Below are 57,671 nucleotides of genomic sequence, written 5' to 3' on the forward strand. Positions count from 1 at the left end.
CTTGGCTGCGGGAGTACGTCGAACTGCCCGCCGGTGAGACCGGCCGCGACGTCCAGGCCAAGCTCATTTCCGCCGGTCTCGAAGTCGAGACCGTCGAACAGCTCGGCGCCGGGCTCAAGGGCCCGCTGGTCGTCGGCAAGGTGCTGACCATCGAGGAGCTGGAGGGCTTCAAGAAGCCGATCCGCTTCTGCACGGTCGACGTCGGCGACGCCAACGGAACCGGCGAGCCGCAGGAGATCGTCTGCGGCGCCCGCAACTTCGCGGTCGGCGACAAGGTCGTCGTGGTGCTGCCAGGCGCCGTGCTGCCCGGCGACTTCGCGATCGCCGCGCGCAAGACGTACGGCCATGTCTCGCACGGCATGATCTGCTCCGCGCAGGAGCTGGGCATGGGCGACGACCACGAGGGCATCATCGTGCTGCCGCCCGAGCACGAGGTGGGCACCGATGCCGTCGAGCTGCTCGAACTGGTCGACGAGGTCCTGGACATCGCCGTCACGCCGGACCGCGGCTACGCGCTGTCGATGCGCGGCGTCGCCCGCGAGGCGGCCATCGCGTACGGCGTCTCGCTGCGCGACCCGGCGCTGATCGACGTGCCCGCGCCCAACGCGTTCGGCTACCCGGTCAAGGTCGCCGACCCGGTCGGCTGCGACCGCTTCACCGCCCGTACGGTCACCGGTCTCGACCCCGAGGCGCGGTCGCCGATCTGGCTCCAGCGCAGGCTCCAGAAGGTCGGCATGCGGCCGATCTCGCTGGCCGTGGACATCACCAACTACGTGATGTTCGAGCTGGGCCAGCCGCTGCACGCCTACGACCGCTCGCGGATCGAAGGGCCGATCGGAGTGCGCCGCGCGCTGCCCGGCGAGAAGCTGACGACGCTGGACGGCGTCGAGCGCACGCTGGACCCCGAGGACCTGGTCATCACGGACGACTCCGGGGCGATCGGCCTCGCGGGCGTGATGGGCGGCGCGAACACCGAGATCGCCGCGCCCGCCACCGACCCGGAGACCGGCGTCGTCACCGGCACCACCGAGATCGTCATCGAGGCCGCGCACTTCGCGCCGGTCACCATCGCCCGCACCGCGCGCCGCCACAAGCTCGGCTCCGAGGCGTCCAAGCGGTTCGAACGCGGCAGCGACCCGCAGGCCACCTCGGCCGCGGCCCAGCGCGCGGTCGACCTGCTGACGGGCCTGGCGGGCGGCACCGCGGACCCCGGCGTCACCGAGGTCGTCTCACCGTCGGCCCCGCGCACCGTCGCGATGGCCGCCGACCACCCGGACCGCGTCGCGGGCACCGAGTACGGCCGTGAGACCGTCGTCCGCCGCCTCCAGGAGATCGGCTGCGACGTCTACGGCAGCGACGAGCTGATCGTCACCGTGCCGAGCTGGCGCCCCGACCTGGCCTTCCCCAACGACCTCGCCGAAGAGGTCATCCGGCTCGAAGGCTACGAGAATCTGCCGTCGACGCTGCCCAAGCCGCCCGCCGGACGCGGGCTGACCGAGTCGCAGCTCCTGCGCCGCCGGGTCGGCCGGGCCCTGGCCGGCGCCGGATACGTGGAGGCGCCGAGCTACCCCTTCGTCAGCGCCGAGGTCTTCGACCAGCTCGGGCTGGACGCGGACGACCCGCGCCGCCGCACGGTGACCGTCGCCAACCCGCTCTCGGACACCGAGCCCGGTCTGCGCACGACGCTGCTGCCCGGCCTGCTGGCCACGCTGCGCCGCAATCTGGGCCGCGGCACGCACGACCTGGCGCTCTTCGAGGCCGGTCTGGTCTTCCTGCCGACCGGCGCGGAGAAGACGCCGCCGCGTCTCGCGGTCGACCGCCGTCCGACGGACGCGGAGATCGCGCGGCTCCAGGAGGCGCTGCCGGACCAGCCCCGCCGGGTCGCCGTCGTGCTCTGCGGCGCCCGCGACCGTAGCGGCTGGTGGGGCGCCGGACACCCGGCGACCTGGGCCGACGCGGTCGAGGCGGCCCGTACCGTGGCCCGCGAGGCCGGGGTCGAGCTGAGCGTCCGCCAGGACCAGCACGCCCCCTACCACCCGGGCCGTTGCGCCGCGCTGTACGCGGTGGTCGACGGTCAGGAGACGCTGGTGGGCAACGCGGGGGAGCTGCACCCGCGGGTCACCAAGGCGCTCGGCCTGCCCGAGCGGACCTGCGCGATGGAACTGGACATGGACCAGGTCGAGCGCGCGGGCGGCGACCGGCCCACCGGGCCGCGGGTGTCCACCTTCCCGGTGGCGACCCAGGACGTGGCGCTCGTCGTCGACTCCTCGGTCCCGGCCGCCGACGTCGAGCGCGCGCTGCGCGACGGCGCCGGTGAACTCCTCGAATCGCTCCGGCTGTTCGACATCTTCACCGGCGAGCAGATCGGTGAGGGCCGCAAGTCCCTCGCCTACGCGCTGCGCTTCCGGGCCCCCGACCGCACGCTGACGGCCGAGGAGACCACGGCGGCGCGTGACGCGGCGGTCGCCAGCGCCCACGCCCTCACCGGGGCGGTGCTGCGCGGCGCCTGACGGCGCGCAGGACCCGAGAGAGGGGCCGTCCCGGACGCACCGGGGCGGCCCCCCTTCGTCTTTCGGGGAGCGCTCAAGGGTTTCGTCGCTCATTCGAGTGATTACCCCGTTCGGCGGGCCACTTGTGCGCGGGGAATGGCCAGAATCGGTCGGGATGCGGGAGCCGGGCATGCGGGCCGCGGCTCCGACGCTGCCGCGACCGCGGCTTCTGGGGGGAGCCGGGCGGATGATCCGAAACCGGGCAGTCCGTGCGCTGCGAAGGGTGCCGTGGGCGCTGGTACCCGCCGTGTGGGTGGCGGTGATGGGCGTGCTCACCTGGCAGTTGTCCGAAGGCGCGGACGTGCTGCCCGCCCTCGCCGTGACTCCCGCGGTGGCCTGCGCGGCGGGTGCCCGGCGGCTCTGGGTGTTCGGCAGCGGGCTGCTGGCGCTCGGCGTGCTGGGCGCGGAACTGGCCGACGACTCCTTCGACGGCTCCGGCCCGGTGCTCGGCGCCGCGGCCACCGCGGTCGCGGTGATAGCCGCGGCGATGTGGACCGCCCGCCGCCGGTCGCTGCTCTGCGACGAGCTGGACCGTACGCGGGAGATCGCCGTCGCCGCCCAGCAGGTGCTGCTGCGGCCGCTGCCGCGCAGAGCGGGCGGCTGGACGGTGGCGGGGGAGTACGTGTCGGCCAGCCGGGGCGCTCACGTCGGCGGCGACTTCTACGAGGTGCTGGCCACGCCGTTCGGGGTGCGGGCGCTCATCGGGGACGCGCGCGGCCACGGCCTGCCCGCGATCGGCATGGTCGCCGCGCTGCTCGGCAGCTTCCGCGAGGCGGCCCATCAGGAACCCGAACTGGCGGGCGTGCTGCGGCGGTTGGACGGGGCCCTGCGACGCCATCTGCGGGAGCGGACCCGCGGTGAGCACCCGGCGGCGGCCGGTGTCCCGCCACAGGATCCGGTCGCCGAGGAATTCGCCACCCTCCAACTCGTCGAGCTCGCCGACGACGGCGCCTACCGGATCGTCAACTGCGGCCACCCGCAGCCGTATCTGCTCGACGCCGCGCCCGGTCCGCTGCCGATCGGCGAACCCCTGCCGCCGCTGGGCCTGTTCGACCCGGCGCGGACGGCCGCACCGGCCGCCACCGGCCATGTGCCGCCCGGCGACGGGCTGTTGCTCTGCACCGACGGCATGCAGGACGCGCGGGACGCCGAAGGCGTCTTCTTCCCGCTGGCCGACGCCCTGGCCGACGCGGCCGACGTACGCCCCGGCACCCCGCTGTCCGGCCGCGCCGTCGCCGCGGACCTGCGCGCCGCCGTCCTGCGGCACGCGGCCGACCGTCCCGCCGACGACGTGGCCCTGCTGGTGCTCGTCCGGGACGGCGTACGGCCGGCGGCCCGGCCGCGTACGGCGGCGCTCTCCGGAGTGCCGCGCCGCTGAACGCCCCCTTCCTTGGTAGATATGGGCGGATTGCTCGCCTCTACGAAGGAAGGGGACGGCGTGGTGACAGTGACCGGGCACAGCGCCCCCGCACACGGCGTCGCGCCCGCCGCCGTATCTGCCTCGGAACTCCTGGCCGTCATCGGCCCCGCGGGTCCCGAACGCACCGCGATGCTGGTCGCGCTCGGGCGCGGGCTGCGGCCCGGCGGGCGCAGGACCGGCGTGGCGCGGGTGTACGGCCCCGGGGCCCCCGACCCGTACGACCGCGTCGGTGAACTCCTCGACCTGGCGGCCGTCCACGCGGGCCTGCGTGTCGGTGCCCGCCGCATCCACGAAGCCCTGGCCGCCGCCGGGCTCACCCTGGCCGACCACCCGGACTCGGAGCGGCCCGGCGTCATCCCCCGCCGCGCCCGCTTCGAACACCTGGGGGTCTGCGACCAGCTTCTCCTGGCCGTCGCCCTGGCTCTCATCCCGGCCCCGGACGTCCTCCTGGTCGACCCCGCCGACCTCGCCGTTCCGGCCGAGGGCCGGATCTGGGCCCGCCTCCGCGGGGTCGCCGCCGCGGGCATCCTCGTGATCGCCGCCGCCCCCACGGCGGACGTGGCGGGCGACCACGCCCACCGCACCGTGGTGCTCCCGCACGGGGACGCCGTTTGACCTGCCGGTCACCACCGGCACGTGGACGGCCTTCGACCTGCCGGTCACTACCGGCCCCGGTGGGGTGCTTGCCGCATCCCCCCGACCACCCGCCGGTGATGGCTTCCCCGCGCAGTTCCCCGCGCCCCTTCGGCCACGCGCCGTAGCCCGGCCGGGTGTTCGCCGACTTCCGGTGCGTTGTGGTTGCTCGCGCAGTTCCCCGCGCCCCTTCGGGCGCGCGCCGTAGCCCGGCCGGGTGTTCGCCGGGTGCCGGTGCGTCGTGGTTGCTCGCGCAGTTCCCCGCGGCCCTTCGGGGGCGAGGGTGCTCGGCTGGGTGCGGCGGGTTTTTAGGGGCGCGGGGAACTGCGCGGCCGGCCGCGGCGGTGGTGCGCTGTGCGGACCGGCCCCAGCGGGGCAGATCCTGTGGGGTCCGGGCCGGAGGCCCGGTGGTTACGCGGGAGCCGGGAGCGCGGCGGCGGGGTGGGGGCGGACGTACGGGCTACGTGGAAGCCTGGAGCGCAGCGACGACGGCTGAGGTGAGGGCGTCGAGCTGCGCTCGGGAGTAGGCGGCGCGCATGACGGCCAGACGCCAATAGAGCGGGCCCGCGATGAGGTCGAGGGCGAGCTCGGGATCGGCGCTGGGGGACAGCTCGCCGCGCGCGGCGGCCTGGCGTATGACGGCGACGGTGATCCCACCCTGGGCCTCACGCAGCGCGGTGCGCAGCGTGTCGGCCAGCTCGGGACTGCGAGCGGCCTCGGCCAGCAGATCGGGGATGATCTGCGCCGCGACCGGATGCCGCAGGGCCCGCGCGCTGACGTCGAGCAGGGCGCGGACGTCCCCGTACAGCGTGCCGGTGTCGGGCACGGGAAGGCCCTGCGCGGCGAAGTCGGACACCATGTCGAGGACCAGCGGCAGCTTCGAGCGCCACCGGCGGTACACGGCGGCCTTGCCGACCCCCGCGCGCCGGGCGATGCCCTCCATCGACATGCGCCCGTAGCCGACGGCGGCCAGTTCGGCGAAGACGGCCGCCCGGATCGCCTCGGTGACGTCCTCGCGCAGCACGGCGGCGCCCGCCGGGGCGCGGCGCGGACCGCCGGTCGTCGTGGACGGAGAAGCGGCCTCGGCGGAGTCGGTCATGCGAGCGATCCTAACCCGACGTGACGACGGAACGGTTGCGTTCCATCCCACGACTGCTCTACCGTCGACCGTGACGACGATACGGGCCCGTTCCGTCGTTGCGCAGGTGTCTCCCCATGCCCGTCACCCGAAGGCAGCCGCCCATGCCCGTCGCCTCTCCCGCCGTGATCACCGCCCCGCGCGCACCCGCTCGGCCGGGCCCCGCGGACCTCGCTCCCGCCGCGCTCGCCGCCGCCCACGGCCTGACCGTCAGCGGCGCCCGCCCCGGAATCGTGGAGTACACCCGGCGGCTCTGGGCCCGCCGCCACTTCGTCACCGCCTTCGCCGGTGCCCGGCAGGCCGCCCTCTACAGCGACGCGCGCCTCGGCCAGCTCTGGCAGGTGCTCACCCCGCTGCTCAACGCGGCCGTCTACTTCCTGATCTTCGGACTGCTGCTCGGCGCGGGCCGCGGCGTCACGGACTACATCCCGTTCCTGTGCACCGGGGTCTTCGTGTTCACCTTCACCCAGTCGGCCGTCCTCGGCGGCGCCCGCTCGCTGACCGACAACATCGGACTCGTCCGCGCCCTGCACTTCCCGCGCGCCTGCCTGCCGATCGCCGCCACCCTGCTCCAGCTCCGGCAGCTCCTGCTCTCCCTCGGCGTGCTCTCGGTCATCGTGGTCGCCGAGGGCATCCCGGTCACCACCCGCTGGCTGCTCGCCGTCCCCGCGCTGGCCCTCCAGTCGCTCTTCAACGCGGGGCTGGCCCTGGGCCTGGCCCGCGTCGGCGCCAGGACCACCGACTTCGCCCAGGTGCTGCCCTTCGTGCTGCGGACCTGGATGTACGTCTCCGGGGTCTTCTACGACCTCTCCCGGTTCACCGTCGGCGCGCCGCACGCCGTCGCGGTGATGCTCAACGTCAACCCCGCCCTGGTATATGTCGGTCTGATGCGTTTCGCGCTGATCGACAGCGTCACCCGCGAACAGCTCCCGCCGCACATCTGGCCGCTCGCGGTCGGCTGGGCGGCCGTGGCCGCCTGCGCCGGGTACGCGTTCTTCTGGTCGTCGGAGGAGGAGTACGGCCGTGGCTGAACCAACGGACGAGGCAACGCAGGAGACCGCGCTGAACGCCGTCCCGAACAGCGCCAGGGGCCTGGCCCCCGAGCTGGCCGCCGCCCTGGACCCGAAGATCGCCCCGGAGGTCGCCCCGCGCCTGGTCCGGCCCCTGGTGCCCACCGTCATCGTCGACGGACTGCACGTCGTCTACCGGATCTACGGCGCGGGCACCGGCCGGGGCAACGCGACCTCCGCGCTGCACCGGCTGGTCTCCCGCAGGGCCTCGCCGAACGTCCACACCGTGCACGCGGTCAGGGGCGTCACCTTCACGGCCTACCGCGGTGAGGCGATCGGCATCATCGGCTCCAACGGCTCGGGCAAGTCCACCCTGCTCAAGGCCATCGCGGGCCTGCTCCCCGCCGACCGCGGCCGGGTCTACACCGACGGCCAGCCGTCCCTGCTCGGCGTCAACGCCGCCCTGCTCAACGACCTGACCGGCGAGCGCAACGTCATCCTCGGCGGCCTGGCCATGGGCATGTCCCAGGAGGAGGTGCGCGAGCGGTACGACGGCATCGTCGAGTTCTCCGGGATCAACGAGAAGGACGACTTCATCTCGCTGCCGATGCGGACGTACTCCTCCGGCATGGCCGCCCGGCTGCGGTTCTCGATCGCGGCGGCCAAGAACCACGACGTGCTGATGATCGACGAGGCGCTGGCCACCGGTGACCGCGCCTTCCAGAAGCGCTCGGAGGACCGGATCAGGGAGCTGCGCAAGGAGGCGGGCACCGTCTTCCTCGTCAGTCACAACAACAGCTCCATCCGCGACACCTGCGACCGCGTGATCTGGCTGGAGAAGGGCGAGCTGTTGATGGACGGCCCGACCGAAGAGGTCGTCGCCGCCTACGAGGAGCACAGCGGCGGCGGCTGAACCGCTGGTCGCGGCACATGTCGATGCCGTCGGGGCTTGAAGTGCGGAGCCCGCTCCTGCATCGTCTCCAGGGAGATCACCGCGCCGGGGCGGCTTTCGAGCGGCCCGTACCCGGCGCGGGTGCGGGGACACCGGTACCCGGACGGCTCGCGGTCACGAGCCGATGTGGTGCCGGCCACTGTGTTCACAGCACAGTGCGCCACGATTCTCTGCGTCGTCGGCACATTGTCGGGTGTATCCGGGCTTTCTAGCCTCGGACCCAGGGCCTCGGAGTACCCGGGGCCGCCCGGCCCCATCGACCAGGCTCCCGTCCCGCACCGCGTCGAACCAAAGGACGACAGCAATGACCAGGAAGCACCTCAAGCCGTCCGTCGCGGTCGCGGCATGTGCGGTCGCGGCCGTAACGCTCGCCGCCTGCGGTTCCGGCTCAGGCTCCGGCGCCAAGGCGAGCGCAGGCCCGACCTCGTACGTCTCCGGCGGCACGTTCAACGTCGGGCTCAACGACGACCCGGGCAGCCTCTCGCCGCTCACCGGGGTCTCGCTCGTGCAGCGCCAGCTCGTGCCGTACGCCTACGAATCGCTCGTCTACACCTCGGGGGACGGCCAGTCCCTGCCGTGGCTCGCGCAGAGCTGGACGCAGACCCCCACCTCCGTGACGTACACCCTCAAGGACGGCGTCACCTGTTCCGACGGCAGCACGTTCACGGCCGCGACGGCCGCGAACAACATCACCTACCAGGCGGACGCCAAGCACGGCACCTTCTGGCACGGCTCCGACGTCACCGCCGACATGAAGGCCACGGCCGAGGGCAACAAGCTCACGATCACCTCGAAGACCAGCAACCCGTTCCTGCTCAGCATGACGGGCGAGGTCGAGATGGTCTGCCAGGGCGGCCTCGACAAGCCCGACTCGCTGAAGAACGCGACCAACGGCACGGCGCTGTTCCACCTGACCACCGCCAAGGCGGGCAACGAGTACGTCTACACCAAGCGCACCGACTACACCTGGGGACCCCAGGGCGTCACCAGCAGCACCAAGGGGCTGCCCGACAAGGTCGTCGGGAAGGTCGTGACCGACGAGTCCACGGCGGCGAACCTGCTGCTGTCCGGCGGACTCAACGCGGCAGGCGTGGCGGGCACCGACCGCGACCGCCTCCAGGCCGCCAAGCTGGCGTCCAAGGGCGTGCCGAACCCGATCGGCGAGATGCTCTTCAACGAGCGCTCCAGCCGGCCGACCTCCGACGAGCGCGTGCGCAAGGCGCTCACACTCGCCCTCGACCGCTCCTCGGTCGGCGACCTCGTCACCAACGGCCACTCCGAGGAGATGAAGTCGCTGGTCGTCCAGGCGCCGTTCCTGTGCGTCAAGGGCGGCCCGAAGTGGACGCTGCCCGCCACCGACAAGGCGAAGGCCGGCGCGCTGCTGGACGAGGCCGGGTACCCGGCAGGCTCCGGCGGCAAGCGCTCCAAGGACGGCAAGCCGCTGACCATCCGCTTCCTGTACGACGCGGGCACGCCCAGCCACTCCGCCGCCGCCGAGGAGATCCAGGCCGAGTGGAAGGAGATCGGCGTCGACACCAAGCTCGTCGCCGAGGACCCGACCGGCTGGTCCACCGACCTCTACCAGTCCTACGACTGGGACACCGGCTTCATCCAGCTCGCCCCCAACAAGCCCTCCACGCTCAGCCTGTTCTTCCTCGGCGCCACCAGCGAGAAGGGCGGCTACAACTTCATGGACGTGCGCAACCCCGCGTACGACGACCTGGCCAAGCAGGCGATGACCGCCAAGGACACCACGGCGGCGTGCGACCTGTGGCAGAGCGCGGAGAAGGAACTGATCGACCGGGCCGACGCCTACCCCCTCGCGCAGACCGCGGCGCCGACCTTCTTCAACAAGGCCACCGCCGACGTGCCCTGGGGCATCGCGCCGACGACCATCCGCATGCTGGGCTGACGGCATGACGATCCCTTCGAACGCGGTCACCACCGCCGCGCCCCCCGAGCAGGCCGAACCGGCCGCCGCTCGGGCCGGGCGCCCCCGGCTCCTGGCCGGATCGCCGAGGCTCGAATTCGTCCTGCAACGACTGCGTCGCGCGGCGATCTCGTTCGCCGTCGTGCTGGTGGCGTCGTTCTTCATGGTCCAGCTCGTGCCGGGCGACCCGGTACGAGCGGCCCTGGGGCCCACCGCCCCGCTGTCGACGGTGAACGCGCTGCGCCAGCAGCTCGGCCTCGACCAGTCGCTGTGGGCCCAGTTCACCCACTACGTCACCGCGCTGCTGCACGGCGACCTCGGTACGTCGATCACCTCGCAGCGACCAGTCTCCCAGATCCTCGGCGAGCGGCTGCCCACCACGCTGCTGCTGGCCGTGATCTCCTTCCTCGTCGCCGTCGTCGGCGCGTTCCCGATCGGCGTCGCCACGGCGGTCTCGGCCCGGAGCGGTCGCCGCCGCTTCCTCGACCTCGGGGTGTCGGGACTGCTCGGCATCCTCATCGCGATCCCGAACTTCCTGCTCGCGGTGCTGCTCATCGCGACCCTCGGCGTCGGCCTGCCGCTCTTCCCGCCCGCGGGATGGGGCACGCCCGGCCAGGCGGTGCTGCCCGTGCTCGCGCTGGCCATCGGGCCGCTGGCCTACCTGGCCCGGATCGTGCACATCGAGATGCTGCGCGTGCTGGACGCCCCGTACCTGACCACCGCGCGCAGCAAGCGGCTGCCCGGCCGGCTGCTGTACCTGCGGCACGCGCTGCCCAACATCGTCACCGCCACCCTCACCGCGGGCGGCGTGGTGCTGGTCGGACTCGTCGCGGGCACCGTGCTCGTGGAGACGGTGTTCACCGTGCCCGGCATCGGGTCCACGATCGTCTCCTCGATCACGGCCAAGGACTACCCGCTGATCCAGGGGATCGTGCTCGTGTACGCGCTGCTCGTCCTCGGGGCGAACCTCGTCGTGGACCTCGCCATCGCGATCCTGGACCCGCGCTCGACGATCGCGGAGGCATGACCATGCTGCGCCGTACCCTCCTCACCCCGCAGGGCATCGCCGTACTCGCCGGTCTCACGCTCGTCGTGCTCGCCGCGGTCGTCGGCCCCTTCGTGTTCGACCACGCGGCCACCACCCGGAACATCGCGGGCCGCCAGGCACCGGTCAGCCTCTCCCACCCCTTCGGCACCGACGAACTCGGCCGCGACCTGTTCGCCCGCACCGTCGTCGCCACCCGCCTGTCGGTGCTGCTGACCCTGGGCGCCGCGGGCATCTCCGTCGCGGGCGGCGTCGTGCTCGGCATCGTCGCCGCGGTGCTGCCGCGCGCGCCGCGCCGCCTGGTCACCGCCTTCATCGACATCCTGCTGTCGTTCCCGTGGCTGCTGCTCGCGCTGTTCTTCTCCGTCATCTGGGGCGCGACGGCGCGCGGCGCGATGTTCGCGATCGGCTTCGCGGGCGTCCCGGTCTTCGCGCGCCTGGTCTCCACCCTCGCCTCGTCGGTCGCCAACACCGACTACGTGCACGCCGCGCGGCTGGTCGGCAGCCCGCCGCTGCGCACCGCGCGGCGGCACGTCCTGCCGAACATCCTGCCGCCGCTGGTCGTCAACATCGCCGCGCACGCGTCGGCCACGCTGCTCTCCTTCGCCGCGCTGTCCTTCCTCGGCCTGGGCGTGCAACCCACGCAGTACGACTGGGGACGGCTGCTCAACGAGGGCTCCAAGCGCATCTACTCGGCGCCCATGGCGGCGATCGGGCCGGGCATCGCGATCGTGCTCACCGGTGTGCTGTTCTCGCTGCTGGGCGAGGTGCTCAGCCAGTCCCGCGCCCGGACCGTGCACGCCGTACGCCCCCGGTCGGACGGCGCGGGCGTCACCCCGGCCGAGGGCGACGCCGTCGCCGAGGTGAAGAACCTGCGGGTCTCCTTCCGCGCCGACGACGGCTCCCTGGTCCAGCGGGTGCACGGCGTGGACCTGACGATCGGACCGGGGGAGGTCGTCGGCATCGTCGGCGAGTCGGGCTCCGGCAAGTCGGTCACCGCCATGGCCCTGGCCGGACTGCTCGGCCCCGAGGCGCTGGTGGAGAGCGAACGCCTGGTCTTCCGCGGCATCGACATGGAACGGCGGCCCAGGGCCGCCGAGCGCCGCAGGCTCGGCCTGGAACAGGCGATGATCTTCCAGGACCCGCTGTCCTCGCTCAACCCGGCCCTCACCGTCGGCCGGCAGCTCACCGAGGCCAGCGAGATCCACGCGGGTGTGGCGCGCGGCGCCGCGACGAAGCGGGCCCTGGACGCCCTCGCCCTGGTGCGCATCCCCGACCCGGAACGGCGGATCCGGCAGCTGCCCCACGAGTTCTCCGGCGGCATGCGGCAACGCGCCATGATCGCGATGGGCCTGATGGGGACGCCCCGGCTGATCATCGCCGACGAGCCCACGACCGCCCTGGACGTGACGGTGCAGCGGCAGGTGATGCGCGCGCTGCGCGACGCCCGCGAGCGGACCGGCGCCGCGATCCTGCTGATCTCCCACGACATCGCCCTGGTGAGCGGCTTCTGCGACCGCATCGCCGTCATGCGGGACGGCGGGGTGGTCGAATGGCTGGACGCGCGACGGCTGGACGAGGCGCGGCACCCGTACACGCGCGGTCTGATCGCCTGCGTGCCCGACATGACGACCGACAGGACCCGCGCGCTGCCGGTGGTCGGCGTCGCCACACAGGAGGAGGCGACCGCGTGAGCACGCTCGAATTCGACCACGTCACGGTGCGCTTCGGCCACGGCCGGGCCGCCCAGACCGCCGTCGACGACGCCTCGCTCGTCGTCCGCTCCGGCCGGACGCTCGGGCTCGTCGGCGAGTCGGGGTCGGGCAAGTCGACCATGGCACGGGTCGCCGTGGGACTGGCGCGCGCCGACGCGGGCACCGTACGCCTCGACGGTGTCGACCTCACCGCCCGCTCGCGCGAGGCCAGACTGGCCCGCCGCCGGGTGCAGATGGTCTTCCAGGACCCGCTCGCGGCGCTCGACCCGCGAATGCCCGTGGGCGTCTCCGTCGCGGAGGGCCTGCTCGCCACCGGGCGGCGGCTCAACCGGACCGACCGGGAGACACGGGTCCGCGAACTGCTCGACCTCGTCCACATCGACCCGTCCCGGGCGGGCGACCGACCGGCCCGCTTCTCCGGCGGCCAGCGGCAACGGATTACCATCGCGCGGGCGCTGGCGGCCGAACCCGCCGTACTCGTCGCCGACGAGATCACCTCGGCGCTCGACGTCAGCGTCCAGGGCGTGGTCCTCAATCTGCTGCGCGAGCTCCAGAGCGAACTCCACCTGACCATGCTGTTCATCTCGCACAACCTCGCCGTGGTGCGCTACGTGAGCGACGAGGTCACCGTCATGCGGGCCGGCCGCGTCGTCGAGCACGGGCCCACCGACGCCGTGCTCGCCGACCCCGCCGATCCCTACACCCGTGAACTGCTGCGGTCGATCCCCGTGATGGGAAGGCCGCTCGACCTCGACGACCTCGACGACGCTTCCCTCGACGACACCGCCGACCTCGACGACGCTGCCGACCTCGACGCTGCTCCCGACCTCGACACCAGCCTCGACCTCGACGGCACCCCTCGACCCTGAAGACCCCTGAGATCCGGAGGAACACCTGAGATGCGGTCGCCCATGAGCCCCGTGCCCGACCTCGTCCTGCGCCGTGCGCGCATCCCGCGCACCCCGGGGCAGTGGGACCTCGTGCTGCGCGACGGCCTGATCGAGAGCGTCGCGCCGACCGGCGGCGACCTCCCGTCGGCGGCGGCCCTCGACCTCGACGGGCGCTTCGTGCGCCCCGGCCTGTGGGACGCCCACACCCACTTCGACCAGTGGGTCATCCGCAGCCGCCGGGTCGACCTCGCCCCCGCCACGTCCGCCGCGCACGCGGCCACGATCATGCGCGACGCGCTGGCCGCCACCGCGTCCGACCTCCTGGTCGGCTACGGCTTCCGGGACGCGCTGTGGCCCGACGCCCCGAGCCTGGCCGCCCTCGACGCTATATCGGCCGACCGCGGCCTGGTGCTCGTCTCCGGCGACCTGCACTGCGGCTGGCTCAACTCCGCCGCCGCGCGCCGCCTCGGCGTGCGCCCGCCCGAGGACGGCGTGCTGCGCGAGACCGAGTGGATCGGAACGCTCGACGTCCTCGACCGCGACCACCGGCCCGAGGCCGCCGACCACCGGGCCGCGGCCCAGGCCGCCGCGGCCAGGGGCGTCGTGGGGATCGTGGACTTCGAGAACGCCGACATCACCCGCTTCTGGCCCGAGCGGGTCGCCGCCGGAGTGACCGCGCTGCGCGTGGAGGCGTCGGTGTGGCCCGCCCGGCTCGACGACGCGATCGGCCGCGGCCTGCGGACCGGTGACCTCCTCGAACCGAGCGGGCTCATCACCATGGGGCGGCTCAAGATCGTGGTCGACGGCTCCCTCAACACCCGTACGGCGCTGTGCTGGGACCCCTATCCGGGGCTGCCCGCCGACCACCCGCACCCGTGCGGAGTGCAGTCCGTCGCACCCGAGCGGGTCGGGGAACTGCTCGCCCGCGCGGACGCGGCGGGCATCGCGGCGGCCGTCCACGCCATCGGCGACCGCGCCAACACCCAGGTGATCGACGCCTTCGAGCGCCTGGGCATACCGGGCACCGTCGAGCACGCCCAGCTCGTGTCCGCCGCCGACTTCGCCCGCTTCGGCCGGCTCGGCCTGGTCGCGAGCGTGCAGCCCGAGCACGCCATGGACGACCGCGACGTCGCCGACACGCACTGGGCGGGCCGCAGCGACCGGGCGTTCGCGTTCCGCTCGCTGCTGGACGCGGGGGCGACCCTCGCGCTCGGCTCCGACGCGCCCGTCTCGCCGCTCGACCCGTGGGTGGCGATCAGCGCCGCCGTCTCGCGCAGCCGCGACGGCCGCGAGCCCTGGCACCCGGACGAGCGGATCACCCGCGAGGCGGCCCTGTCCGCGAGCGCCCGCGGCCGGATGGACGTGACGGCCGGTGACCCGGCCGACCTCGTCGTCCTCGACGAGGACCCGCTGGAGCTGGACGCCGAAGCGCTGCGCACCCTGCCGGTCGCCGCCACCGTGCTGGGCGGCCGGCCCACCTGGACGAACCTGTAGGAGATCCGATGCCCACCCTCATCACACCCGCCGGCATCGAGGTCCATTACGAGACCGACGGCGACCCGGCCGGGCGTCCGCTGGTGCTCGTGCACGGCGGCGGCGCCCAACTCATCGGCTGGCACGACGCGTTCGTGGCGATGTTGGCCGGCGCGGGCTTCTACGTCGTACGCCCGGACAACCGGGACGTCGGGCTCTCCCAGCAGACCGGCGGACCCGACGAGTTCGCCGCCACGTACGACCTCTCCGACATGGCCGACGACGTCGTCGCGCTCCTTGACCACCTCGGCATCGGCCGGGCTCACCTGGCCGGTATGTCGATGGGCGGCTACATCGCGCAGTTGGTCGCGATCGAGCACCCCGGACGGGTCGCGAGCCTGGGCCTGATGTCGACCTCGCCGTCGAGCGAGCCGGAGTTCCTGGTCGGGACGCACGGGGACGGTCGGCCGGTGTCGCGGGCGCCCGAACGGCTGGACCGCGCGGCCTACATCGAGATGTTCGTCGGCGGCCAGCGGAACTACCAGTCGCCGGGCTTCCCCTTCGACGCCGAGGAGTCGGCCGCCCTCGGCGCCCGCTACTACGACCGGGTCTACCGGCCCGACGGCCTGGTGCGGCAGTGGAACGCCATGCTGCGCGGCCCGTTGGAGCGCCGCGACGACCTGCGCGAGGTCACGGTGCCGACGCTGGTCATCCACGGGCGCGGCGACCAGTCACTGCACTGGCGGGCCGCGCTGGCCTTCGCGGAGATCATGCCGCGGGCCGAGGTGCACCTCTACGAGGAGATGGGCCACGACATCCCGCGCGAGCTGTGGCCCGACTTCGTCCGCGCGTTCGCGCGCACGGCGGCGCGAGCGGAGCGGAGCGACCATGCGTGAGACCCCCGAGTACACCGGCGGCGGCCTCGCCTGGGCCGCGGACCTGCTGCGCGGACACCCCTGGGCGACCATGGTGTCCAACGGCGCCGACGGCGCGGGGCCCGTCGTCTCGCACTACCCGTTCCTGATCGAGGAGCCCGAGGAGTCCGGGGCCCCAGAAGACTCCACGGCCCCCGGCGAACTGGTGCTGGTCAGCCATGTCGGCCGCCCCGACGAGGCGCTGCACCGGCTCGGCACCCAGGAGCTGTGCGTGGTCGTCTACGGCCCCAGCGGCTACATCTCGCCGAGCTGGTACGACCTGCCCACCGCCGTACCCACCTGGAACTTCGCCACCGCGCACCTGTACGGCGTGCCCGACATCCTCTCCGACGAGGAGAATCTGGCCGTCCTCGACCGGCTCGTGGCCCACTTCGAGGCGCCGGTGCCCAACCCGTTCCTGATGCGCGGCACGGCGGAGAACGCCGCCTACGCGCAGCGCATCGTGCACGGCACGGTCGGCTTCCGCATGCGGGTCACCCGCGCGGTCACCAAGGAGAAGATGAGCCAGGACAAGCCAGAACCGGTTGTCGCGCGCATCCTCGCGGCGCTCGACGGGGACGGCCCGTACGCGAACCCCGGCCTTGCCGCGCGGATGCGCGCCGTGCGCGACTGACCGCGCCGTGCCCGGCGCCGTCGCTCAGCGGCGGCTGGCGCCGAGCAGCCGCACCCGGCAGGCGAGTTCGACCGCGAAGCGCGTGTCCGGGTCGTCGAGGTCGAGCTGGAGCGTGTCGCGGACCCGCTTGAGCCGGTAGCCGACGGCGTTGGGGTGCAGATTCAGCTCGCGGCCCGCGTGGGCCAGGGAGTTGCGGTGCGACAGGTAGGCGAGCAGCGTCTGCACCGAGATGTGCGCCCGCTCGGGTCCGAGCGCGTCCAGCGGCAGCAGGATGTCCGCCAGCAGGCTGCGGCTGGTCGGGGAGGCGTACACGTCGAGCAGCACCCGGCGCAGGCCCGTCACGTCCGTCAGTTCGACGCTGCCGAGGCGCCCGGCCGCGATCGCGGAACCGGCGGCGATCCGCGCCTCCGCGGCGGACGAACGCAGCCCCGCCGCGCCCGTCTGCGGGGTGCCGAGGCCGAGCGTGTACTCCCACCCGTGCCCGGTCAGGCCGCGCGCGTACTCCTGGAGCCGGACGGCCACCTCCCGCAGCCGCCGCTGGTGGTCGCCCGCGCCGTGCTCCTCGGTGCTGACCAGGAGCAGGTCGTCCTGGACGAACGCGACGTGCCACATCTCGTCCCGGCCGTCGACCAGTTGGAGCGCGAACAGCTCAAGCGCGGGCTGCACGCTGCGCGGAGCCCGCGCCTCGGGGTTGTCGAGGCCGGTCGGGATCAGCCAGGCCGCGACGTGCGAGAGCTGGAGGGGGAGCCCGAGCATCGCGGCCTGGCCGACGAAGCCCTCGACCCGGTGGGACTCGGCGAGCACCAGCTCGACGATGAGGTCCGAACGCGACTGGGTGGGCGCGAAACGGTCGCTGATCTGGCGCTGTGCGGCCCGCGACAGCAGCGAGGCGACGACGGGCAGGGCGATGGGCATCGCCGGGTCCGACCGGTTCCCGACGAGCCGCCCGATCGGCACCTCGCCGACGCAGACCGCGTCGGCCGCCGACCAGGTCACGGTGGCGTCCTCCACCACGGCGAGCTCCGAGCCGAGCATGCGGTTGGCCTCGGCGAGGATGTGCTCGGGCGTCCCGTCCGGTCCCGCCGCGGCCTCGGTGGCCTTCTCGATGGCGTGCGTCGCCCGCATGATCGCCTCGGACGCGCCGCCCGACAGCAGCCGGTCGACCACGAGGGCCAGATCGGCCGACCGCGCGCCGGGAGCGGCGAAGACCGGCACACCGCCGCGGTCGGCGAGCACCCTTGCGGTGTCGGGCAGGGTCAGCTCGGTCGTGAACACGAGCCCCGCGACCTCGCGCGCGCTCGCCTGACGCAGCGCCACGTCCAGCCGGTACGGCGGCGGGTGCTCGGTGCCGGGAACGATGACGAGGGTTCCGGCGGGCACGGTGCCCAGCAGGTCGAGCGGCGAGACGTCCACCCGTACGACGGCGCGCCCGTCCGCGGGCCCGGCGCGGTGCCGGATGCCGAGGCGGTCGCCCTGGGCGGCGAGGTCGGAGACGGTCAGTTGTGCCATCAGCACAGTATGACGCGATTCTCTGGACTCTCGGGCCATAGGTGCGGTCAGGGCGCCGCCATATCGTGAGGCCCATGGTTCACACACCCCTCGACGCGCCCGCCCCTCACAGGGCCTCCGCCGTCGCGGCCTCAGACGTCGCGGCGCTGGCCGCGGGCACAGCGATCTTCGGCACCGGGGGCGGCGGGGCGGTCTACACCTCGCAGATCGTCGCCGAGGAAGCGCTCCGCGCGAACGGCCCGGTGCCCCTGGTCACCGTCGACGATCTCGGCCCCGACGACCTGGTGATCCTCATGTCGGGCATCGGTGCCCCCACCGTGGGCATCGAGATGCTCTCCTCCAACCGCCAGGTCGACCTCCTCGTCCGCGAGGCAGAGGCCGTCGCCGGCCGCCCCATCACCGCCCTCATGGCCGCGGAGATCGGCGGCAGCAACGGCGTCGGGCCGGTGGGCTGGGCCTCCCGCCTCGGGCTGAAGCTGCTCGACGCCGACGGCATGGGCCGGGCCTTCCCCGACGCGGCGATGGTCGCCATGAACGTCGCCGGAGTCCCGTGCGACTTCTCCGTCCTGAGCGACGTGGTCGGCAACGTCTCGGTGCTCAAGACCGTCGACCTGCACTGGCTGGAGCGGCACGCGCGCGCCCTCACCGTCGCCAGCGGCTCCATCTGCCTCGGCGTGCACTACCCCCTCACGGCCGAGACGGCCAAGGGCGCCGTCGTCGAGGGCACGGTCAGCGCCGCCATCCGCGTCGGCCACGCCCTGCTCTCCTCACCCGAGCCGGTCGCCGCCGTGGCCGCGGAGCTCGGCGGCTCGATCCTGCTCACCGGCAAGATCACCGACCTCGACCGCCGCACCGTCGGCGGTTTCTCCCGCGGCTCCGTGACGATCGCCGGTACGGGCACCGACCGCGGCAGGCTCCAGCGCCTGGAGATCCAGAACGAGAACCTGGTCGTCCTGGAGGACGGCGAAGTGCTCGTGAGCGTCCCCGACAACGTCACCATCATCGACGCCGAGACCGGCCACGCGATCACCACCGAGATGCTGCGGTACGGCCAGCGCGTCTCCGTACTCGCCTGGGCCTGCGACCCGATCTGGCGGACCCCGCGCGGCCTGGAACTGGCCGGACCGCGGGCGTTCGGATACGAGCTGACCTACACCCCCTTCGAAGGAAGCACCCGATGACGGCCACGCGCGATCTCTCCATCGGCGTCGACGTCGGCGGCACCAACACCGACGCCGTCGCCATCGACAGCACCGGCACCGTGCTCGCCCACACCAAGCAGGCGACGACCGACGACGTCACCGGCGGCATCAGGGCCGGAATCGCCCATGTGCTCACAGCGCTCGGCGAGGACCGGTCACGGGTCTCACGGGTCATGCTCGGCACCACGCACGCCACCAACGCGATCGTCGCCCGGCGGCAGCTCGACCGGGTGGCGACCATCCGGCTCGGCGCCCCGGCGGCGACCGAGTACCCGCCGCTGCTCGGCTGGCCGGGCGATCTCGCCGGGCTCATCCTGGCCGGGTCCGCGATGGTCGGCGGCGGCCACATGGTCGACGGCACGCCGATCGCGCCGCTGGACCGGGACGCCATCCTGCGCTTCCTCGACGGCCTCGACCACTTCGACGCCGTCGCCGTGACCGGCATCTTCAGCCCCTCGATGCCGGACCAGGAACTCGAGGTCGCCGAACTGCTCCGCGCCCACCTCGGCCCCGACGCGCGCGTCTTCCTCAGCCACGACATCGGTCCCACCGGTCTGCTGGAGCGGGAGAACGCCACCGTCCTCAACGCGGCGCTGCACAGCGTGGCCCGCTCGGTCACCGAGGCCCTGGTGACGGTCGTCGACGAGGAAGGGCTCGACGCCGTCACCTTCTTCGCGCAGAACGACGGCACGCTGATGTCGCTGGACTACGCGGCCCAGTACCCGGTGCTCACCATCGGCTCCGGCCCCGCGAACTCCATCCGCGGCGCGGCCTACCTCTCCGGCGCCACCAACGCGATCGTCATCGACGTCGGCGGCACCACCTCGGACCTGGGCGTCGTGGTGAACGGATTCCCCCGCGAGTCCACGCTGCCCCGCGAGATCGGCGGCGTACGGACCAACTTCCGGATGCCCGACATCCTCAGCCTCGGCGTGGGCGGCGGTACGACCATCGACCCGGTGACCGGCGCCGTCGGACCGGGCTCGGTGGGCTACCGGATCGCGACGGAGGGCCTGCTCTTCGGCGGCCGGACGCCGACCCTGACCGACGCGGCGGCCCTCGCGGGCGCCTCGATCGCCGGACGGACCCTCCCCGCCCAGACGGCCGCCAACGAGCAGGCGCTGCGCGCCGCCCTGGAGCGCGCGCACGTGCTGATCGAGGAAGCCGTGGAACGGCTCTCCCTCGGCCGCGCCGACCTGCCGCTCGTGGTGGTCGGCGGCGGCGGCTTCCTCGTACCCGACGACCTGCCGGGCGCCGGTCCCATCGTGCGGCCCGACCACGGCGACGTGGCGAACGCGGTGGGCGCCGCGATCTCGCTCGCCGGAGGCCGCGCCGACCAGATCAGCCCGCTGGAGGACCGGGAGGCGGCCATCGCCCAGGCGTCGGAGGCGGCGATCGCCAAGGCGATCCAGGCGGGCGCCGACCCGCTGGAAGTGGCCGTCGTCGACGTGCTGGAGACCCCCGTTCCCTACAGCGACCGGCCGACCGTGGAAGTGTCGGTCAAGGCCGCGGGACCGCTGGCGCGGCTCGGCGAACGGGCCGCGGCGCGGTGACGGGGTTCACCACGGGTGACGCGGCGCTCGCCGACCTTGTGGCGCTGCGCCGCGCACTGCACGCCCACCCCGAGGTCGGCCTCGACCTGCCCCGGACGCAGGCGGCGGTCCTCACCGCGCTGGACGGCCTCGGCCTGGAGATCACCACCGGGGACGGTCTGACGTCGGTGACGGCCGTGCTGCGCGGCGGCCGGCCGGGCCCCGTCGTCCTGCTGCGCTCCGACATGGACGCCCTGCCGGTCCTGGAGGCCACCGGCCTGCCGTTCGCGGCGGCCAACGGCGCCATGCACGCCTGCGGCCACGACCTGCACATGGCGGGCCTGGTCGGCGCCGCCCGGCTCCTCGCGGCCCGCCGCGCGCAGCTGCCCGGCACCGTCGTGTTCATGTTCCAGCCCGGCGAGGAGGGATACGCGGGCGGTCGGCTGATGATCGAGGAAGGCGTCCTGGACGCGGCGGGCGAGCGCCCGGTCGCCGCGTACGCCGTCCATGTCGACTGCGTGACGCCGAAGGGCCGGGCGGTCACCCGGCCGGGTCCGATGATGTCGAGCGTCAGCGCGCTGCACATCCGGGTGACCGGGACCGGGGGCCACGCCGCCTACCCCCACCACGGGTTCGACCCGGTCCCGGTGGCGGCCGAGATCATCCTCGCGACGCAGTCCTTCGTGGCGCGCCGGATACCGGTCGCCGACCCGGCCGTGGTCTCGGTGACCCGTGTCTCCTCCGACTCCGCCGCGGGCAACGTCCTCGCCGCCTCCGTCAGCCTGGAGGCGAACATCCGCGCCCTGTCACCCGCGACGCTCGCGCTGGTGCGTGACGAACTCCCGGCGCTGGCCGTCGCGCTCGGCGAGGCGCACGGCTGCGCGGTCGACACCGAGTACGTCGAGTCGTACCCGGTGACGGTCAACGACCCGGCAGAGACCGAGCGGGTGCTCGCGGTGCTCGACGAGCGCTACGGCGACCGGGTGGTGCGCCTGCCGTTCCCCGGCATGGCCTCGGAGGACTTCGCATACGTCCTTGAAAAGGTGCCCGGCACGCTGGTCTTCCTCGGCGTACGGCCCGAGGACGGTACGAGCGGTCCGATGCACTCCGATCGGGCGGTCTTCGACGACTCCCGCCTCGACGAACACGCGGCGCTCCTGGCGGAACTGGCATGGCGCCGCCTCGCGGGCCGAGGGGCGCCGCGCCCGCGGTGACCGCTCAGCCGAGCGCGCGCTCGAACAGGCGCGAGAGGACGATCGCGCTCCGGGTCCGGTAGAGCCGGTCGGTGCGGCGGATCTGCTCGATGGTGTCCTCCGACTCCGCGATGGAGCCCGCCAGGACACGGACCAGGGCGTCCGCGTCCCCCGACACGTTCCACACCCCGACACGTTCGAAACAAACGTTCAAGGAGGACAATGTGCACGCAGAAACCACCGTTCCGCGCCGTCGGGTGAGCCGTCTCGCCAACAACTACGCGCCCCTTCCGGTGCGGGCCGAGTCCGCACGGGGCGTCTGGGTCACGGACGCCTCGGGCAGCCGCTTCCTCGACATGCTCAGCGCCTACTCCGCGATGAACTTCGGCCACGGCAACCCCACCCTGCTCGCGGCGGCCCACGACCAGCTCGCGGCCATGACCCTGATCAGCCGCGCCTACGACCACACCGAGATGGAGCGGTACGCCGCGGCCCTCTGCGACCTGGCCGGCAAGGACATGATGGTGCCGATGAACACCGGCGGGGAGGCCGTCGAGACCGCCATCAAGGTCGCCAGGAAGTGGGCCTACGAGGTCAAGGGCGTCCGCGAGAACCGGGCCGAGATCATCGTGGCCTCCGGCAACTTCCACGGCCGGACGACCACCGTGGTCGGCTTCTCCGACGACCCCGACGCCAGGAACGGATTCGGACCGTTCACCCCGGGCTTCGTGACGGTGCCCTACAACGACGCCGCGGCCCTGGAGGCGGCGATCACCCCCGACACCGCCGCCGTGCTGCTGGAGCCGGTGCAGGGCGAGGCCGGTGTGATCATCCCCGACGCGGGCTATCTGCCCGCGGTGCGCCGGATCTGTGACGAGCGGGGCGTCCTGTTCCTCGCCGACGAGATCCAGTCGGGCCTGGGGCGCACGGGGGAGACCTTCGCCTGCGACCACGTCGGAGTGACGCCCGACGTCTACATCCTGGGCAAGGCGCTCGGCGGCGGCATCGTCCCCGCGTCCGCGGTGGTCGCCGACAGCGGCATCCTCGGTGTCCTGCGCCCGGGGCAGCACGGCTCGACCTTCGGCGGCAACCCGCTGGCCTGCCGGATCGGGACCGCCGTCGTCGGCCTGCTGAGGACCGGGGAGTACCAGGAGCGCGCCCGGACCCTGGGGGCGCGACTGCGCGACGAGCTGACGCCGTTGGTCGGCCAGGGGCTGGTCTCGGTCCGGACCATCGGGCTGTGGGCGGGGATCGACGTCGACCCCGCGCTCGCCACCGGCCGTACCGTCTGCGAGGAACTGGCCCGGCGCGGTGTGCTCGCGAAGGACACCCACGGCTCCACCGTGCGGCTCTCGCCTCCCCTGGTGATCGAGCCGAGCGAGCTGTCCTGGGGCGTCGCCCAGCTCGCCGACGTCCTGCGGGCGCTGGCGTAAGCGGGTTCCGCCGTCCACGGGACGGCAGTGACGAGGGCCCAGGATCCGGCGGTGGTGATGGACGGTGGGCCCATCGCCGCCGGTCGGCGCCACGGCTATCGTGCGGCGCAGAGGCGGAAACAGACATACGGCACGCGGGCCGTGTCCACGCGGCGGAGCCGACGAGAACGAAGAGGCAGGGGTGCGCTATGCACAGGGACCAGCCGGAGACCGGCGCCGACGGCAGGGCCGCACTGACCGGAGTGGTCGTCGTCGACCTGTCCCACGTCCTGGCGGGACCGTACGCCGCGCAGACGCTGGCCGACCTCGGCGCGACCGTCATCAAGGTCGAGAACCCCGCGAATCCCGATGTCTCGCGCGGCTTCCCGCCGTACCTGCGCTCGGGCGACGAGGAGTTCAGCGGGTACTACGGCCAGTACAACCGCGGCAAGCTCGGTGTCTGCCTCGACCTGGCCCGTGACGAAGGCAAGCAGGCCCTCAAGGACCTGGTCGCCCACGCCGACGTCCTCGTCGAGAACTTCCGGCCCGGCACCATGGACAAGCTCGGCCTGGGCTACGAGGTGCTGGCCGGGATCAACCCCCGCCTGGTGTACACGGCCATCTCCGGCTACGGCCAGACGGGCAGCCGTCGCCGCCGTCCGGCCTTCGACAGCACCGCGCAGGCCGCGGGCGGCCTGTGGTCGATGAACGGCTACCCCGACACCCCGCCGGTGCGGGTGGGCGTCACCATCGGGGACCTGTCGGCCACGATGTTCGCCGTCATCGGCACCCTGGCCGCCCTGCGGCACGCCGAGAGCACCGGCGTCGGCCAACTGGTCGACGTCGCCCAGGTCGACAGCGTCGTCGCCATGACCGAGACGGCCGTCGTCGACTACACCGTCGACCGGAAGGTCGCGGCACCGGCCGGGAACGAGCACGCCTGGGTCAGGCCGTACGAGCTGTTCCCGTGCGCCGACGGGCAGGTGTTCTTCGGCGGCTACACGGACAGGCTCTGGGCGGCCAGTTGCGCGCTGTTCGGCACACCGGAGGCGGCCACGGACCCCGAGATCGACACGATGCGCAAACGGTTCGACAAGGAGACGTACGACCGCCGGGTGAAGCCGCTGGTCACCGGCTGGTTCGCCGGGCGGACCCGGCAGGAACTCGAAGACCTCGCGGGCGATGTCATCCCGCTGACGGCCGTCCGCGACATCGGGGAGGTCGTCGAGGACCCGGGCACCGCCGAGCGGGACATGATCGTCGAGGCCGACTACGGCCCGCTGGGCGCGCTGCGGATGTTCGGCTCGCCCATCAAGCTCAGCGCCACCCCCGCCGTGCCGGGGCGACCGGCCAACAAGGTGGGGGAGCACACCGATGAGGTGCTGCGCCGCTTCGCGGGCTACGACCGGGCGCGGATCGAAGAGCTGCGCGCGGCGAAGGTGATCTGACGATGGGTCAGGAGACCGTCCGCCGCGAGCCGTTGCTGACCGGGCCCGCCGCCGCGTATCGCTCCACCTTCGCGCCCTGCGCCCCTGAGCCGGTCCCCGGCGAGCCGCTGCCCCCGGGCTGGGAGGGGATCTACTTCCCCTTCGACGCGGCCTTCGCCGACCTGCGCCCCGACGGCTCGCCCGGCGGCGACGGCACGGTGCCCGACCCCGGCCTGCCCCGGCGCATGTACGCCGGTGAGGACACCCGCTTCCTGCGGCCCCTGCGCTACGGCGACACGGTCGAGCAGCGCACCGCGCTCGGCGCCGTGACCCGCAAGCGCGGCCGGGCGGGGGAGCTGGTCTTCGCCGACATCGAGCGGAGCTACCTGGTGGACGGCGCCGTCGCGGTCACGAGCACCTGGCACGACGTGTTCCTGCCCGCGAGCGACCCCGCCGCCTCGCCCGCCGACGTACCCGCGGGCGAGGCCGAGCAGTGGGACTGGTCGCGGCGGGCGACCCTGGACAGCCGGCAGCTCTTCCGGTACTCGGCGCTGACCTTCAACACCCACCGGGTGCACTACGACCGGGCCTGGGCGCAGGACGTCGAGGGCCTGCCCGACCTGCTGGTGCACGGCCCCCTGATGCGCATGCTCCTGCTCGACTTCGCGACGCGCTCACTGCCCGGCCGCACGGTCCGCGAGTTCTCGATGCGCTCGGTCTCGCCCGCGTTCGTCGACCGGCCGGTGACCCTGGTCGGCCGCGAGGACGCCGACGGCGTACTGGTTCGCGCCCTGGACGCCGACCATCGCGTACTCGCCCGGGGCCGGGTGCGTACGGACACGCTCTAGGGGCGGCGCAGCCGCTCGGCGATCTCGTCGAGCCGGACGGCGAGCGACAGTCGGAAGAACAGCTCGTCGTCGCGCCAGCCCTCGCCCAGGAGCCGGGTCAGCCGTTCGAGCCGCTGGAGGATCGTGTTGGTGTGGAAGCCCAGCTCCCGGCCGGTCCTGGTCGGGCTCGACTGATTGCGCACGAAGGCGCGCAGGGTGGCGAGCAGATCCGTACCGTGCTCGGCGTCGTAGCGCCGTACCGGCCCCACCATCGTGTCGAGATACGCGGTCAGGGCGGCGGGGTCGGGCTCGAAGACGGCCGCGTAGGGGTGGTAGTCCTCGGCCCGCGCCGCGAGGTCGCCCGCCCCCAGCGCCTGGAGCAGCCGGACGGTGCGCTGCGCTGTCACCACCGCCGCGGGCAGGTCGCCGGACGCGGCGGCGCTCACCGACAGGACCGGCACCGACAGCGCCGCGCTCAGCTGGTCGTGGAGCCGCTGGACCGTGACGCCGGGCTGCCGGGACGACAGGGCGACGGCGACATGGCCGCCGTACTCGCCCACCAGCGCCCGGCTGTGCAGCGGACCGAGCAGCGTACGGGTCGCCTGCGGCCGGTGCTCGCCCGGCACGGCGAAGAGCACGAGGGTGTCGAGGTCCTGGACCGGGACGCGCAACCGCTTGGCCCGGCGCACCGCGTCGCGACGGCGGTCGGGCGAGCCGTCCAGCAGATCGGCCAGCAACTCGCCCTGCCTGCGGTGCTCCGCGTCGGACACGGCCTGCCGCTGCATGGCCAGGAGCGTGCCGACCTGCGCCCCCCGCTCGATGGTCCGCAGGTCGACGGAGCTGAGCGGGAAACCGCCCGTACCGAGCAGCACGGCGCCGAAGTAGTACGAGCCGGTCGTCAGGGCGGCGACCGCCCCGATGTCCCCGCCGTCCTCGACCAGGACGCAGCGGCCCGAGTCATGGCTGGCCCGGACGGCCTCGGCGACGGGTGCGCGGCGCAGTTCGTCGGCGGACAGGGCGCGCCCGGCCGTCACGATCACCTCGCCGTACTCGTCCACGACGGCCACCGCGCGGTCCAGGGCCTCGGCGAGCTTCTCCGCGATCGGCGAGAAGTCGCTGTCCTCCAGCACGGACCGGATGAGCTGCTGATGCACCGCGTTGGCGCGGTCCCGCTCGACCAGGTGCTCCCTCAACCGCTCCAGGGCGTCGCGCGCCTCCTCCTGCGAGCGCTGGAGGCGCTGGAGCCGCTGCGCGGTCTGGAGCACCACCGAGGCGTGGTTGGCGAGCGCCGAGAGCAGCGCGACCTGCTCGGGGGTGAAGGCGTGCTCGTCGCGGGTCCCGACGAACAGCACCCCCAGGACGTCCTCGTCGGAGAGCAGCGGCACGCCGAGGAGCGAGACCAGGCCCTCGGCGGCGACCGCCTCGGACAGCGAGTCCTCGTGCCACCCGGCGGAGTCGTCCTCGTAGCGCGTCACCCACTGCGCGGCGCGGGTCTCGACCACGAGGCTGGCCAGTCCGCGGCCGGGCGGCACCACCAGGCGCTGGAAGCGCGGGCTGACCGAGCCCGCCGTCTTGCGGACCCGCAGCGTCAGGCTGGCGGCGTCGAACTCCGACAGATACGTGACGTCGGAGTCCATCATGTCGTGCGCGCGCTCCACCAGCCGGGCCAGCAGCGCGTCGGCGTCCCGCTCCTCGGCCAGCTCCCGGGCGCTGGAGAACAGGGCGGTCAGCTCGTGCTCACGGCGGCGCAGCCGCAGTTGGTCGCGCCGCAGCCGGTACAGCCGCTCCGCGGCGCCCGCCGCGGCACCGCCGGTCACGCCGAGGTCCGCGAGCGCGCCGTCCAGCCGGTAGGGGTCCACCGCCTGTTCGCCGACGGCCGCGTCCAGGACGACCGCCAGCGCCCGCGCGCGGCCTTCCGCCGTACCGCCGTCCGCCGTACTCCGGTCCGCCCGCTCGGCTCCGCTCTCCACCGCGACCGCTCCCTCCGCGCGCCGCGCCGGCCTCTGCCGTCGGCCGCTGTGCGCTGCGCACACTCAGCGTGCCGTACGGCGTGCTGATGGTCCATAGCGGGGGGTTCCGCGCCGTCGTTAGCGTGACCAGCACCCGAGGGACGCGCCCCCGCGCGTCCCTCGGCACCACCGCTCCCGCCCGTGACCGCTTCCGGAGGAAGGCCATGGCATCGTGACCAGCCGTCTGTCGGGTTTCAGGAATCTCTCCGTCGACCAGCGCCGTGCCCGCGCCGCCGAGGCCATGGAGGTGCCCCTCGCCCTGTTCGACGCGCTCTCGCCGGACCGGGGCCTCTCGCTCGGCCAGGCCGATCACATGGTCGAGAACGTCGTCGGTGTCCTCGGCCTCCCGGTCGGCATCGCGACCAACTTCGTGGTGAACGGCCGCGACGTCCTCGTCCCCATGGCGACCGAGGAGCCCTCGGTCGTCGCGGCGGCCTCGAACCTCGCCCGGATGACCCGCGACCACGGCGGTTTCCGAACCTCGTCCAGCGTCCCGCTCATGCAGGCGCAGGTGCAGATCCTCGACGTCGCCGACCCGGCGGGCGCGCGGGTGCGGCTGCTGTCCGCGGCCGGGGAACTGATCGCGCTCGCCAACGAACAGGACCCCGCGCTGGTCCGGTTCGGCGGCGGGGCGCGCGAGATCTCCGTGCGGCTGGTGCCCAGCAGGCGGCAGACCTACGTCGTGCTGCACCTCGTGGTCGACGTGCGCGACGCCATGGGCGCGAACGCGGTCAACACCATGGCCGAGGCCATCGCCCCCCGCGCGGCCGAGATCGCCCGCGGGCGGACCCTCCTGCGCATCCTCACCAACAAGGCCGACCTGCGCCTCACCCGCGTCTCGGCGACCTTCGACGCGGGCCTGCTCGGCGGCCCCGACGTCGTGGAGAACATGCTGGACGCGGCCGAATTCGCCGTCGCCGACCCCTACCGCGCCGCCACCCACAACAAGGGCATCATGAACGGCGTCACCGCCGTCGTCCTGGCGACCGGCAACGACACCCGCGCGGTCGAGGCGGGCGCGCACTCCCACGCGGTCGGTCCTGACGGCCGCTACACCGCGATGTCGCGCTTCGAGAAGAACGCCGACGGCGACCTGGTCGGCACGCTGGAGCTGCCCATGCCGGTCGGACTGGTCGGCGGCGCCACCAAGGTGCACCCCGTGGCGCGGGCCAACGTCACACTGCTCGGGGTGGAGACGGCGAGCGAGCTGGCCGAGATCATCGTGGCCGTCGGACTGGCCCAGAACGCCGCGGCGGTGCGGGCGCTGGCCACCGAGGGCATCCAGCGCGGCCACATGTCGCTGCACGCGCGCAATGTGGCCGTGACCGCGGGGGCCACCGGCGCCGAGATCGACACGGTCGTCGCGCGGATGGTCGCGGACAGGTCCGTACGCGCGGACGTCGCCGAGCGAATCCTGGCCGAACTGCGGGACCGGCCGTGACCCGGTCACCGGCCGCGCTCGGACTGCCCGTCGCCCACCGGTCGCCAGGACTGCCGGACCGGGTGACGGTCTACGAGGTCGGGGCCCGCGACGGGCTCCAGGCAGAGAAGGCGCGGGTGCCCACCGCGGCCAAGGTCCGGCTGATCCGCGACCTGACCGCCGCCGGGCTGCCCGTGGTCGAGGCGACCAGCTTCGTCTCCCCGCGCTGGATCCCGCAGTTGGCGGACGCCGCCGACGTGCTCGCCGCGCTGCGGGAGGCGGGCGCGGACCTGAGCAGACACCCCGTCCTGGTGCCGAACGACCGCGGTCTTGACCGCGCCCTGGACGCCGGGGCGTCGGCCGTCGCGGTCTTCGTCAGCGCGACCGAGACCTTCGCGCGCCGCAATCTGGCGATGGGCCGCTCGGAGGCGGTCGAGATCGCGGGAAAGGTGACCGAGCGGGCACTGGCGGCGGGCGTCCGGGTCCGCGGGTACGTCTCGATGGTCTTCGGCGATCCCTGGGAGGGGCCGGTCCGCCCGGAGCGGGTCGCGGAGGTCACCCGGGCCCTGGCCGACGCCGGGTGCCACGAGGTGAGCCTCGGCGACACCATCGGCGTCGGCACACCCGGCCATGTGGGCGCGGTCCTGGCAGCCGTCGCCGAAAAGGGTGTGGCCCGCGACCGGATCGCCCTGCACTTCCACGACACCTACGGCCAGGCCCTGGCCAACGTGCACGCGGGACTGCTCGCCGGGGTCACGACCTTCGACGCCTCGGTCGGCGGCATCGGCGGCTGCCCGTACGCGGGCTCCGCCACCGGCAACCTCGCGACGGAGGACCTGCTCTGGATGCTCACCGGTCTCGGCATCGAGACCGGGGTCGACCTGGACGCGGCGATGCGCGCGGGGCTCCGCGTCACCGCGCTCCTCGGCCGGCCGTCCCCGTCACGGGTCGTCCAGGCCCTGGACCGCGACTGGCCGGACGGGGACGGGGACCGGCCGGACGGGGACCGGGACCGCTGAGGCGCGGGCGGTCAGTACGGGCAGGCGGTCAGTGCTGGCGGACGGTCAGCACGGGCAGGCGGTCAGTACTGGTAGAAACCCGCGCCCGTCTTGCGGCCGAGGCGGCCCGCGTCGACCATCCGCTGAAGGATCGGCGGCGCCGCGTACAGCGGCTCCTTGTACTCCGAGTACATCGAGTCGGCGATGGCGGCGACGGTGTCGAGGCCGATCAGGTCCGACAGCTTGAGCGGGCCCATCGGGTGCGCGCAGCCCAGCTCCATGCCGTTGTCGATGTCCTCGCGGGTCGCGATGCCCGACTCGAACATCCGGATCGCGGAGAGCAGATACGGCACCAGGAGCGCGTTGACGACGAAGCCGGAGCGGTCCTGGGCGCGGATGGCGTGCTTGCCGAGCACGTCGGTGACCAGCGCCTCGGTCCGCTTGAGGGTGTCACTGCCGGTGGTGAGCGCCGGGATCAGCTCGACCAGGCGCTGCACCGGGGCGGGGTTGAAGAAGTGGATGCCGATGACCTGGTCGGGCCGCGAGGTCGCCACGGCCAGCTTGACCAGCGGGATCGAGGAGGTGTTGGAGGCCAGGATCGCGTCCTGCCTGCTCACCACCTGGTCGAGCACCCGGAAGATGTCGATCTTGACCTGCTCGTTCTCCACCACGGCCTCGATGACCAGGTCGCGGTCGGCGAACTCGCCCAGGTCGGTGGTGAAGGTCAGCCGGCCCAGCGTCTCGTCGCGCTCAGCCTCGGTGATCTTGCCGCGCTCCGCGGCCTTGCCGAGCGAGTTCGTCAGCCGGGTGCGGCCCAGCTCCAGGGCCTCACCGGTGGTCTCCGCGACCCGGACGTCGAGCCCGGCCTTCGCGCACACCTCCGCGATGCCCGCCCCCATCTGGCCCGCGCCGACCACTCCGACGCGCTGGATGTCACTCACTCGTCAGCCCCTGCCGCTTCCGTGCACCGCTTCCGTGTACCGGACAGACGTTACCTGTGTCCGGTACGCGCGGGACCGGCCGGGTGCCGGTCCCGCGCGCAGCCGAAGGAGCCGGGGTCAGCCCACGGAGCAGGCGGAACCGTTGAGCGAGAAGGCGGCGGGGGAGGTGTTCGTCCCCGGCGCGCTACCGGTGAAGCCGAAGGTCGCGGAGCCGCCCGCGGGCAGCACCGCCGCGTAGCTCGGCGCCGTGACCGTCACGGCCGCGCCGCTTTGCGTGTAGTTCGCGCTCCACAGCGACGTGATGGTCTGGCCGCCGCCGAAGGACCAGGTCAGCTTCCAGTTCGAGATCGCCGCCGAGCCGTTGTTCTTGACCGTGACCGACGTCTGGAAGCCGCCGGGCCAGGAATTGGTGACGTCGTACGCCACCGAGCAGGCGCCGGAGCCGGGCGGTGTGGTCGGCGGGGTGGTGGGAGGCGTGGTGGGCGGGGTCGTCGGAGGTGTGGTCGGGGGAGTCGTGGGCGGGGTCGTCGGGGGAGTGGTCGGCGCAGTCGTACCGCCGGAGCCGTCCGAGGTGTCGCCGTAGATGATGCCGCGGCCGTTGGTCGCGATGTAGACGCGGCCGTAGACCCGGGGGTCGCCGGTGATCGCGGTGTTGGTCACGCCGTACTGGTGGGCGTTGTCGTTGATCCGCACCCAGTTCGCGCCCGCGTCGGTGGAGCGGAAGATGCCGCGGACGCCGCCGATCTTCGCGCTGGTGTAGAGCGCCTGGTAGGCCGCGCCGGGGGCGGCCTTGCCGAAGCCGATGGTGTCGGCCTCCTGCACGTTGGCCAGCTTGGTGAAGCTCGCGCCGGAGTTGGTGGAGTGCCACAGGCCGTACGCGCCGCCCGTGCTGCCGCCCGCCACCCACACGTCGCCCTCGGCGCCGGGCAGCGCCTTGAGCTTGCCCGCCTCCGCGGGCAGCCCGGTGGCCGCCGTCGCGGCGAAGGTCGCTCCGCCGTCGGTGCTCACGTAGAACTTGCCGCCGTAGACGCCGTAGAACTTCTTCGGGTTGACCCGGTCGGAGCCGATGGCCGCGCCGGTCGGGATGCCGGTGGAGTCGGACCAGGAACCGCCGAAGCCGACCGAGTACTTGACGCCGGTACCGGACGGGGCCCACAGGAAGCGGCTGCCGTCGGCCGCCGCGGCGACCGTACCGCCGCCGCTGACCCCGGACGGGTCGGTGCCCGCGAACCAGTTGGCGCCGTTGTCGGTGGAGAAGGCGACGTGCGCGCCGCTGTCCGCGTTGCCGACCCTGACCATGGTGTTCGCGTTGGTGGCCGCGAAGTCCAGGCTCGTGGTGGTGGTGAAGTTGGGCTGGGTGAACATCATCGGGGGCACGGCGGTGAGGTCGGTGTGCCGGAAGCCGCCGATGTCACCGAGCGCGCTGATCAGCGGCGCGCCGGTCGGCGGGCTGATCAGGTCCTGGACCGACGTCTCCTCCAGGCCCTTGGCGTTGGGCTTGACGGTGAACTTCGCCCCGGTGTCCCAGTTGGTGAGGTTGTCGGTGCCGTAGACGGTGGCCCCGGTGCCGTACCACATGCGGTTGGAGTTGAACGGGTCGATCTCCAGCGACTCGGTCATCCAGCCGAGCTTGGGGGTCTCCTCCGGCGGCGACGGATTGGCGCCCCAGCTCAGCCACGGCGACGAGGAGACGTCCATGGTGTAGCGGTCGGCGCGGTTGGGGTAACTGGTGAAGTCCCAGGCCCGCGTCCAGGTCGCGCCGCTGTCGGTGCTGCGGAAGATCTGGGTGTCGGCCCACCACGAGCTGTAGCCGGTGACCATGATCGTGCCGGGGTGCTGCCGGTCGACGGTCATACCGCTGTAGCCGAAGTACGTGTCCGCGTCCGACATCGGGCTGATGTTGGTCCACGCGCCGGTCGCGGTGGCGTACCGCCACACCTGGCCCTTGGCGCCGTCGTACGGGCCGCCGGTGTCGCTGGTGGCGAGGTAGAGGTAGCCGTTCACCGCGTCCAGCACGCCCTTGTGCGCGATGTACCCGGTGGGCTGGCCCGCCAGCCGGGACCAGGTGGCGCCGCCGTCGGTCGAGCGGTAGACGGTGTTGGCCTTGTCGGCCACACCCACGTAGATGGTCTGCGTGGTGGAGCCCTTGGTGCCGGTGCGCGGGTCGAAGGTCACCCACACATCGCCCTGGTTGTCGCTCTGGTAGCCGCTGCTGTCGGACGGATCGGCCACGTAGTTCCCGACGTTGGGGAAGGCGGTGACCTTCGCCCAGGTGACACCGGAGTCGGTACTGCGCCACAGCCCGTTGCCGCTGGGCGCGGCGAAGTACAGGACGCTGTCCTTGTTGGGGTCGATGGCCAGCCGCTCGCCCATGCCGCGGCCGGGCATGTTGCCGCCGAGCTTGAACGGCAGCGCGGTCGCCGCCCAGGTCGCGCCGCGGTCGGAAGAGCGCAGGATGGCGCCGTTGTCGGGGTCCCAGGAGTTGGTGTACATGCCGACGGCCGCGTAGACCTTGTCGGGTGCGAGCGCGTCGGTGGCGAGGCTGACCACGCCGTTCCTGTTCCAGTCGGTCCAGCCCACCGAATCCAGCAGCGGCGTCCAGGACTTGGTGGCCTCGTTCCAGCGGTAGGCGCCGCCGATGTCGGTCCGCGCGTAGGCGAGGTTCTTCTCCGACTGGTTGAAGACGATGCCGGGCACGAAGCCGCCGCCGTCGATCCTGACGTTCTTCCAGGAGTACGTGTCCGCGACGGCGGCCGGTGCGGCGGTGGCCGGGGCCGCGGTGGCCGTGGCGGTGACCGCGGCGACCGCGGAGGCGCCGCCTATCAGGGACAGGGCCGCGACGAGCGCGGCGAGTGGTCTGCGGAGCATGGAAAGGCGTCCTCTCCGTACGGACGCGGGCCGCGCCGGGCCCGCGCGTGCGGGTGGTGGGGGGATGGACGGTGGCGCTATACATAGGAGGTGTGGGAGCGCTCCCATGATGTTAGCGCCCGCGCCGACGCCCGAGAAGGGGTCGTCAACGCTCCGTCCCGGCGGGGGCCGCACGAGGGAGTGGACCGAACGGCGGGTTGCCCCGGCGCCGGAAGTCACCCATCATCGGCGGATCATGACGGATGATCAGGAGGCTCGGATGGACCGGCTCACCCGCAGGACCTTCACTGTCGCGGCGGCGGGCGCGCTGGCCGCCGTCATCCCCGGCTCGGCGGCGCGGGCGGCCGAACCCTCCCGCGCCCCCCAGGGCGCACCGGGTCCCGCGGGTCACGGCGGACCCGGTGGTCACGGCCGCGACCTGCGCGGCATGTGGATCGCCTCGGTCGCCAACACCGACTGGCCCTCGGCCCCCGGACTCCCCGCCGACCAGCAACGTCAGGAACTGCTCGACCTGTTGGACACCGCGGTCGAACGGGGGCTCAACGCGGTGGTGTTCCAGGTCCGGCCGACCGCCGACGCCTTCTGGCCGTCGGCGTACGAACCCTGGTCGCGGTACCTGACGGGCACTCAGGGGCAGGACCCCGGCTGGGACCCGCTGGGCACCGCGGTGCGCGAGGCGCACCGCCGCGGCCTGGAACTGCACGCCTGGTTCAACCCGTACCGCGTCTCGATGGACACCGACGTCACCAAGCTCGCCCCCACCCACCCGGCCCGCCTCCACCCCGAGTGGATCGTGCCCTTCGGCGGCAAGCTCTACTACAACCCCGGACTGCCCGAGGTCCGACGTTTCGTGCAGGACGCGATGCTGGACGCCCTCCGCCGCTACCCCATCGACGCCGTCCACTGGGACGACTACTTCTACCCGTACCCGGTCGCCGGCCAGGTCTTCGACGACGACGCCGCCTACGCGCGGTACGGCGCCGGATTCCCCGACCGCGACGCCTGGCGGCGGGACAACACCGACCGCCTGGTGCGAGAGACCGCCGCCAGGATCAAGCGGATCCGGCCGAGCACCCAGTTCGGCATCAGCCCCTTCGGCGTCTGGCGCAACGCCGCCACCGACCCGCTCGGCTCGGCCACCACCGCGGGCGTCCAGACCTACGACGACCTGCACGCGGACACCCGCAAGTGGGTCAGGGAGCAGTGGATCGACTACATCGTTCCCCAGGTCTACTGGAACATCGGCTTCGCGGCGGCCGACTACGCCGCCCTCGTCCCCTGGTGGTCCGAGGTCGTCCGTGGCACCAACGTGCGCCTCTACATCGGCGAGGCCCTGTACAAGGTCGGGGTCGCGGGCCAGCCCGACGCCTGGCAGGACCCGGCCGAATTGACCCGCCACCTCGACTTCTGCGCCCGCTACCCGCAGGTCCGCGGCAACATCTACTTCTCCGCCTCGCAGGTCGTCGCCGACCCCTTGGGCGCGATGAGCCTGGTCGCCGCCCGCTACCACCACCGCGGACGCCGCTGACGGCGGGCGGTCGGTCCTTCCTGCCCGGCCACGTCCGTGCCGCCTGGTGTCAGCCGCCCCACGGCAGGAGGCCGGCTCAGGCGATGCGGGGCCGCGCCGCAGCGCCGGTCCGGCTCACCAGGGCCGGACCACGGCGCCGGTTTCCGCGTCTCACGGCGAGGGTGCGAGCACATTGCGTATGCGGGTGGCGATGTGCAGGTTGAGGCGCGTCTCGACGTCACCGAGGTCGTGGCCGGTGATCTCGCAGATGCGCTGGAGGCGGTAGCGGACGGTGCTGCGGTGGATGTGGAGTGCCTCGGAGGTCGCGTCGTAGCTGCCGCCGCTCTCCAGATAGCGCGAGAGCGTCGTCACCAGCCCGGTGCGGTGGCGGGAGTCGTAGTCCAGCAGGCGTCCCAGCCATTCGCGGACGAATCGGTCGGCTTCCCGTTCGCCTTCGCCGGTGCCCAGCATGCGGCACAGGCCCAGCTCCTCGAAGCCGGTGCTGCCGTACGGGTCCTGGGAACCGCGGCGGACGGCGAGGGCGCGGACGGCCTCGTCGTAGGAGCGCGGCAGATCGGCGACTACCTCGCAGCGGCCGCCGATGCCGACGGCTCCGGCCCCGGTGCCGAGCTCCTCCGAGACGGCCCTGTACAGCGCGCCTTCCGGGGCACCCCGGTCTTCCCGGGGCTCCAGGACGACCGTGGCCGAGCCACGGGAGCCGACGAGTACGTTCAGGCGCAGCCGCCGGGCCGCCCGCGCCGCCGCGTCGCCGAGCGCGGCCCTGCCGACCGTCCCGGCCCACTCCAGTACGGCGACCCTGTACGGCCGGTGCAGGTCGTGGCCGAGGACCGCCGCCCGGGCGAAGTCGTCGTCGGTCGTCTCGCCCGAAATCAGCCGGTCGACCAGGCCGTGGCGCAGCAGGGGCTCCAGCTCGGCCAGTCTGCGCTCGTGCGAGAGCGCGGGGGCCAGCACCAAGGCGGCCTGTTCGAGCGCTGAGCAGTCCGTTTCCGTCGCCCGCCGGTCAGGATCGACCAGCGCGGCCACGCCGAGCACTTCCCCGGCCATTTCGATCGGGACGAGCAGCCGGTCACCGTCGCGGACGGCGCCGGGACGGTGGCGCGCGTCACGGATCAGGGCCTCCCGGTCCCGGTGTCCCGGGGCCGGGCGCGGCCCACTCCCGGGCCGCCCGCAGGGTTCGCTCCCGCCGTGCCCCGCGCAGGCCCGCGGGTTGCCGAAGCGGTCCTCGGTGAGGACCGCGAATCCCGTATGGTCGCGCAGGGCCTCCAGGACTCCCGACTCACCGCTGCCCGAGGCAGCGGCCCGGGAGAGCGCGTGGTCAGCGGCAAGCCGTGCGGCCAGGGCGGAGACGCTCGCGCCGGGGCCGGCAGCCGGCGAGAGGCTCTCTGCCGGCGGCGGCCCTGCGATCCCCGGCCAATGGTGTGAGCGGGCCCCGACCGGCTCTCCCCGGCGCCCGCTGAGGCGTGCCAGGGCGATCCCGGTCTGCTGCGCGAGCAGATCCGTCAGCGCGGTTTCGTCGGTCGAGGGTGCGGTCGCGCCCCCGACGACGAGATAGCCGAGGCAGTCGTCCCCGTATCGCAGCGCGACGGCCCGCGCCCACCGTCCGTCCGCCCGGTACAGATTCCGGCTGCGGCCGTCGAGAGCGTCGATCCGCCGGTCGAGCCGATCGGCGGCCACCATCTCCGCGGCTGCCTCGGCCGGGGCCCGGCCGTTCGGCTCCGCACCGGGCTCCCGCGCCACGGTGCTCCCCGGTCGGGCGTCGGCGGAGGCAGCCTCCGGGCGTGGAGGGCAGCGCCGCGCCGCACCATGGTGCACGGCGTACGCCGCTTCGGCGACGAAGGGACCGGCGGCGGCGATCGCCGCCATGGCACCCCACAGCACCTCTCGCTCGTCGTCGCCGTCGAGCATGACCGTCACCAGCCGTAGCAGCGCGTGACGCGCGGCCCCCGGCTGCGGCACGGGGTGAGGCGGGTCGGCGGTCGGAAACGGAAGAGCGTCCATCGCAGGTCCATTCGCGGCTCGAATCAGCCCCCTCTCAACGTACGCCGCTCGGCACGGGCCCTCACCTGCGAGCCGTCGCCGCCCCCGTCCTCGGGGACCGGAAAGGCGGCGCGGATTGGTCATCCCGGGGCGAGGAAGTCCACCGCGTACTGCGGAAGGCTCGCAGACTGTGCGGGTCCGGCGCCGTGCGCCCGGCGGCCCGCCGGCCGGTTCCGCCTCGCGACGGAGGAGATTCTTATGGCGAAGGCAGTAGGCATCGACCTCGGTACCACCAACTCGGTCATCGCCGTCTGGGAGGGCGGTGAGCCCACCGTCGTCCCGAACGCGGAGGGGGCCAGGACGACCCCGTCGGTGGTCGCCTTCTCCGATGACGGCCAGCGGCTGGTCGGACAGCTCGCGCGCCGGCAGTCGATCCTCAACCCCAAAGGCACCATCACCTCCGCGAAGCGGTTCATCGGACGTCGCTACGACGAGATCTCCGACGAGGCCAAAGCGGTCTCCTTCGACGTGGTCGAGGGGCCCGGCGGGGTGGCCCGCTTCGAGGTGAGCGGAAAGCAGTACGCGCCGGAGGAGATCAGCGCGCAGGTGCTGCGCAAGCTCGCCGACGACGCCGGGAAGTCGCTCGGCGAGAAGGTGACGGAGGCGGTCATCACCGTACCGGCGTACTTCAACGACGCCCAGCGCCAGGCCACCAAGGACGCCGGGAAGATCGCCGGCCTCGAAGTCCTGCGGATCATCAACGAACCGACAGCCGCGGCGCTGGCCTACGGGCTGGACAAGCAGGGCCACGAGACGGTCATGGTCTTCGACCTCGGCGGCGGCACGTTCGACGTGAGCCTGCTGGACGTCGGCGACGGCGTCGTGGAGGTCCGCGCCACCGCGGGCGACTCCCATCTGGGCGGCGACGACTTCGACCGCCGACTGGTGGACCACTTGGCGGACGGCTTCCAGGCGTCCGAAGGCATCGACTTGCGTAAGGACCCGCAGGCATTGCAGCGCCTGTTCGAGGCGGCCGAGAAGGCGAAGACGGAGCTGAGTTCGGTCACCCAGACCCAGGTGAGCCTGCCCTTCATCACGGCGGACGCCTCCGGGCCGAAGCACCTCACCGAGACCGTCCGCCGCTCCACCTTCGAGCAGATCACCTCGGACCTGGTGGAGCGCTGCCTGGAACCGGTCAGGACGGCGATGAGCGACGCCAAGGTCACCGACAACGACATCGACGAGGTCATCCTCGTCGGCGGCTCGACCCGCATACCGGCCGTGCAGAACCTGGTCCGCCGGCTGACCGGCGGCAGGGACCCGAACATGAGCGTCAACCCCGACGAGGTGGTGGCGCTGGGCGCCGCCGTCCAGGCAGGCGTGCTCAAGGGCGAGGTCAAGGACGTCCTGCTCCTGGACGTCACCCCCCTGTCGCTGGGCGTCGAGACGGCCGGCGGCGTGATGACCAAGATCATCGACCGGAACACCACCATCCCCGCCCGCCGGTCCGAGACCTTCTCCACCGCCGAGGACAACCAGCCGGCCGTGGACATCGTCGTGCTTCAGGGCGAACGCGAACTGGCGGCCGACAACCGCGTGCTGGGCCGCTTCCGGCTGGAGAACCTGCGGCCGGCCCGGCGTGGGGAGACCCAGATCGAGGTCACCTTCGACATCGACGCCAACGGCATCCTCAAGGTCAGCGCCAAGGACCGGGACACCGGCGCCGAGCAGTCGATCACCATCAGCGAGGGCTCCAACCTCGACCCGTCCGAGGTCGAGCGGATGATCAACGAGGCCGAGAACAACCGCACCAGCGACCAGGCCCTGCGCGAGGCCATCGACGCCCGCAACGAGCTCGACGCCGCCGCCTACCAGGTGGAGCGCCGGCTGGACGACCTCGGCGACGCCGCACCGGAGCACGAGCGCGCCCGCGCCCAACTGCTCACCGACGAGGCGCGTACCGCCGTCAAGGAGGAGGCTCCGGCGGAACGGTCCCGGAGCCTGACCTCCGAACTCCAGCAGATCCACGCGGCGCTGGCCGCCCACGCCGCTGAACCGGGCGGAGCCGGGGGCGGCGGAGCCGAGCCCGGCCAGGGGCCCGGGGGCGACTCCCCGAGGGGCGACGACGACGTCATCGACGCCGAATTCGACAAGAGCTGAGGCGGCGACATGTCGGACCAGGAACAGACGCGTCCCGCCGAGGACCGCTCCCCGCCCGAGTCCGAGCCGACGCCGCCCGAGTCCGAGCGGACGCCGCCCGAGCCGACGCCGCCCGAGCCGACGCCGTCCGAGCCGACCTCGCCCGAGCGGAGTGCCGCACCGCGGACGCCCCCGCGGGCCCCGGAAGCCAGGGAGCGGGAGGCGGAATCCACACGCCGCGGCCCCGGTGCGGAGGAGCTGGAGGACCGGTGGCGGCGAGCCCTCGCCGACCTCGACAATCTCCGTAAGCGCTACGCCCGTGAGCTTCCCCGGGAACGGGAGGCCGAGCGGGCCAAGGTGGCCGCGGCGTTCCTCCCGGTCGTCGACAACCTGGAACTGGCCCTCGCCCACGCGGGCGCCGACGACCGCGGCGCGATCGTCAGCGGAGTCCGGGCGGTACGCGACCAGGCCGTCGAGGTGCTGCGAAGCCTCGGCTACCCCCGCTACGAGGAGACCGGCGTCCCCTTCCACCCCGAGCAGCACGAGGTGGTGTCCGTGGTGGATGAACCCGACACACCTGCGGGCACCGTCGTCCAGGTGCTGCGGCCCGGTTACGGCGACCCCGGTCACCAGCTGCGGCCGGCCGCGGTAGCGGTCAGCCGCAAGCAGGAGTGAGGCCGCCATGGCAGAGGACTACTACGAGGTGCTCGGCGTCCCGCGCGGCGCCGACGCGGCCGAGATCCAGCAGGCGTTCCGTACCCTGGCTCGCCGCTACCACCCGGACGTCAACCGCGATCCGGCCGCCGAGGAGCGCTTCAAGCAGATCAACGAGGCGTACAGCGTGCTCTCCGACCCCGGCACCCGGTCGCGCTACGACCGTTTCGGCCCGGACTTCCGGCAGATCCCGGAGGACTACGACGAGCGCGTCGCGGCCGGCCAGGGCTTCGGCGGCGGAGCCGGCGCGTACCGCGGCAGTCCCTTCGCCGGCACCCGAGGCGACGGCCGGGCAGGCGCCCGGACCTGGACCGAGTCCGACTTCGACGCCTCTGGCGTGGACTTCGAGGATCTCTTCGGAGGCGTGTTCGGCGGCCGGGCGCGCGGCGCCGGGCGGGGCAGCCCGATCCCCGGCGCGGACCAGGAGGCCGAACTCACCCTCAGCGTGGAGGAGGCGTACCGCGGCGGCCGACGGAAGATCACCCTCGGCGGGCCCGGCGGGGAGCGCAGTTACGACGTCACCATCCCGGCGGGCGTCGTCGACGGGCAGCGCATCCGGCTCGCGGGGGAGGGCGGCCGGGGCCGCGGCCCGGGTTCCGCCGGGGACCTCTATCTGGTGGTCCGTATCGCCCGCCATCCCCGCTACCGGCTCGTCGGGCACGACGTCCACGTCGATCTGCCGGTCACCGCCTGGGAGGCCGCGCTGGGGGCGACGGTGCCGGTCTCCGGTCCGGGCGGGACGGTCAAGGCGCATGTGCCGCCCGGTACCTCCACCGGCCGCCGGTTGCGGCTGCGCGGCGAGGGGATGCCACGCCCCAAAGGTTCCCCGGGCCACCTCTACGCCGAAATCCAGGTGATGGTGCCGCCCTCGCCCAGCCCGCGTGAACGTGAGTTGTTCGAGGAACTGGCCGCGGTCTCCTCCTTCGACCCGAGGAAGCAGACATGAGAGCCGAACACCGTTCTCCCGCCGAAGGCGCCGGACAGCCCGGCTCCAGGGCTGCCTATCCGCTGGTGCGCGTCTACCGGACCAGTACCAGCCCCTATCAGCTCTCCATGGCCGCGGTGGCCGGCCGCAGTGGACTGTCGCCCGAACTCGTCAGGCGTTTCGTGGCTCTCGGTCTTGTCGACGCCGAGCGTGACGCCCGGGGCCGGCTGTGGTTCCTGGCGAGCGCGCCGTCGGCCCTCGCCCGAGTGCAGCGGCTGCGGGACGGACTGTGTCTCAACTACGCGGCCATCGGCGTCGTCCTGGACATGCTCGACCGCATCGAACGCCTGGAAACCGCACTGCGGCGCAGCGAACGAGCCGCCAAGGAGCCCACACCATGGACATGAATCGCCTCACCCAGAAATCCCAGGAAGCGCTCCAGGAAGCACAGAGCGCCGCGGTCCGTATGGGCCACACCGAGGTCGACGGGGAGCACCTGCTGCTGGCCCTGCTCGATCAGCGCGACGGCCTGACCACCCGTCTGCTGGCCGACGCCGGCGCCGACCCGGCCGCCCTGCGGGCCGCGGTCGAGGCCGATCTCGTCAAACGCCCCCGCACGACGGGTCCGGGCGCCGCCCCCGGCCAGGTGATGGTGACCCAGCGGCTGGCCCGGCTGCTCGACAGCGCCGAGCAGGAGGCCAAGCGGCTCAAGGACGAGTACGTCTCCACCGAGCACATGGTGCTGGCCCTGGTGGACGAAGGGGCGACCAGCGCGGCCGGCCGCCGGCTCGGCGAACAGGGCGTCACCAAGGACTCCTTCCTCACCGCCCTCACCACGGTGCGCGGGAACCAACGGGTCACCTCCGCCACTCCTGAGGACGCCTACGAGGCCCTGGAGAAGTACGGGCGCGACCTCGTCGTGGAGGCCCGCACCGGCCGCCTCGACCCGGTGATCGGCCGGGACGCCGAGATCCGCCGGGTGATCCAGATCCTCAGCCGCAAGAGCAAGAACAACCCCGTCCTGATCGGCGAACCGGGCGTCGGCAAGACCGCCATCGTCGAGGGTCTGGCCCAGCGGATCGTGCGCGGCGACGTGCCGGAAGGGCTGCGGGACAAGACGGTGTTCTCGCTCGACATGGGGTCGCTGGTGGCCGGGGCGAAGTACCGCGGCGAGTTCGAGGAGCGCCTCAAGGCCGTTCTGTCGGAGGTCAAAGGCGCCGAGGGCCGGATCCTGCTGTTCGTGGACGAGCTGCACACCGTCGTCGGGGCCGGCGCCGCCGAGGGCGCGATGGACGCGGGCAACATGCTCAAGCCGATGCTGGCCCGCGGCGAGCTGCACATGATCGGGGCCACCACGCTGGACGAGTACCGCAAGCACATCGAGTCCGACGCCGCCCTGGAGCGCCGCTTCCAGACCGTCCAGGTGGACGAGCCGACCGTCGAGGACGCCATCTCCATCCTGCGCGGCATCCGCGAGCGCCTGGAGATCTTCCACGGCGTCAAGATCCAGGACAACGCCCTGGTCGCCGCGGCCACCCTCAGCCACCGCTACATCAGCGACCGCTTCCTCCCGGACAAGGCCATCGACCTGGTCGACGAGGCATGCGCCCGGCTGCGGACCGAGATCGACTCCATGCCCGCCGAACTCGACGAACTCACCCGGCGGGCGACCCGACTGGAGATCGAGGAGGCCGCGCTGGACCAGGAGACCGACCCGGCCAGCCGCGCCCGCCTGGAGGACCTGCGGCGCGAACTGGCCGACCTGCGCGGTGAGGTGGACGCCAAGCACGCCCAGTGGGAGGCCGAGCGCCAGGCCATCCGCAAGGTCCAGGAACTGCGCCAGGAATTGGAACGCGCCCGGCAGGAGGCCGAGCAGGCCGAACGCGCCTACGACCTCAACCGGGCCGCCCAGCTGCGCTACGGAACCGTCAGCGAACTGGAGCGCCGGCTGACCGCCGAGGAGGAACAGCTCGCCAACAAGCAGGGCGAGAGCCGACTGCTGCGCGAGGTGGTGACCGCCGAGGAGATCGCCGAGATCGTCTCGGCGTGGACCGGTATCCCCGTCACCCGCCTTCAGGAGGGCGAACGGCAGAAGCTGCTCAAGCTGGACGAGATCCTGCGCGAGCGGGTCGTGGGCCAGGACGAGGCCGTCCAGCTCGTCGCCGACGCGGTGATACGGGCCCGCTCCGGGGTACGCGACCCGCGGCGGCCGATCGGCTCCTTCATCTTCCTCGGCCCGACCGGTGTCGGGAAGACCGAGCTGGCCAAGACGCTGGCCGCGGCGCTGTTCGACAGCGAGAGCAACATGATCCGCCTCGACATGAGCGAGTACCAGGAACGCCACACCGTCAGCCGCCTGGTCGGCGCGCCGCCCGGATACGTGGGTTACGAGGAGGGCGGCCAGCTCACCGAGGCGGTGCGCCGCAAGCCGTACTCCGTCGTCCTGTTCGACGAGATCGAGAAGGCGCACGCCGACGTCTTCAACACCTTGCTCCAGGTGCTGGACGACGGCCGGATCACCGACGCGCAGGGACGTACCGTCGACTTCCGCAACACCGTGATCATCATGACCTCCAACCTCGGGTCGCAGTACCTGCTCCAGGACGCCACCCAGGCCGGCGAGATCAAGCCCGAGGCGCGGGCACTGGTGATGACCGAACTCAACGGTCATTTCCGCCCCGAGTTCCTCAACCGCGTCGACGACATCGTCCTCTTCCACCCGCTCGGCATCGCGCAGATCGAGCGCATCGTCGACCTGCTCCTCGACGAACTGCGCGACCGCCTCTCCGAACAGCGCGTCACGCTCGTCCTCACCGAGCCGGCCCGCCACCTGATCGCGGCCGAGGGCTACGACCCGGTCTACGGAGCCAGGCCGCTGCGCCGCTTCATCTCGCACGAGGTCGAGACCAGGATCGGCCGGGCGTTGCTCAGTGGCGAGGCACGCGAAGGCGTGACCATCGTGGTCGACGCCGCAGGCGGCGAACTGACCGTCTCTCTCCAGGACCAGCCGCAGGAGCCGTGATGAGCACCTCTCAGGAAGGCCGCGACGACCGCCCGGCCCGTGACGGCACCACTGGCGCGCAGGCCCGGGTACGGACCGTCGTCTGCGCCAACTGCGGCCGGACCAACCGCGTACCCGCCGCGGCGGGCGGCAGTCCGCGCTGCGGAAACTGCCGGGCGCCGCTGCCGTGGATCGCCGAAGCGGGCGACGCCGACTTCGGTGAGGTCGCCGAGCAGGCGAGCCTGCCCGTGCTGGTCGACCTGTGGGCCACCTGGTGCGGCCCCTGCCGGATGGTGAGCCCAGCCCTGGAACAGGTCGCCGAGGACCTCGCCGGCCGGATCAAGCTCGTGAAGGTCGACATCGACACGTCACCGGCCCTGGCCAGACGGTTCGAGGTCCAGGCCGTCCCCACCCTGCTGATCCTCGACCACGGCAGGCCCGTCGCCCGCCAGACCGGCGCCGCGCCCGCGAACGCGCTCCGCCAGTGGGTGAACGAGTCGCTGTCGACGTCCCCCGGACCGGCCGATCCCGCGACCAGGAGGCCGTGATGACCACTCTTCCCGACCCGCACCTGTCCATGGTCCGGCCCGTGACGCCCAGGACACCGCAGGGCTGCGAGGACTGCCTGCGCATGGGGACTGCGTGGGTGCACCTGCGGCTGTGCCTGACCTGCGGCCACGTCGGATGCTGCGACTCCTCGCCGATGCGGCACGCCCGTGCCCACGCGGCAGCCGACGGGCACCCGATCGTGCGGTCGTTCCAGCCCGGCGAGGACTGGCGGTGGTGTTTCGTCCACGAGTCGATGGTCTGAGCCGGGCGGGCTCGCACGGCGCCTCCGACACCGCGTCCGCCGCTGTTCCCCTCCTCTGCCGTACGCGTCCACCGCTGTTCCTGACGAAGGAAGCGAACCGTCGTGATGCCGCCCCTGACCCCGACCGCCGACGTTCACGACGCCTACCCGCGGCTGACGGACGACCAGATCGCGCTCCTGGACCCCGCCGGACAGGTGCGGCAGGTCAGGGAGGGGGAACACCTCTTCCGGGCGGGCGAACGCACTGAACAGTTCTTCGTCGTCCTCAGCGGCACGGTGGCCGTGGTCGAAGGCCAAGGCGACCAGGAGCACGTCGTCCAGGTGCACGGTCCGCACAGCTTCCTCGGCGAACTCGGCGTGCTGGAGGGCCAGACCGCCTTCCTCAGCGCGGTGGTGAGAACACCGGGCGAGGTCCTGGCGGTGGGCTCGGCGGCCCTGCGCGATCTGCTCAGCCGCGAACCCGTGCTCGGCGACGTGATCCTGCGCGCCTACCTGCTGCGCCGTACGATGCTGGCCGGCGCGGGCACGGGCTTCCGCATCATCGGCTCCGCCTTCTCCTCCGACACCCGGCGGCTGCTGGAGTTCGCCGCCCGCAACCGCCTCCCGCACCGCTGGTTCGATCTGGAGAAGGACACCGAGGCCGAGGCGCTGCTCACGCGCCTGGGGATCGCTCCGCAGGAGACCCCGATCGTCGTCTGGAACGACCACCGGGTGCTGCGCAATCCCTCCAACGCCGCGCTCGCCCGGGTCATCGGGCTGCGCGCCGGGACCGCCGCGGAGGCCGTCTGCGACCTGGTGGTGGTCGGCGCGGGACCCGGTGGCCTGGCCGCCGCGGTGTACGGCGCCTCCGAGGGACTCTCCACCGTCGTGCTGGACGCCGTGGCGACCGGCGGCCAGGCCGGCACCTCCTCCCGGATCGAGAACTACCTCGGTTTCCCCGCCGGGATCTCCGGCATGGAGCTCGCCGAACGCGCCGTCGTACAGGCCAACCGGTTCGGCGCCCGGATCGACGTCCCCGCCGAGGCCGCCGGCCTCGAACAGCGCGGCGGGAACAGCGTGGTGCGGCTCGCCGACGGCGGCACGGTCACCGCCGCCAACATCGTGGTGGCCACCGGCGCGCGCTACCGGCGGCTGACCGCCCCCGGCGTCGAGCGGTTCAGAGGACTCGGGGTGCACTACGTCGCCACCGTCTGGGAGGCACGGACCTGTCGTCTCGATCCGGTGGCCGTCGTCGGCGGCGGCAACTCCGCCGGTCAGGCGGCCCTGTTCATGGCACGCGAGTCGCCCGCCGTCCACCTTCTGGTCCGCGGCGACGACCTGGAACACAGCATGTCCCGCTACCTGATCGACCGGATCGAGCGGCACTCGCGGATTCATGTCCGGCCGCATACCGAAGTCCGGGAGGTGACCGGCGAGGACCGGGTCGAATCCCTCGTCGTCGAGGACAACCGCACCCGCGAGCAGCAGACGCTGGCGGTCCGCGCCCTGTTCGTGTTCATCGGCGCGCGCCCCGCCACGTCCTGGCTCGCCGACGCCGTCACCCTGGACCGGCGCGGCTTCATTCCCACCGGGCAGGACGTGGTCCACCTGACAGCGGACCTCTGGAATCCCCTCGCCCGCGCCCCGCTCGCCCTGGAGACGGGTCTGCCGGGCGTCTTCGCCGTTGGCGACGTCCGCAGCGGCTCGGTCAAACGGGTCGCCTCCGCCGTCGGTGAGGGCGCCATGGCCGTCCGCCTGGCGCACGAGCACCTCGGTGAAGCGGGGCCACCCGCCGTCCGCTGACCTCAGCCCCGTCCGCTGACCTCAGCCCATGCCCGCCGCGAGAGGGTGACACGGCAGGCCCGGGCCTCGACCGCCGCGGACCGCTCGGACCTGACTCGCGGCGACTCGCCGCACCTCGCGGCACCTCGTGGCAAGGGGACACGTCAGCGAGGACCCGTACCGCCTTCCTCCACCACCGCCACCTCGCCCGCCGGAACGGCGACGACTCCCGGCACGCGGGCGCCGGACAGGAGGTCGGTCCCCGTGGCGGCCACATGCGCGGTCGCCTCGGTGTGGTTGACGACGAAGAGCCAGGACCGCTCCCCGGAAGGCCCGCTTCTGCGGATGACCTCCACGCCGTCGCCGGCCCCCCGGGGCGCGGGCGCGCAACCGGCCTGCGCGGCCCACCGGGGAAGCAGGCGCAGGAGGGACGGGACGTCGGGGCGGGTGGCGAGATAGCGGACGTTTCCGCGGCGCAGGACCGCCGGGCCACCGGCCGCGGGCCCGTCGGCGAAGCGGCACTCCACCTCGGTCCCGGCGTCCGGGACGACCCGCTCGGCCCATACGTTCCCGGTCGAGCCGTCGTCCAGGGCGACGGTGGCTCCGGCCGTGAGCGGCAGGTACTCGTCCACGGTCAGGCCGAGCAGATCGCGGAGCGCTCCGGGGTACGGCCCGGGATGGACACGGTCGTCGGGGTCCACCACGCCGCTGAAGGGACCGACGACCAGGTGGCCGCCGCCTTCGACGTACGCCTCCAGGGCGCGCGCCGTCGAAGCGGACAGCGCGTACAGCGAGGGCACGAGCAGAAGCCGGTGCGCACCGGGGGCGGGGACGATGTCGCAGGCCAGACCGGCGGTCCACAGCGCGCGGTGCCAGGTGCGGAGCGCGTCTCCGCAGGTCAGGTCCGAGCTCGGCCGGTCGGGCAGCTCCAGGGCCCACATCGCCTCGTAGTCCAGGAGCAGCGCGATCGGGGCCTGCGGGCAGGTGCTCTCGGCGACGTCGGCCAGACGCGACACGGCGTTGCCGAGGGCGCTGGCCTCCCGCCGGACCCGGGTGTCCTCGCCGCCGTGCGGGAGCATCGCCGAGTGCCATTTCTCCGGGCCGTACGCGGACTGCCGCCACTGGAAGAACAGCGTTCCGTCGGCGCCGCGGGCGAGGTGCGTCAGGGTGTTGCGGGCCATCTCGCCCGGGACTTTGGCGATGTTGCGGGGCTGCCACTGCACCCCGGAGGTGGAGTGCTCCATGAGCAGCCAGGGCCGCCCGCCGGCCAGCCCGCGGGTGAGGTCGGCGGCGAACGCGAGCTCGGCGGCGCGGTGCGGATCCTCGGACCCGAGGTAGTGGTCGTTGGAGACGATGTCGACCTCCCGCGCCCAGCGCCAGTAGTCGCTCCAACGCAGCGCGCTCGCCATGAAGTTGGTGGTGACCGGACGGCCGGGGGAGTGGGCGCGCACGATGTCGCGCTCGGCCCGGAAGCAGGCCAGGTGCTCGGCGTCGCTGAACCGGTAGAAGTCCAGCCACAGGGCGGGCGGGAGGCGGCTGGTGCTGGTGCGCGGCGGGGTCACCTGGCTCCAGTCGCTGTAGGTCATGCCCCAGACGCCGGTGCCCCAGCGGTCGTTGAGGGCGTCCAGGTCGTCGCCGTACGTGGTGCGCAGCCAGGTGCGGAACGCCGTCGCGGAGGTCTCGCACCAGCAGTGCGCGTTGCCGTTGGCGTACTCGTTGTTGACGTGCCACATCACCACCGCGGGATGGTCGCCGTAGCGCTCGGCGAGGCGGCGGGTGACGGTCGCGGCGCGCTCCCGGTAGAGCGGTGACGACGGGCAGTACGCCTGCCGCGAGCCGGGTGCCAGCCGCCGTCCGTCGGCGGTCACGGGCAGCGACTCCGGGTGGGCGTGCGAGAACCACAGGGGCGGAGCGGCCGTCGGCGTGGCCAGGTCGACGGCGATGCCCGACGCGTGCAGCAGCTCGACGGCCTCGTCGAGGCCGGAGAAGTCGAAGGCGTCCCGCCGGGGCTCGATCCAGGACCAGGCGAAGACGCCGAGCGAGACCAGATTGACCCCCGCCTCGCGCATCAGGCGGACGTCGTCCTTCCACGTCGCCGCGTCCCACTGCTCGGGGTTGTAGTCGGCGCCGTACGCGGGGCGCGGAACACGGCCCCAGACGGAATGCTGCCGGTCGGGTCGCGACATGCGCGGGCTCCTGAATCCTGGAATACGAAAAGGGGTGGGGAATGCGAGGACGAGTGAGGACGAGAGAAACGACGAGAACGGGGACGAGAGCGAGGACGCGTGACGGTGCGCGCGGGCTCGGTGGGCGAACGGGGCCGGTGGAGGCACCGGTCCGGCCCCGCTCGGGTCAGGGGCGTACCGGGTGCCCCGTCCCTCAGCATTGAGCGGCGAATGCGCCCGGCGGCGAACGGACGAGGCACCTGGAAGGGAATGCGAAAGGCGCCGGGGAAAGCGTCGTGAAAACGCGCGGCGCACGTCGTGCCCGGGCGCCGAACGCGAGTGAACGCGCGGCCGGCGCTGCCTGGCCATGACGTCAGGCGCCGGTGAAGTGCGTCGGCCGGTGCGCCAACTTAGAGCGATCACCCAGGGGTGTCAACGCCCGTCGGCGGTCATCCCCGGCGCGCCCGCCGGCCGTACGGGACGGTGGCCGGGAGGGCCCCGGGTGACGTCCCGGGGAGCCGTTCCGCCGTGTCCCAGGCGCCGTTGAGGTGGCTGGAAAATCTTCCCGTCACCGTCTTGACCCCTCCCGGCAACGTGCGTACGTTTCCGGATCATACGTAGAAGCAGAGGCCATGACAGCTCAGCCACTCGTGCTCATACGTATGTGCACCCCCTTTTGTGCGCTGTATCGCCACTCACGAGGAGCAGGAGTCAGCCATGCCCACCAGAAGAGCTTTTATCGCTCGCGCCGCCGGGGCGGCCCTCGCCATACCGCTGGGGGCGAGCGCTTGCAAGAGCGGTACGGCCGCCACGGGCGGTGCGGGCAAGGGCTCGGGCGTGCTGGTCTTCGGGAAGACCGACGGCGGGACGACCTTCATCCGCAACTACAACGTCTTCGGCCCCGCCATCCAGAAGTCGCCCAACGCCGAGATGATCTATGAGCCGTTGGCGCGGGTCGACTACAGCGACGGCGCGAAGGTCAAGCCCTGGCTGGCCAAGAGCCTGGAGTTCGACCCGACGGGCACCACGCTCACCGTGAAGCTGCGCGAGGACGTGACCTTCTCCGACGGCAAGCCCATGACCGCCGACGACGTGCTCTTCTCGCTGGACCTCCCGCTGAAGGACCCCAGTTTCAACCTCGGCGGCACCACGTACGACCGCGTCGCCAAGGTGGACTCCTCGACCGTCACGGTGCACTGGCCGCATGCCGCCTTCAGCGAGCTGAGCCAACTCGCCTCCATCCAGGTCCCGGTGGTGCCCGCGCACATCTGGCAGGGCAAGAACATCAAGAGCTGGTCCAACCCGGACCCGGTCGGCACCGGCCCCTTCACCCTGGACCGGTTCGCGCCCCAGCAGATCACCCTGCGCGCGCGGACCGACTACTGGGGCGGCCGGTTCGCCGTGAAGCAGATCAAGATCATTCCGACCAACGGAGACGCCCTGCGCGCGCAGTTGGTGCGCGGCGACGTGGACTGGGCGCTGGCGGCCTGGGGCAACGGCGAGCAGGAATACACCGCCAAGGATCCCCGGCACAACCTCTACCAGAAGTACGCGACCGGCGGCGCCTACTCCCTCTTCTACAACACCGCGAAGGCGCCCTTCGACAACGTCCACGTACGGCGGGCGCTGGCGATGACGATTCCCCGCAAGGACATCGTCACCACCCTGGAGCGCCCCGGCACCGAGGCGGGCCCGACAGGGCTGGTGGACCAGATCTACGGGGACGTCATCCTGCCCGAGTACCGGGGCAAGGTGCAGCAGGTCGACGCCGAGGCGGCCAAGAGGGAACTCGCCCTCAGCGGCTACGAGGTCAAGGGCGGCAAGCTCGTCAAGGACGGCAAGTCCTACGCTCCGAAGCTCTCGTTCAACCAGGACTTCGGGTGGGACCCCTACGCGAACATGATGGTCCGCGGTTGGCAGGAGCACCTGGGGATCAAGGTCAAGTCGGTCGGCGCGCCCGGCGCCAACCTCTACGAGCAGCAGCAGACCGGCGAGTTCGACCTCACCATCAGCACCTCGGGCGGAGCGGGCGTCGCCGGTGTCTACAGCGCCCTGAGCAGCCGGGCGTCGCGGCCGCTCGGGCAGACGGCCGCCACCAACTTCGGCCGGTGGAAGGACGCGCCGACCGACGCCGCGATCACCGACCTGCTGTCGTCGGCCGACCCGGCCGTCACCAAGAGCGCGGGCGAGAAGCTGCAACGGATCGTCGCCGAGCAGGTGCCGTACAGCCCGATCTACAACAGCTACTGGTTCGTCCTGATCAACGCCAAGCGCTGGAGCGGCTGGCCCACCCCCGAGCACTTCTCCTACGTGCCCTTCCCCGGCAACGGTCCGGACGCCACCCTCACCCTGCTCAACTTGAAGCAGGCCACCGCGTGACCGCGATCGCCGCCTCCGCCGTACCGGCGGCCGGCCGGTTCCGGATTCCGCGCCGCTGGGGATTCCTGCTGCGCCGACTGGGCTTCTACCTGGCAGCCACCTGGTCGGCGATCACCCTGAACTTCTTCCTGCCCCGGATGATGCCCGGCGATCCGTCGGCCGCGATCGTCGAGAAGCTCCAGACCGTCAGCGGTCAGCAGATGTCGCCGAGCGCCATGGAGTCCATCCAGAAGGTGTTCGGCAATCCGAATGCCGGTATCGGCCGCCAATACCTGGACTACCTCAGTCAGTTGGCGCACCTCGATCTGGGCGTCTCGATCAGCAACTACCCCACCCCGGTCACCAGCCTGCTCCGGCAGGGCCTGCCCTGGACGATGCTGCTGGTCGGCGTCACCACCGTGATCGCGTTCGTCCTGGGCACCGGCATCGGCGCGATGGCGGGCTGGAAGGCGGGCAGCCGGTTCGACACGATCGTCAGCCCGCTGACCACCTTCGTCTCGGCGGTCCCCTACTTCTGGATGGCGCTGATCGGCCTGTGGCTCTTCGCCTTCCAACTCGACTGGTTCCCGCTGGCCGGCGGATACGACGCCGACCTGACGATCGGCTTCTCGCCGTCGTTCGTCCTGAGCGTGCTGCACTACGGAGTGCTCCCGGCGGCGACCATCGTCTTCTCGGCCTTCGGCGGCTGGCTGCTGGGCATGCGCAACATGACCGTCACCACGGTCCGCGAGGACTACGTCCTGCTCGCCCAGGCCAAGGGCCTGTCCGGCCGCCGGGTCATGCTCCGCTACGCCGCCCGCAACGCGGTCCTGCCGAACTTCACCGGCTTCACCCTCGCACTCGGCCACGTCGTCGGCGGCGCCCTGCTCACCGAGGTCGTCTTCAACTACCCGGGCATCGGCTATCTGCTCTACACCTCTCTCCAACAGCGCGACTACCCGGTGATGCAGGGCGTGTTCTTCCTCATCACCCTCACCGTGCTGCTGGCCAACCTCCTGGCGGACTCCGTGTACGTGCTGCTCGACCCGCGCATCAGAGAAGGGGGGTGACCGGCCGTGCGTACCCTCTTCCTCCGCGGTTGGAAAGTCCGCATCGGCCTGGGCATCCTCGTCCTCTTCCTCCTGCTCGCCGTGTTCGGCCCCTGGCTGACGCACAGCCTGCTCGGCCTGGACCCGCGCGCCAACGACACCACCGCCATCTCCCGGTCGCCCGGCGGCGGACATCCGCTGGGCACCAACCAGTACGGGCAGGACATGCTCGCCCAGGTCGTGGCCGGTGCCCGCGGCTCGATGTACGTCGGCGTGCTCGGCGCGGTGGTCGGCACGGCGATCGCGATCCTGGTCGGCGTACCGGCCGGGTTCTACGGCGGCAAGATCGACGGCGCCCTGAACTTCCTGACGAATCTCTTCCTCGTCATGCCGACGCTGCCGCTCATCATGATCGTGGCCGGTTACCTCCAGGGCACAGGGCTCACCACGATCGCCCTGATCATCGGCTTCTTCGGCTGGTCGGGCGGCGCGCGCACGCTGCGCGCCCAGGCCATGAGCATCGCCAACCGCGACTTCGTACGGGCCATGCGGATGCTCGGCGAGCGCGGTCGCCGACTGGTCTTCGCCGAAGTGCTGCCGCACCTGACCGGCCTCATCGCGTCGATGTTCCTGCACGCGATGATCGGCGCCGTCATGGCCGAGGCGGGACTGGCCTTCCTCGGCATCTCCGACTCCTCGTCGATCAGTTGGGGGACGATGATCCAGGGAGCGCAGCAGCAGAGCGCGGTCCTGCGCGGCCTGTGGTGGTGGTTCGTGCCGCCCGGCCTGTGCATCGCCCTGATCGGCACCGCGGCGGCGCTGGTCAACTTCGGCATCGACGAACTGGCCAACCCCAAACTGCGCGTCGCCCGACCGGTGTCCGCCCGGCGCACCAGGCAACTGGCGCGGACGGGAGGCGCGGCCTGATGACCGTCCACACAGAGCCGAAGCACCGGCCGCTGATCCCCGCGGAACAGACCGTCCTCGAAGTCCGCGGCCTGACCGTCGAATACGCCACCGGAGCCGATCCGGTGCGCGCCTGCTCCGACATCTCCTTCACCCTGCGCCGAGGGGAGATCCTCGGCGTCGCCGGAGAGTCCGGCTCGGGGAAATCCACGCTGATCACCGCCCTGACCCGGCTCCAGCGCCCGCCGGCCGTCACCACCGCGGGCGAGATCCTCTTCCACGGCAGGGACGGCGCGCCACCGGTCGACCTCGCCGCGCTCGACGGCAAGCAGATGCGCCGCTACCGGTGGACGGCCCTGTCCATCGTGCTCCAGTCCGCGATGGACGCGCTGAACCCGGTGATGCGCATCGGCGCCCAGTTCGCCGACGTCCTGCGCGCCCACGACCGCGCGCTGAACAAGCGGGCCGCCTGGGCGCGGGCGGCCGAACTGCTCGGCCTGGTCGGCATCTCCGCGGACCGGATCCGCGACTACCCGCACCAGTTGTCCGGCGGAATGCGCCAGCGCGCCGCCATCGCCCTGGCCCTGGCCTGCGGGCCGGAACTGGTGGTGATGGACGAGCCCACGACCGCCGTCGACGTGGTCATGCAGCGGCAGATCCTCGCCCAAGTGCTGCGCCTGCGCAAGGAATTGGGCTTCGCCGTCGTCTTCGTCACCCACGACCTGTCGCTGCTGCTGGAGCTGGCCGACCGTATCGCCGTGATGTACGCGGGCCGCATCGTCGAGGTGGGCGAGGCCGCGGCCATCTACGGGGCGCCCAAGCACCCCTACACCCAGGGGCTGCGCGACTCCTTCCCGCCGCTGCACGCCCCGCTGCGCGATCTGCACGGCATCCCCGGCACACCCTCCGACCTGCGCCGACTGCCGTCGGGCTGCCCGTTCCACCCGCGCTGCGCGCGGCGGACGGACGGGTGCGACGAGCGGCTGCCGCTGCTGCTGCCGGTGGGCCCCGGGCCGGGACACGAAGCGGCGTGCCTGCTCAACGAGACCGACGGCGACAACGGAGGCGAGACCCGATGAGCAAGCACATGACCGAGGCCGTGTCCGCTGCGGACGAAGAGGCCCGCACGCCCGACGCGGCGCACGAAGCGCCGCCGTATGTACTGGAGGCGCTGGACGTCTCCAAGCACTTCACCGCCCGCGGCGCGCTCGGCCGTACCTCCGTCGTCCGCGCGGTCGAGGACGCCACGGTCCGGCTGAAGCCCGGTCAGATCCTGGCGCTGGTGGGGGAGAGCGGCAGCGGGAAGACCACGCTCGCACGGATGCTGGCCCGCTTCCACGAGCCGACGGGGGGCGAGATCCTGCTGCGCGGCGAGCCGGTGAGCCGCAGCAGGCGGGGGCGGCGCGCCTACCACTCCGAGGTCCAGATGATCTTCCAGGACCCCTTCGGCTCCCTGAACCCGATGCACCGGGTCCGCTACAACCTCGACCGGGCGCTGCGGCTGCACCACCCGCACCTGTCCGCGGCCGAACGCGAGCAGCGGATGACGCTGCTGCTGGAGAAGGTCAGCCTCACCCCGGCCGCCGAATTCGCCGCGAAGTTCCCGCACGAGCTGTCCGGGGGCCAGCGCCAGCGCGTCGTCATCGCCCGCGCGCTCGCCGTGGAACCCAAAGTGCTGCTCGGGGACGAGCCGATCTCCATGCTCGACGTCTCCATCCGGCTGGAGATGCTCAATCTGCTCCAGCGGCTGCGCGCCGAGGACGGCCTGGCGCTGCTGTACATCACGCACGACATCGCCAGCGCCCGCTACCTGTGCGACGAGATCGCCGTGATGTACGCAGGCCAGATGGTGGAGTCGGGACCGAAGGAGGACGTCATCGCGTCCCCCCAGCACCCGTACACCAAGCTGCTCATCGAGTCCTCGCCCGACCCCGAGCGCGGTGTCGGCGACCGCGAGGCGTTCTTCGCGGGCGCCGACGAACTGGGCGAGCCGCCCAGCCTGATCGACCCGCCCGCGGGCTGCCGCTTCCACCCCCGCTGCCCGTTCGCGATGAAGGAGTGCGCCGAGCAGGCCCCACCGGTCACCGACCTCGGCGACGGCCACTGGGCGAAGTGCTGGCTGCACGCCAAGGGCCGGGCCGGGGTGATGGCCGACACGACACACGCCGCGGCGACCACCGCCCGGCGGGAAGCACTCCAGGGGGCGTGATGACAGGACAACGACGCGGCAGGGCGCCCAACCAGGCGGACGTGGCACGGCTCGCCGGAGTGTCCCAGTCGGCGGTGTCCCGGGTGATCAGCGGTGACGCGGCGACCGCGCGGATCTCGGAGGAGACCCGGCGGCGGGTCTTCGACGCCGTGAAGGAGTTGGGCTACGTCGCCAACCCCGCCGCCCGGGCGATGCGCAATCAGCGCAACAACCTGCTGGGCGTGCACACCTTCGAGCGGGTCTTCCCGCACGCGCGCGAGGACTTCTACTTCGAGTTCCTGCTCGGCATCGAGGAACGCGCGGAGGAGACCGGCTTCGACCTGGTGCTGTTCACCTCCACCGGGGCCGGCGGCGACGGCGAGCGCAAGATCTACCGGGGCGGCACGAACCGGCTGAATCTGGCCGACGGCAGCATCCTGCTCGGTGTGGCGACCGACCGCGGCGAGCTGGCCCGGCTCTGGTACGAGGGGTACACCTTCGTGCACATCGGCCGCCGCGAGGTGCCCGGCGCGGAGATCCCGCAGATCATCCCCGACTACCGGTCGGCCAGCGGACAGATCGTCGAGCGCCTCGCGGACCACGGCCACCGGCGGTTCGGCTACGTGCGCGACTGGCTGGAGCTGGAACCGTACGCCGACCGCCGCACCGGCTACGCCGAGGCCATCGCGCGGCTCGGGCTGACGGACACCTCCCCTGGCCACCTCGGCGCGGCCGACCTCGACCAGGCGTGGCTGAACGAGGTGGCGGACGGCGGCGCGACCGCCGTCGTGGTGGAGAGCGTACGGCTCGCGGAATCGCTGCGTGACGGCCTCGCGAGCCGGGGCCGCAAGATCCCCGAGGACGTCTCGGTCGCCGTACTGGAAGGGGCTTCCGCGGACCTCGCCGGTCAGTGGGCCTCGCTGGAGATCCCCCGCAAGGAGATCGGCCGGATCGCCGTGGACCAGCTGCACGCGATGCTCGACGACCCCGGCAAGCGGGCCGAGAGCGTCCTCGTGCCGTGCCCGCTGGTCCCCGGCGCCACCATCGCGGCGGTGAGCTGACAGGAGCGGCCGCACAGCACGCATCTCACGACAGCGGGCGGCGTCCGTCGATCACGGCTGCCCTGAAGACACCCGGCACGACCACCGAGCCGGAACCGACCGTTCCGACCGGCAGAGACCGGTGACAAGGAGTTCTTGGGCACATGGCAGAGATACGAACAGAGATCCTCGTGGTCGGCGGTGGGCTGGGCGGCGTCGCGGCCGCGCTCACGGCGGCGCGGCTCGGCCGTACGGTGGTGCTCACCGAGCCCACCGACTGGCTCGGCGGGCAGCTCACCGCCCAGGCCGTGCCACCCGACGAGCACCCCTGGATCGAAGGCCCCGCCTGCCCACCCGGCTACGCCGACCTGCGCAGACGCGTGCGCGACTACTACCGCCGCAACTACCCGCTCACGCCCGGGGCGGCGCGGGACCCCCGACTCGATCCGGGTCTCGGCATCGTCAGCCGGATGTGTCACGAACCGCGGGTGGGCGCGGCCGTCATCGAGGAGATGCTGGCCCCCTGGCGGGCCTCCGGCGCGATCACCGTGCTGACCGGGTACGAGCCCGTCGCCGCGCACACCGAGGGCGACCGTGTCGAGGCGGTCACACTGGCCGGACGGCACGACGACCGCCGGATCACCGTCCACGCCTCCTACGTCGCGGACGCCACCGAACTCGGCGACCTGCTGGAACTGGCCGGTGTGGAACACGTCATCGGCGCCGAGGGCCGCGACGAGACCGGCGAGCCCCACGCGCCCGACACCGCCGACCCCCTCGATCAGCAGGCCGTGTCCTGGTGCTTCGCCCTGGAACACCGGCCGGGCGAGGACCACGTCATCGACCGGCCGGACACCTACGACCACTGGCTCACCACCACCGCGCCCTTCTGGCCGGGACCGCAGCTCTCCCTCACCGACGTCGTTCCGATCACCCTCGAAGAGCGCACCTGGACGCTGATGGGCGCCGACCAGAGCGCGGGGGAGCACTTCGACCTGTGGCAGTTCCGGCGCGTCCTGGCCCGCGAGCAGTTCGCGCCCGGAGCCTTCGCCTCGGACCTCACCGTCGTCAACTGGCCCCAGATCGACTACTGGGAGGCGCCGCTGCTCGGCGTGAGCGCCGAGGCCCGGCAGGCGGCCCTCGCCGCCAGCCGCGACCTGTCGCTGTCCTTCCTGCACTGGCTCCAGACCGAGGCCCCGCGCCCCGACGGCGGCACCGGCTACCCCGGCCTGCGCCCGCGCCCCGATGTCACCGGCACCGCGGACGGCCTGGCCAAGACGCCGTACATCCGCGAATCCCGCCGTATCAAGGCGGAGTTCACCGTCCTCGAACAGCACGTCGGAGTCCAGGCGCGGCCCGAGGGCGCGGGCAGCGAGGTCTTCCACGACAGCGTCGGCCTCGGCAGCTACCGCATCGACCTGCACCCCTCCACCACCGGCCGGACCTACATCGACATCGACTCCTACCC

At 72.6% G+C, this 57,671-nt stretch carries 44 protein-coding genes (2 of these 44 only partly in view); 36 read left to right on the top strand and 8 right to left on the bottom strand.

Features of this window, described 5'->3' with window-relative positions; all coding sequences use genetic code 11:
• From pheT to ACZ37P_RS26440, 3 genes are all read left to right on the top strand, one after another.
• Positions 1–2,510: the 3' portion of a phenylalanine--tRNA ligase subunit beta gene (gene pheT, locus ACZ37P_RS26430; RefSeq protein WP_467348922.1), read on the top strand. Its footprint begins 16 nt before the window's first position; 2,510 of the gene's 2,526 nt are visible here — the last part of the coding sequence; its start codon lies off the left edge, out of view; the stop codon is at positions 2,508–2,510.
• Positions 2,511–2,772: 262 nt separating this feature from the next.
• Positions 2,773–3,927, top strand: coding sequence for a PP2C family protein-serine/threonine phosphatase (locus ACZ37P_RS26435; protein WP_467348924.1), 1,155 nt, complete (start codon positions 2,773–2,775; stop codon positions 3,925–3,927).
• Positions 3,928–3,987: 60 nt separating this feature from the next.
• Positions 3,988–4,584 (top strand): hypothetical protein, encoded by a 597-nt coding sequence (locus tag ACZ37P_RS26440; protein WP_467348925.1) that lies wholly within the window; start codon positions 3,988–3,990, stop codon positions 4,582–4,584.
• A gap of 478 nt (positions 4,585–5,062) precedes the next feature.
• Here ACZ37P_RS26440 and ACZ37P_RS26445 read toward each other — a convergent pair whose 3' ends face one another.
• Positions 5,063–5,701, bottom strand: coding sequence for a TetR/AcrR family transcriptional regulator (locus ACZ37P_RS26445; protein WP_355332851.1), 639 nt, complete (start codon positions 5,699–5,701; stop codon positions 5,063–5,065).
• Between the two features lie 116 nt (positions 5,702–5,817).
• Here ACZ37P_RS26445 and ACZ37P_RS26450 point away from each other — a divergent pair, with 116 nt between their 5' ends.
• From ACZ37P_RS26450 to ACZ37P_RS26490, 9 genes are all read left to right on the top strand, one after another.
• Positions 5,818–6,771 (top strand): ABC transporter permease, encoded by a 954-nt coding sequence (locus ACZ37P_RS26450; protein WP_467348927.1) that lies wholly within the window; start codon positions 5,818–5,820, stop codon positions 6,769–6,771.
• A 136-nt stretch (positions 6,772–6,907) separates the two neighbouring features.
• Positions 6,908–7,663, top strand: coding sequence for an ABC transporter ATP-binding protein (locus ACZ37P_RS26455; RefSeq protein ID WP_391046702.1), 756 nt, complete (start codon positions 6,908–6,910; stop codon positions 7,661–7,663).
• A gap of 343 nt (positions 7,664–8,006) precedes the next feature.
• Entirely contained in the window at positions 8,007–9,614 is a 1,608-nt protein-coding gene (locus tag ACZ37P_RS26460; RefSeq protein ID WP_391160979.1) for an ABC transporter substrate-binding protein, read from the top strand.
• Between the two features lie 4 nt (positions 9,615–9,618).
• Positions 9,619–10,659, top strand: a complete 1,041-nt coding sequence (locus ACZ37P_RS26465; RefSeq protein WP_402712395.1) for an ABC transporter permease — start codon at positions 9,619–9,621, stop codon at positions 10,657–10,659.
• Complete coding sequence (locus ACZ37P_RS26470) at positions 10,656–12,371, top strand: dipeptide/oligopeptide/nickel ABC transporter permease/ATP-binding protein (RefSeq protein ID WP_467348930.1); 1,716 nt, start codon at positions 10,656–10,658, stop codon at positions 12,369–12,371. The genes ACZ37P_RS26465 and ACZ37P_RS26470 overlap by 4 nt, the downstream gene beginning before the upstream one ends.
• Positions 12,368–13,261: an ABC transporter ATP-binding protein gene (locus tag ACZ37P_RS26475; protein ID WP_355332840.1), complete on the top strand. Its 894-nt coding sequence runs from the start codon at positions 12,368–12,370 to the stop codon at positions 13,259–13,261. The genes ACZ37P_RS26470 and ACZ37P_RS26475 overlap by 4 nt, the downstream gene beginning before the upstream one ends.
• Positions 13,262–13,291: 30 nt before the next feature.
• Complete coding sequence (locus ACZ37P_RS26480; RefSeq protein WP_467348932.1) at positions 13,292–14,776, top strand: amidohydrolase; 1,485 nt, start codon at positions 13,292–13,294, stop codon at positions 14,774–14,776.
• Between the two features lie 8 nt (positions 14,777–14,784).
• Entirely contained in the window at positions 14,785–15,651 is an 867-nt protein-coding gene (locus ACZ37P_RS26485) for an alpha/beta fold hydrolase (protein WP_467348934.1), read from the top strand.
• Entirely contained in the window at positions 15,644–16,303 is a 660-nt protein-coding gene (locus tag ACZ37P_RS26490) for an FMN-binding negative transcriptional regulator (RefSeq protein WP_402712399.1), read from the top strand. Before ACZ37P_RS26485 ends, ACZ37P_RS26490 begins: the two co-directional genes overlap by 8 nt.
• 24 nt (positions 16,304–16,327) lie before the next feature.
• On the opposite strand, the gene ACZ37P_RS26495 is transcribed toward ACZ37P_RS26490, so the two are convergent.
• Positions 16,328–17,812, bottom strand: a complete 1,485-nt coding sequence (locus tag ACZ37P_RS26495) for a PucR family transcriptional regulator (RefSeq protein ID WP_467348936.1) — start codon at positions 17,810–17,812, stop codon at positions 16,328–16,330.
• 74 nt (positions 17,813–17,886) lie between these two features.
• Between ACZ37P_RS26495 and ACZ37P_RS26500 the strand changes: the two genes are divergently transcribed.
• From ACZ37P_RS26500 to ACZ37P_RS26510, 3 genes are read left to right on the top strand one after another with little or no spacing between them, the layout of a single operon-like run.
• Positions 17,887–18,993: a DUF917 domain-containing protein gene (locus tag ACZ37P_RS26500; protein WP_391046362.1), complete on the top strand. Its 1,107-nt coding sequence runs from the start codon at positions 17,887–17,889 to the stop codon at positions 18,991–18,993.
• Positions 18,990–20,567 (top strand): hydantoinase/oxoprolinase N-terminal domain-containing protein, encoded by a 1,578-nt coding sequence (locus ACZ37P_RS26505; RefSeq protein WP_401721273.1) that lies wholly within the window; start codon positions 18,990–18,992, stop codon positions 20,565–20,567. The genes ACZ37P_RS26500 and ACZ37P_RS26505 overlap by 4 nt, the downstream gene beginning before the upstream one ends.
• On the top strand, positions 20,564–21,760 hold the full coding sequence (locus tag ACZ37P_RS26510; RefSeq protein ID WP_467348938.1) for a M20 metallopeptidase family protein: 1,197 nt from the start codon (positions 20,564–20,566) through the stop codon (positions 21,758–21,760). The genes ACZ37P_RS26505 and ACZ37P_RS26510 overlap by 4 nt, the downstream gene beginning before the upstream one ends.
• Positions 21,761–21,764: 4 nt before the next feature.
• Here ACZ37P_RS26510 and ACZ37P_RS26515 read toward each other — a convergent pair whose 3' ends face one another.
• Positions 21,765–21,953 carry an Lrp/AsnC ligand binding domain-containing protein gene (locus ACZ37P_RS26515; protein WP_355332819.1) on the bottom strand — a complete coding sequence of 63 codons (189 nt, stop codon included), beginning with the start codon at positions 21,951–21,953 and terminating at the stop codon, positions 21,765–21,767.
• Between the two features lie 10 nt (positions 21,954–21,963).
• On the opposite strand from ACZ37P_RS26515, the gene rocD reads away from it, so the two are divergent.
• From rocD to ACZ37P_RS26530, 3 genes are all read left to right on the top strand, one after another.
• The gene (gene rocD / locus ACZ37P_RS26520; RefSeq protein ID WP_467348940.1) at positions 21,964–23,172 is read left to right on the top strand and encodes an ornithine--oxo-acid transaminase; all 1,209 of its coding nucleotides are present in this window, start codon (positions 21,964–21,966) and stop codon (positions 23,170–23,172) included.
• A gap of 188 nt (positions 23,173–23,360) precedes the next feature.
• Positions 23,361–24,599 (top strand): CaiB/BaiF CoA transferase family protein, encoded by a 1,239-nt coding sequence (locus tag ACZ37P_RS26525; protein WP_391046371.1) that lies wholly within the window; start codon positions 23,361–23,363, stop codon positions 24,597–24,599.
• Between the two features lie 2 nt (positions 24,600–24,601).
• Positions 24,602–25,426 (top strand): HTD2 family dehydratase, encoded by an 825-nt coding sequence (locus ACZ37P_RS26530; protein WP_467348942.1) that lies wholly within the window; start codon positions 24,602–24,604, stop codon positions 25,424–25,426.
• Here the strand turns inward: ACZ37P_RS26530 and ACZ37P_RS26535 are convergent.
• Positions 25,423–27,375 carry a helix-turn-helix domain-containing protein gene (locus tag ACZ37P_RS26535; RefSeq protein WP_467348944.1) on the bottom strand — a complete coding sequence of 651 codons (1,953 nt, stop codon included), beginning with the start codon at positions 27,373–27,375 and terminating at the stop codon, positions 25,423–25,425. The two genes, ACZ37P_RS26530 and ACZ37P_RS26535, sit on opposite strands and share 4 nt — an antisense overlap.
• Before the next feature lie 211 nt (positions 27,376–27,586).
• Here ACZ37P_RS26535 and ACZ37P_RS26540 point away from each other — a divergent pair, with 211 nt between their 5' ends.
• Both ACZ37P_RS26540 and ACZ37P_RS26545 read left to right on the top strand, forming a co-directional pair.
• The gene (locus tag ACZ37P_RS26540) at positions 27,587–28,855 is read left to right on the top strand and encodes a hydroxymethylglutaryl-CoA reductase, degradative (protein ID WP_467348946.1); all 1,269 of its coding nucleotides are present in this window, start codon (positions 27,587–27,589) and stop codon (positions 28,853–28,855) included.
• Entirely contained in the window at positions 28,852–29,853 is a 1,002-nt protein-coding gene (locus ACZ37P_RS26545; RefSeq protein WP_467348947.1) for a hydroxymethylglutaryl-CoA lyase, read from the top strand. Before ACZ37P_RS26540 ends, ACZ37P_RS26545 begins: the two co-directional genes overlap by 4 nt.
• Positions 29,854–29,915: 62 nt before the next feature.
• Here ACZ37P_RS26545 and ACZ37P_RS26550 read toward each other — a convergent pair whose 3' ends face one another.
• Both ACZ37P_RS26550 and ACZ37P_RS26555 read right to left on the bottom strand, forming a co-directional pair.
• The gene (locus tag ACZ37P_RS26550) at positions 29,916–30,773 is read right to left on the bottom strand and encodes a 3-hydroxybutyryl-CoA dehydrogenase (protein ID WP_355332800.1); all 858 of its coding nucleotides are present in this window, start codon (positions 30,771–30,773) and stop codon (positions 29,916–29,918) included.
• A gap of 117 nt (positions 30,774–30,890) precedes the next feature.
• A complete protein-coding gene (locus tag ACZ37P_RS26555; protein ID WP_391160950.1) occupies positions 30,891–33,641 on the bottom strand; it encodes a cellulose binding domain-containing protein in 2,751 nt (916 codons plus the stop codon).
• A 259-nt stretch (positions 33,642–33,900) separates the two neighbouring features.
• Here ACZ37P_RS26555 and ACZ37P_RS26560 point away from each other — a divergent pair, with 259 nt between their 5' ends.
• Positions 33,901–35,169 carry a glycoside hydrolase family 10-like protein gene (locus ACZ37P_RS26560; protein ID WP_467348979.1) on the top strand — a complete coding sequence of 423 codons (1,269 nt, stop codon included), beginning with the start codon at positions 33,901–33,903 and terminating at the stop codon, positions 35,167–35,169.
• 150 nt (positions 35,170–35,319) lie between these two features.
• Here ACZ37P_RS26560 and ACZ37P_RS26565 read toward each other — a convergent pair whose 3' ends face one another.
• Positions 35,320–37,167 carry a PucR family transcriptional regulator gene (locus ACZ37P_RS26565; protein WP_467348949.1) on the bottom strand — a complete coding sequence of 616 codons (1,848 nt, stop codon included), beginning with the start codon at positions 37,165–37,167 and terminating at the stop codon, positions 35,320–35,322.
• A gap of 237 nt (positions 37,168–37,404) precedes the next feature.
• On the opposite strand from ACZ37P_RS26565, the gene dnaK reads away from it, so the two are divergent.
• From dnaK to ACZ37P_RS26605, 8 genes are all read left to right on the top strand, one after another.
• A complete protein-coding gene (gene dnaK, locus ACZ37P_RS26570; protein ID WP_391046389.1) occupies positions 37,405–39,306 on the top strand; it encodes a molecular chaperone DnaK in 1,902 nt (633 codons plus the stop codon).
• Between the two features lie 9 nt (positions 39,307–39,315).
• Entirely contained in the window at positions 39,316–39,960 is a 645-nt protein-coding gene (locus ACZ37P_RS26575; RefSeq protein WP_467348951.1) for a nucleotide exchange factor GrpE, read from the top strand.
• A 7-nt stretch (positions 39,961–39,967) separates the two neighbouring features.
• Positions 39,968–40,945 (top strand): J domain-containing protein, encoded by a 978-nt coding sequence (locus ACZ37P_RS26580; protein ID WP_355332789.1) that lies wholly within the window; start codon positions 39,968–39,970, stop codon positions 40,943–40,945.
• A complete protein-coding gene (locus ACZ37P_RS26585; protein ID WP_467348953.1) occupies positions 40,942–41,331 on the top strand; it encodes a chaperone modulator CbpM in 390 nt (129 codons plus the stop codon). Before ACZ37P_RS26580 ends, ACZ37P_RS26585 begins: the two co-directional genes overlap by 4 nt.
• Positions 41,322–43,946 (top strand): ATP-dependent chaperone ClpB, encoded by a 2,625-nt coding sequence (clpB, locus tag ACZ37P_RS26590; protein ID WP_391160942.1) that lies wholly within the window; start codon positions 41,322–41,324, stop codon positions 43,944–43,946. Before ACZ37P_RS26585 ends, clpB begins: the two co-directional genes overlap by 10 nt.
• The gene (gene trxA / locus ACZ37P_RS26595; RefSeq protein WP_355332781.1) at positions 43,946–44,473 is read left to right on the top strand and encodes a thioredoxin; all 528 of its coding nucleotides are present in this window, start codon (positions 43,946–43,948) and stop codon (positions 44,471–44,473) included. The genes clpB and trxA overlap by 1 nt, the downstream gene beginning before the upstream one ends.
• On the top strand, positions 44,473–44,736 hold the full coding sequence (locus tag ACZ37P_RS26600) for a UBP-type zinc finger domain-containing protein (protein ID WP_355332779.1): 264 nt from the start codon (positions 44,473–44,475) through the stop codon (positions 44,734–44,736). The genes trxA and ACZ37P_RS26600 overlap by 1 nt, the downstream gene beginning before the upstream one ends.
• Positions 44,737–44,841: 105 nt before the next feature.
• Positions 44,842–46,518: an FAD-dependent oxidoreductase gene (locus tag ACZ37P_RS26605; RefSeq protein WP_467348981.1), complete on the top strand. Its 1,677-nt coding sequence runs from the start codon at positions 44,842–44,844 to the stop codon at positions 46,516–46,518.
• 143 nt (positions 46,519–46,661) lie between these two features.
• Here the strand turns inward: ACZ37P_RS26605 and ACZ37P_RS26610 are convergent, their stop codons facing one another.
• Complete coding sequence (locus tag ACZ37P_RS26610) at positions 46,662–48,683, bottom strand: beta-galactosidase (RefSeq protein ID WP_467348956.1); 2,022 nt, start codon at positions 48,681–48,683, stop codon at positions 46,662–46,664.
• A 696-nt stretch (positions 48,684–49,379) separates the two neighbouring features.
• Between ACZ37P_RS26610 and ACZ37P_RS26615 the strand changes: the two genes are divergently transcribed.
• From ACZ37P_RS26615 to ACZ37P_RS26645, 7 genes are all read left to right on the top strand, one after another.
• A complete protein-coding gene (locus tag ACZ37P_RS26615; RefSeq protein ID WP_467348958.1) occupies positions 49,380–51,041 on the top strand; it encodes an ABC transporter substrate-binding protein in 1,662 nt (553 codons plus the stop codon).
• Between the two features lie 5 nt (positions 51,042–51,046).
• Positions 51,047–52,090 carry an ABC transporter permease gene (locus ACZ37P_RS26620; RefSeq protein WP_391161381.1) on the top strand — a complete coding sequence of 348 codons (1,044 nt, stop codon included), beginning with the start codon at positions 51,047–51,049 and terminating at the stop codon, positions 52,088–52,090.
• Positions 52,091–52,096: 6 nt separating this feature from the next.
• Positions 52,097–52,996, top strand: a complete 900-nt coding sequence (locus ACZ37P_RS26625; RefSeq protein WP_355332771.1) for an ABC transporter permease — start codon at positions 52,097–52,099, stop codon at positions 52,994–52,996.
• Positions 52,996–54,054, top strand: coding sequence for an ABC transporter ATP-binding protein (locus tag ACZ37P_RS26630; RefSeq protein ID WP_467348959.1), 1,059 nt, complete (start codon positions 52,996–52,998; stop codon positions 54,052–54,054). The genes ACZ37P_RS26625 and ACZ37P_RS26630 overlap by 1 nt, the downstream gene beginning before the upstream one ends.
• A complete protein-coding gene (locus ACZ37P_RS26635) occupies positions 54,051–55,184 on the top strand; it encodes an ABC transporter ATP-binding protein (RefSeq protein ID WP_467348961.1) in 1,134 nt (377 codons plus the stop codon). The genes ACZ37P_RS26630 and ACZ37P_RS26635 overlap by 4 nt, the downstream gene beginning before the upstream one ends.
• Positions 55,184–56,224: a LacI family DNA-binding transcriptional regulator gene (locus ACZ37P_RS26640; protein ID WP_467348963.1), complete on the top strand. Its 1,041-nt coding sequence runs from the start codon at positions 55,184–55,186 to the stop codon at positions 56,222–56,224. Before ACZ37P_RS26635 ends, ACZ37P_RS26640 begins: the two co-directional genes overlap by 1 nt.
• 143 nt (positions 56,225–56,367) lie before the next feature.
• Positions 56,368–57,671, top strand: partial view of an FAD-dependent oxidoreductase gene (locus ACZ37P_RS26645; protein WP_401306928.1) — the 5' portion only. 298 nt of this gene lie beyond the right edge of the window; the window shows 1,304 of its 1,602 coding nt (coding positions 1–1,304); it begins with the start codon at positions 56,368–56,370; the stop codon falls past the right edge of the window.

Source organism: Streptomyces sp. NPDC024632 (assembly GCF_055559175.1).

Excerpts from the sequence above, each read along its gene's own strand:
- ACZ37P_RS26575 (WP_467348951.1), top strand. The coding sequence starts at position 39,316 with ATGTCGGACCAGGAACAGACGCGTCCCGCCGAGGACCGCTCCCCGCCC.
- ACZ37P_RS26460 (WP_391160979.1), top strand. The coding sequence starts at position 8,007 with ATGACCAGGAAGCACCTCAAGCCGTCCGTCGCGGTCGCGGCATGTGCG.
- ACZ37P_RS26525 (WP_391046371.1), top strand. The coding sequence starts at position 23,361 with ATGCACAGGGACCAGCCGGAGACCGGCGCCGACGGCAGGGCCGCACTG.
- ACZ37P_RS26560 (WP_467348979.1), top strand. The coding sequence starts at position 33,901 with ATGGACCGGCTCACCCGCAGGACCTTCACTGTCGCGGCGGCGGGCGCG.
- ACZ37P_RS26530 (WP_467348942.1), top strand. The coding sequence starts at position 24,602 with ATGGGTCAGGAGACCGTCCGCCGCGAGCCGTTGCTGACCGGGCCCGCC.
- ACZ37P_RS26630 (WP_467348959.1), top strand. The coding sequence starts at position 52,996 with ATGACCGTCCACACAGAGCCGAAGCACCGGCCGCTGATCCCCGCGGAA.
- ACZ37P_RS26465 (WP_402712395.1), top strand. The coding sequence starts at position 9,619 with ATGACGATCCCTTCGAACGCGGTCACCACCGCCGCGCCCCCCGAGCAG.
- ACZ37P_RS26610 (WP_467348956.1), bottom strand. The coding sequence starts at position 48,683 with ATGTCGCGACCCGACCGGCAGCATTCCGTCTGGGGCCGTGTTCCGCGC.
- ACZ37P_RS26555 (WP_391160950.1), bottom strand. The coding sequence starts at position 33,641 with ATGCTCCGCAGACCACTCGCCGCGCTCGTCGCGGCCCTGTCCCTGATA.
- ACZ37P_RS26470 (WP_467348930.1), top strand. The coding sequence starts at position 10,656 with ATGACCATGCTGCGCCGTACCCTCCTCACCCCGCAGGGCATCGCCGTA.
- trxA (WP_355332781.1), top strand. The coding sequence starts at position 43,946 with ATGAGCACCTCTCAGGAAGGCCGCGACGACCGCCCGGCCCGTGACGGC.
- ACZ37P_RS26450 (WP_467348927.1), top strand. The coding sequence starts at position 5,818 with ATGCCCGTCACCCGAAGGCAGCCGCCCATGCCCGTCGCCTCTCCCGCC.
- ACZ37P_RS26600 (WP_355332779.1), top strand. The coding sequence starts at position 44,473 with ATGACCACTCTTCCCGACCCGCACCTGTCCATGGTCCGGCCCGTGACG.
- dnaK (WP_391046389.1), top strand. The coding sequence starts at position 37,405 with ATGGCGAAGGCAGTAGGCATCGACCTCGGTACCACCAACTCGGTCATC.
- ACZ37P_RS26605 (WP_467348981.1), top strand. The coding sequence starts at position 44,842 with ATGCCGCCCCTGACCCCGACCGCCGACGTTCACGACGCCTACCCGCGG.
- ACZ37P_RS26640 (WP_467348963.1), top strand. The coding sequence starts at position 55,184 with ATGACAGGACAACGACGCGGCAGGGCGCCCAACCAGGCGGACGTGGCA.
- ACZ37P_RS26500 (WP_391046362.1), top strand. The coding sequence starts at position 17,887 with ATGGTTCACACACCCCTCGACGCGCCCGCCCCTCACAGGGCCTCCGCC.
- ACZ37P_RS26490 (WP_402712399.1), top strand. The coding sequence starts at position 15,644 with ATGCGTGAGACCCCCGAGTACACCGGCGGCGGCCTCGCCTGGGCCGCG.
- ACZ37P_RS26495 (WP_467348936.1), bottom strand. The coding sequence starts at position 17,812 with ATGGCACAACTGACCGTCTCCGACCTCGCCGCCCAGGGCGACCGCCTC.
- ACZ37P_RS26615 (WP_467348958.1), top strand. The coding sequence starts at position 49,380 with ATGCCCACCAGAAGAGCTTTTATCGCTCGCGCCGCCGGGGCGGCCCTC.
- ACZ37P_RS26445 (WP_355332851.1), bottom strand. The coding sequence starts at position 5,701 with ATGACCGACTCCGCCGAGGCCGCTTCTCCGTCCACGACGACCGGCGGT.
- ACZ37P_RS26485 (WP_467348934.1), top strand. The coding sequence starts at position 14,785 with ATGCCCACCCTCATCACACCCGCCGGCATCGAGGTCCATTACGAGACC.
- ACZ37P_RS26505 (WP_401721273.1), top strand. The coding sequence starts at position 18,990 with ATGACGGCCACGCGCGATCTCTCCATCGGCGTCGACGTCGGCGGCACC.
- clpB (WP_391160942.1), top strand. The coding sequence starts at position 41,322 with ATGGACATGAATCGCCTCACCCAGAAATCCCAGGAAGCGCTCCAGGAA.
- ACZ37P_RS26580 (WP_355332789.1), top strand. The coding sequence starts at position 39,968 with ATGGCAGAGGACTACTACGAGGTGCTCGGCGTCCCGCGCGGCGCCGAC.
- ACZ37P_RS26585 (WP_467348953.1), top strand. The coding sequence starts at position 40,942 with ATGAGAGCCGAACACCGTTCTCCCGCCGAAGGCGCCGGACAGCCCGGC.
- ACZ37P_RS26635 (WP_467348961.1), top strand. The coding sequence starts at position 54,051 with ATGAGCAAGCACATGACCGAGGCCGTGTCCGCTGCGGACGAAGAGGCC.
- ACZ37P_RS26480 (WP_467348932.1), top strand. The coding sequence starts at position 13,292 with ATGCGGTCGCCCATGAGCCCCGTGCCCGACCTCGTCCTGCGCCGTGCG.
- ACZ37P_RS26565 (WP_467348949.1), bottom strand. The coding sequence starts at position 37,167 with ATGGACGCTCTTCCGTTTCCGACCGCCGACCCGCCTCACCCCGTGCCG.